Genomic DNA, 57,671 nt, shown 5'->3' on the forward strand with positions numbered 1-57,671 from the left:
GCTCCGTCAATGGTTACAATAACTTGATCACGAAGATCGCGGCGGTTGCCGATATCTTTTTCGTCAATCGTTTCAGGTGTATCAATTGCTTGTGTTAAAGCATCAGCAGGAAATTCTTGAGGAAGACCGTGCTTATGGATCACAGAAATGATATCGATCCCCGGATCGTTTTTATGTCCAAGAATTTGAACAACTTTTCCTTCTGCGTTCATGCGGCCTTCCGGATAGGTTGTCAGTTCTACTACTACTTTATGGCCTTCAACGGCACCGTTTCTTGCTGATTTGGGAATAAAGATATCACCTGCAATTTTTTTGTCATCCGCAATCACAAAGCCAAAATTTTTGCTTTGCGTATACGTACCTACAATTTGCTGGGTACCTCGTTCTAAGATTTTTACAATGGTTCCTTCACGACGAGCACCTGATGATTCTGATGACACTCTTGCAAGCACAATATCTCCATGCATAGCATTGTTTGTTTCAGTAGGGGGAATAAATACATCACCCGCATCTTTTTCTTCAGGAACTACGAACGCAAACCCTTTTGCATGTCCGCTTACTTTCCCTTTAACAAAATTCATTTGTTCCGGCAGCCCGTAGCGATCGTTTCTTGCTCGGATAATTAAACCCTTCTCTTCCATAATAACAAGTGCCTTCACAAACTCTTTGAATGACTCTGCATCCTCAGTATTAAATTCTTTTGCAAGCTCTTGGACAGTCAAAGGTTTGTAATTATCCCTTTTCATAAAATCCAATATTTCATTTATATAGGGCTGATTTTCTTCTTTCACATCATGTCCCTCCTTTTTCTTTATTCGTATTATCTCTATCACCAATCAAGTGATTCCAAAAATGCATATACATCCTCGTGAAGCTGATCACGCTCTTTATCAAAGGTAATGGTATGACCAGATTCTTCGTACCATTTTATATCTTTTGTAGGAGACTCGACGCTATTATAAATAATATTGGCGCTGTCTGTATTAATCATATGATCATGACGACCTTGTACAACAAATGTCGGTGCATAAATCATATCAACTGAATTTCGCACTTCAGCGATTAATTCCTGTAAAGACTTTAATGTGTTCATTGGTGTTTGCTTGAACTCTTCCATTTCTTGTTCAATCTGTTCAGACGATTTACCTTCACGCTTTTTATATTCGCGTGCATACGCTAAAACACCTTCATACATGACTTCTTCACTCTTTATATACATAGGGGCGCACATAGGCACAATACCCTTTATAGGTACAGTGTAACCTAATTTCAGTGAAAATACGCCACCTAGTGAAAGACCTACAGCGGCAATACTTTCATGACCTTTGCTTTTCAAAAACTCATAGCCGTCCATGACATCTTTCCACCAATCTTTTGGACCAGTATGAACAAGTTCTTCAGGGGCTACGCCATGTCCTTTGTAATGAGGTGCGTGGCATGTGTATCCTTTTTTCTCTAAAAAACGACCTAACATACGAACATCAGCAGAATTTCCGGTAAAACCATGAAGTAATAAAACAGCTTTTTCGCCGCCTTCAAATGTAAATGGCTTTGGTTGTGCAATTTTCATATATCATTTAACTCCTTTTAGTTATAATATCTGCAGTCCTAATAGAAAAAAACATGTATTTATGTGACGGTCATCACATAACAAGAGATGTGGCCGTCCACTTTTACGCTTTTATACTATATTTAGTACTTTTTTCTAAAGGTATATTATATCATTACTTAAAAATGAAATTAAAGTATTCAACACGCCCATTAAAAAACCACCTAATACATAAGTTGGTATACACCAAGTACATATGCATTAGGTGGCAGTCTATCCAGTAACATATTAAAGTTTGAAATAAGATACAGCAAGTGTTAACACAAAGAATAAGATAGATAACACTACTGTCAAACGGTGTAAAACTAAGTCAATTCCACGTGCTTTTTGTTTCCCAAATAACGTTTCAGCTCCACCGGAAATAGCTCCAGATAATCCAGTAGTTTTACTTGATTGTAAAACGACCACAACAATCAAAGCAATTGAAACAATCACTAGCAAAGTAATCAGCAATGTATGCACTAAGACACACCTCCTACACCAAGTAATAGTCAATCAGCGGGGTTTCTTCATCCCTTCTGATTGGCATTACCGGGGATAAAGTACGCGCACTACGCTAAGGTTAATTTATCATAAAAAACCCTCTCGTACAAGTAATGGCAGTGAAATACACCGGATTTTAACGTAAAAAAACGGATGACAATCGTCATCCGTTTTTTATACTTTCAACTTATTTTTTTAAGTTGTAGAAAGATTTAGCGCCATCGTATACAGCTAAAACACCTAGCTCGTCTTCGATGCGTAGTAATTGGTTGTATTTCGCAATACGATCTGTACGGCTCATAGAACCAGTTTTGATTTGACCAGCGTTTGTTGCAACAGCGATATCAGCGATTGTTGCATCTTCAGTTTCACCAGAACGGTGAGAAACTACTGCTGTGTAACCAGCACGTTTAGCCATTTCGATAGCTTCGAACGTTTCAGTTAATGTACCGATTTGGTTAACTTTGATAAGGATAGAGTTACCTACGCCTTGTTCGATACCTTGAGCAAGTTTTTTCGTGTTTGTTACGAATAGATCGTCACCAACAAGCTGTACTTTTCCGCCAATGCGCTCAGTTAATAGCTTGTGACCATCCCAGTCATTTTCGTCTAAACCGTCTTCGATTGAAACGATTGGGAATTCGTTAACTAACTGCTCGTAGAAATCTACCATTTCAGCAGAAGTTACGCCTGTACGGCCTTCTCCTGCTAAATCATATTTACCAGTTTCTTTGTTGAAGAACTCAGAAGAAGCTACGTCCATACCTAATTGGATGTCTTTACCAGCTTCGTAACCAGCTTTTGTGATTGCTTCTACGATTACTTCTAATGCTTCACGGTTAGAACCTAAGTTAGGAGCGAAACCACCTTCGTCACCTACAGCTGTGTTTAAACCTTTAGCAGATAAAACAGATTTTAACGCGTGGAATACTTCAGCACCCATACGGATTGCTTCTTTGAATGTAGGAGCTCCTACAGGTAAGATCATGAATTCTTGGAAGTCAACGTTGTTATCAGCATGAGAACCACCGTTGATGATGTTCATCATTGGAGTTGGTAATTGCTTAGCGTTGAATCCACCAAGGTAACGGTATAATGGAAGACCTACGAAATCAGCTGCTGCGTGAGCTACTGCCATAGATACACCAAGAATAGCGTTGGCACCTAATTTACCTTTGTTTTCCGTACCATCTAGCTCAATCATAAGGCGGTCGATTCCGATTTGATCAGTTACGTCCATACCTACTAATTCAGGAGCGATAATTTCGTTTACGTTTTCTACTGCTTTTAATACACCTTTACCTAGGTAGCGAGATTTGTCACCATCGCGTAATTCTACTGCTTCGTATTCACCAGTAGAAGCACCACTTGGTACTAAAGCGCGTCCGAAAGCGCCTGATTCAGTATATACTTCAACTTCAACTGTTGGGTTACCGCGAGAATCTAATACTTCGCGTGCATAAATGTCAAGAATTGCTGGCATTTTAAAACTCTCCTTTATAATTAATTATTTAATTAATGTTTTACCTGTCATTTCTTTTGGCTGTGCTACATCTAGAAGAGTAAGCATCGTAGGAGCTAGATCTCCTAGAATACCGTCTTCACGAAGCTCTAAGCCTTGTTTGGTTACGATTACTGGAACAGGATTCGTTGTATGAGCCGTCATTGGATTACCTTCAAGCGTAATCACTTCATCAGCATTACCATGGTCTGCTGTGATGATTGCTGTACCGCCTTTAGCTAAAATTGCATCTACGATTTTGCCTAAGCACTCATCTACTGTTTCAATCGCTTTTACCGTTGGTTCTAACATACCTGAATGGCCAACCATATCAGGATTTGCAAAGTTTAATAAAATAGCGTCTTGCTTATCGCCTTCGATTTCTGCAAGCAACGCGTCCGTCACTTCATAAGCACTCATCTCAGGTTTCAAGTCATATGTTGCTACTTTTGGTGAATCGATTAAGATACGTGTTTCACCAGGAAACTCTGCTTCACGTCCACCGCTCATAAAGAACGTTACGTGAGGATATTTTTCTGTTTCGGCAATACGAAGCTGCTTTAAGTTATTTTGAGATAATACTTCACCAAGCGTGTTATCTAAGTTATTTGGCTTAAAGGCTACATATCCGTCAACTGTTTCGCTGAAGTGAGTTAAACATACAAAATGTAAGTTTTTCGGATGTTTTTCACCGCGATCAAATGAACGGAAATCTTCGTTTGCGAACGTATTTGAAATTTGAATTGCGCGATCTGGACGGAAGTTGTAGAAAATAACTGCATCTTCGTCTTGAATTGTCGCAACTGGCGATCCGTCTTCTTTTGTAATAACAGAAGGTAAAACGAATTCGTCATAGATTCCATTTTCATACGAATCTTTTACGCACTCTTCAGCGCTTGTATATGTTGGACCTTCGCCGTACACCATTGCGCGGTATGATTTCTCTACACGCTCCCAGCGTTTGTCGCGGTCCATTGAGTAGTAACGTCCTGAAAGTGTTGCAATTTCACCAACGCCGTACTCTTCAATTTTTTCATTAAGTTCTTTTAAATACGTTTCAGCAGATTGAGGTGCTACGTCACGACCATCTAAGAAGCCATGAATGTAGACTTTTTCTAAGCCTTCACTCTTAGCTAGACGCAATAATGCATATAGATGTTCGATATGACTGTGTACACCGCCATCAGATAAAAGCCCGAAAAGATGAAGGTTTGTACCCTTTTCTTTTGCGTGCTTTACAGCTGCTAGAAGCGTTTCGTTTTGTTCAAACTCGCCTTCACGAATTGCTAAGTTTACACGAGTTAAGCTTTGGTACACAATTCGGCCTGCGCCGATGTTTAAGTGACCTACTTCAGAGTTACCCATTTGGCCTTCTGGTAAGCCTACAGCTTCTCCAGACGCCTGAAGTGTAGCATGAGGATACTCGTTCCAGAAACGGTCGAAGTTTGGTTTTTTTGCATGTGTTACCGCATTACCTTTATCTTCATCGCGTAATGCAAAACCATCTAAGATGATTAATGCTACTGGCTTTTTACTCATTACTTACCAGCCTCCAAAAGCTGTAAGAAAGAATCTGCTTCTAAGCTTGCTCCACCTACTAAAGCTCCGTCAATGTCTGATTGAGACATATATTCTTTGATATTAGCAGGTTTTACGCTACCGCCGTATTGAATACGTACAGCATCTGCAACATCTTGAGAGAATTGTTCTGCAACAACGCTACGGATGTATGCACAAACTTCGTTTGCACCTTCAGCAGTTGAAGATTTACCTGTACCGATTGCCCAGATTGGCTCATATGCGATAACCGTTTGTTTTACTTGCTCATCAGTTAGACCAGCTAATGCTTTTTGTACTTGATTAGCTACAACTGTTTTTGTTTGATCTTGTTCGTACTCTTCGTTTGTTTCACCGCAGCAAACGATTGGTGTTAAACCGTGTTTGAATGCAGCAATTGTTTTTTGGTTTACTGTTTCGTCCGTTTCAGCAAACATTTCACGACGCTCAGAGTGTCCTAAAATGACATAGTTCACACCTAAGTCTGCTAAAGCAACAGGGCTCACTTCTCCAGTGAACGCACCGTTTTCTTCAAAGTGCATGTTTTGTGCACCAATTTTTAAGTCTGTGCCTTTAGTCGCTTCTACTAAACGATCTAAAAATAGTGCAGGTGCACATACTACTGATTCTACGCTTTCAGGAGATGGTACTGCTCCTTTTACTTCTTCAACAAAGCTAGTTGCTTCAGAAAGTACTTTGTTCATTTTCCAGTTTCCTGCAATAATTGGTTTACGCATGTATAACACCGTCCTTTGTTTATTGTGGGTTTTCCCTTCACGCGTTAGATGTCCAAGAGGGTGCTGTTAAAAGTGATTCGGTCCCTTTTATCTCTTGGTCATCCATCTTCGCTGCTTGATAATTTTTTATATTATCAGTCGTCAGGTCGGTCCTCCGTCTTACTGAAACATAAACTTACTTATCGTTTAATGCAACTACGCCTGGAAGTTCTTTACCTTCCATAAACTCTAGTGACGCACCGCCACCTGTAGAAATATGGCTCATTTTATCAGCTAAGTTGAATTTTTCAACAGCTGCTGCAGAGTCTCCTCCGCCGATTACTGAATATGTGTCAGTTGCTTCTGCTAAAGCTTCTGCTACTGCTTTTGTTCCGTTAGCAAATGCATCTAATTCAAATACACCCATTGGTCCATTCCAAATAACTAACTTAGAGTTTTTGATTACGTCAGCATAGATTTCACGCGTTTTCGGTCCTGCGTCTAAGCCTTCCCAATCGCTTGGAATATCTTCAATTGATACAACTTGAATATTAGCATCATTTGAGAAGTCATCTGCTACTACCACGTCCACTGGCATGTAGAAGTTTACTCCGTTTTTCTTAGCTTTTTCCATGAAAGATTTTGCAAGTTCAATCTTGTCTTCTTCAAGAAGTGATTTACCTACTTCATGGCCTAGTGCCTTAATAAATGTGTAAGAAAGTCCTCCACCGATGATTAAGTTATCTACTTTATCAAGCAAGTGGTCAATTACACCGATTTTGTCTTTAACTTTTGCTCCACCAACGATTGCAGTAAATGGACGTTCTGGGTTTGATAATGCTTTTGAAAGCACATCAAGCTCTTTTTCCATTAAGAAACCTGCTACTGCTGGAATATGTTGTGCAATTCCTTCTGTTGAAGCATGCGCACGGTGAGCTGCACCGAATGCATCGTTTACGTACACGTCTGCTAATTCAGCAAATGCTTTTGCTAATTCAGGATCGTTTTTCTCTTCACCTGGGTAAAAACGTACGTTTTCAAGTACTAAAACATCGCCTTCGCTCATGCCGTCGATTGTTTTCTTTACTTCTTCACCAAAAGCTTCGTCAGCTTTTGCAACGTCTTTACCAAGAAGAGCTTGTAAACGTTCTGCAACAGCATTTAGACGTAACTCTTCAACAACTTCGCCTTTTGGACGTCCAAGATGGCTAGCTAAAATTACTTTTGCACCTTGTTCTACTAAATATTGAATAGTAGGGATAGCTGCACGAATACGAGTTTCGTCTGTTACTTTTCCGTCTTTCATTGGTACGTTAAAGTCTACGCGACAAAATACTCGCTTTCCTTTTACATCGATGTCTTTCAACGTTTTTTTGTTCATCGTTAAAAGGCCTCCTTAAGTATTTATGGTACTAAGCAAGTAGGCTTCTATGTAATCATCAATCCACAAACCACCGTAGATTTCATTTTATATATTGGCGCCTTTCTATATAAAGTGAAACTCCAGTTAGCTGCTTATGACGCTTTTTCATGTAGAAGCCAATACATAAATCAAGGAAGAGGGGGTATGCCCCTCTCTTCCTTAGCAAGTCTTATTATAGTCGTTCTATTTTCAGATATCCAATAAAAAAGGAAAGTCTAGTCGATTTCTGTCTTATTGAATAAAATAGAAGCGAATTTTAAGTTATTCTTATAGTCCTTTAGCAGCGATGTATTGAGCAAGGTCTACTACACGGTTAGAATATCCGCTCTCGTTATCGTACCAAGAGATAACTTTAACCATGTTACCTTCCATTACCATTGTAGATAATGCATCGATTGTAGAAGAGTTGATGTTACCATTGTAGTCACCAGATACTAGTGGCTCTTCGCTGTAACCAAGGATGCCTTTAAGATCGCCTTCAGCAGCTTCTTTAAGAGCGTTGTTTACATCTTCAACCGTTACTTCTTTGTCAAGTTCAGCAACTAAGTCTACTAAAGAAACGTTTGGAGTTGGAACACGCATAGCTCCACCGTTTAATTTACCTTTTAATTCAGGTAATACTAGAGATACAGCTTTAGCAGCACCAGTTGAAGTTGGGATGATGTTTTCAGCAGCTGCACGAGCACGACGGTAATCTTTGTGTGGTAAGTCTAAGATTTGTTGGTCGTTTGTGTAAGAGTGAACTGTTGTCATCATTCCGCGTTTAAGACCGAACTTGTCATTTAACACTTTAGCAAATGGCGCTAAGCAGTTAGTTGTACAAGAAGCGTTTGAAATTACGTTGTGGTTAGCCGCATCGTATTTGTCTTCGTTAACACCCATTACGATTGTGATATCTTCGTCAGATGCTGGAGCAGAGATGATTACTTTTTTAGCTCCTGCTTCTAAGTGTTTCGCAGCGTCAGCGCGTTTTGTGAAGAATCCAGTAGATTCAACAACGATTTCTACGCCTTGTTTGCCCCAAGATAATTGAGCTGGGTCACGTTCAGCAGAGATTTCGATTGTTTTACCGTTTACTACTAAGTTGCTACCATCTACTACTACTTCTGCATCTAATTTTCCGTGTACAGAATCATATTTTAAAAGGTGAGCAAGCATGTTAGCATCTGTTAAGTCGTTGATTGCTACTACTTCAACGTTATCATTTTTTAAAGCTGCGCGGAATACATTACGGCCGATACGACCAAATCCGTTAATACCAATTTTTACTGCCATGGGTATTTCCTCCTTGAATGTAAAAAGTATTTTTTATATGAGGGATTAATTAAAATCCCTTACTAACTCTTTTGCGGCGCCTTCATCTGTAATGAGAATCGAATCATGCGCTTGTTGCATAAACGCTTTAATTGCCTTTGCTTTTGATGAACCTCCTGCAACAGCAATAACACATTTATTGTTCTTTAAATCATCGAGTTGTATGCCAACTGTTTTAACTTTATGAACAACTTCGCCTTGATGATTAAAATAGTATCCAAATGCCTCACCTACAGCATGTCCATTTTTCACTTTTTCTAAGTCTGCTTGTGGTGTTTTACGGCGTTCTGCCATTGTCATAGCGTCTCCTATTCCGTGAACAACCATACCAGCGGACTTAATTAAATGAAGCATGTCTTTAATAGATGGTTCACCGATAATGGATCGGTATGCTTCATCACTAAGCTGATCTGGAACATGAAGCAAGCGATAGTGACTCATGGACTTTTCAGCCATCTTAGCACAAATCGTATTTGCTTGGTTTTGTACATTTTCACCTAGCCCTCCGCGAGCAGGTACAAAAAGTACATCAGGGTGTTTTAAATCAGGTGTCATCATTTCGGCAACGGCGGCAAGCGTCGTACCACCTGTAACAGCAACGGTATTTTTTTTACCAACAAGGCGCTCCTTGATACACGAAACAGATGCTCGACCCATTTCATTTTTAACCCAAGGAGACTGATCACTATCTCCAGATACAACAACAACTTCTGATAAAGAAAACGCCTCTTTTAATGTTGTTTCCAATAACCGAAGTCCTGAAACTTCCTTCATTACTTCTTCTAATTCAGCCAGAAGGAGCTCTCCCTCATTTGTAAGCGTCATTCCACTAGGGTAAATGTCAATCAAATCTTGTTCTTTTAAGAATGTTACTTCGCTTCGTAACACACGCTCTGTTAGCCCAAGGCTTACAGCTAAGTTTCTGCGGCCAATCGGCTGCATTAAACGTATGTATTGCAAGATTTGATAGCGCTTTTGCATAACTGAGAGAAGTTCAGGTAATAATTTTCGTTGTACTTCTATTAAAGAACGCATGTTAAAATCCCCTTAAGGCATAAACTCGCTGGACACATTTTGTCCCGTATAGACATATTATGTCCCACCTTGCGCAAAAAAAATTCACCCTGCTACAAAATCTATTCTAACAGGAGTGAATCCTTTATTCAACTCATGTGTTGCCTATTTTTAAAAGTAAGCGTTTTCTTAATGGAATACCTGTTATTTTTCCATATTCCACTTCTTCTCCGTCCATTTCTACTACAGGAATCGTAAGATGATATTTTTCCAGCCACTCATCGTTTTTATAAATATCTCGTTCAATAAGCTGAAAGGGAAACTCCGACTGCAGCTCTGCAAGCAGCTTCTTTGCATCATCGCATAAATGACAGCTATTTTTGGTATACAGTACGACTTCCACATTCCCACTCCTTTACTGCGTAACAAAAAGTTTTCGTTGACTGGATGGTAGAACGTTTAATTGATCTCGATATTTGGCTACCGTTCTTCTTGAAATAGTAACGTTATAATTGCTTTGCAAGACGTTAGCCAACTGCTGATCAGAAAGCGGACGCTGTTTGTTTTCTTCTGATACTAGCTTTTTAAGCAGTTCTTTTACGTGAGTTGTAGAAGTCGCTTCGTTGTTGCCCAGTTGAATACTAGTTGAGAAAAAAGATTTCATTGAAAATGTGCCAAAAGGCGTTTGAATATATTTGTGCCGAGTAGCACGGCTAATCGTCGATTCATGCACGGAGGTTTGTTCCGCTACTTCCTTCATTGTTAAGGGTTTCAAATACGAAGGACCCTTTTTAAAAAATGCTTCTTGTTCAACAAGTAAGGTATTCATTAATGCGTTTAATGTATCTTTGCGTGTGTGTAAACTTTTCATAATCCATTGAAATTCACGATATTTCTCTTGTAAATAAGAAAACATTTCTTGGTTTTGCCTGTTTTTCAGCTGAAGTTTGTATTGTTCATTCACTGAAAGGCGTGGTTCCAAATCCTCATTTGCATAAGCAACGACATTTCCATCTTCAATTTTTACAATAAAATCCGGTACAATGAATCGTTCATTGGACTTCATATAAAATGATCCAGGACGAGGATTTAATTTTTTAATCTGTTCATGTAATTGTTGAAGAGCTTCAAGTGAGATTTGACATAACTTTGAGATTTTCATCCATTTTTTATACGCAAATTCCTCAAAATGATGTGTCAAAATTTGCTCTATTTTTTCTGTCCATTGATTACTTCTTTTTAATTGAAGCATTAAGCACTCTTGTAAACTTCTCGCCCCTACTCCTGCTGGGTCCATCTGCTGCACAAGCTGGAGGGCCTTTTCAACCTGCTCCTGATCTTGGCCAAGCTGGTTAGCAAGTATGATTAACTCATCGTGCAAATAGCCAGCATCATCCAGGCTATTAATAACAAATTCAACGGCTGCCTGCTCACATTCATCTAACTTTAATAATGCGGATTGATTCATTAAATGTTCGTACAGCGTTTCTTTAGGAGCTGGTATACTGCTCATATAATCTGTTGAATCAGAAGTTGCATGATTTTTTTGATTGTGAGATGTATAGACGGGCAGCTCTGAAAAATCTATAAGCGGATTTTGAAGCGCCTGCTCATGTAAAAACGCTACAATATCCATCGATGAATATTGTAAAAGAGAAATAGCTTGTGATAATTCTTTTGACATCGTCAGCTTTAACGACTGCTGCTGAAATAATCCAATCTCCATTATTTCTCCCCTCCCCTTCATCTATTTTACTATAAAAACGCTTTCAAAGAGCATGTAACTATTTTTTATATGTAATTTTTTCATCAAAAAATCTTCGTCAACCTTTGTTAACGAAGCGGTTCATCCTATTTTTAATTACTAACCATCAAAAAAGTAATAGAGCTATGCACCTTTATAACTTTTCATTATAATTCGCACCAACCACATGATCCGAGTAATAATCCGACATGACGTTTTCTTCGTCATGTCGAATTTTCTGCATGTGTATAATATATAGAAAAATTGCTTATTGAATGGTTTGTGCCATTTGCATAAACTTGTCCAAGTTTTCTTCGTCATTTTTCGTGAAGATGGTTAGCTTCATCGGTTTCTTTCCTTTAACCAGCACGGCGTTTACCGTATGATCGCCAGATGTGGCTTCATACCAAACAGAATCTTTGAAGATTCCGTTCTCTTCAAGATTCTTTTTCTCTGCTGCATTTTTATTAACTGCTGTTGCCGTTTGTTTAACAGATTGAGCAGCGTCATCCATCGATGCTTCTGATGAAAGCATTTCAATACGCATAAATTGAGAATCATCTGAAGTTAATACTAACGCATCTTTTCCTGGTTCTTCACCCGTTAGTTTATAGCCGTCCATTACTTGAATAGAATAATCTTGTTCTGGGCTTTTTGTTAGTTTTGTTTCTGAAGAAGACGTTGACTGTCCATCTTCCGCTGTTTCGCTAGTTGATGATTGACTTCCTGAAGGTTTGGCTGAGGCCTCGGAAGAATCCGCATCTTTTTTCGAATCTTCTTTTGCAGCGCCTGATGTTTGATCAGATTTAGAAGCCTTATCTTGCTGAACATTCTCTGCTTGATCATTAGACTTCGGCTGAGCAGAATCTTCGTTCGTCCCGCATGCAGACAGCAATAGTGCTACCGATGCACTGACAATGAAAAGTTTGTTCACATATTTCATATTTATTCCTCCTCGGTGTTTCTTTTCCTTATATACTGTTTTATAGTATTCTGACAAATTCTGCAACCGGTACAATGGAATTAATTTCTTGCTTCTTTGCGCGTATAAAGGGTTAGAGGAGAAAAATAAATATTATTTTTTGAGAATATGAGCCTTTTTGCTCAAAATAAAAAACGTTGCGTAATCCGCAACGTTTTAAGACGCCCTCGACAGGATTCGAACCCACCCTAAGAGAACCGGAATCTCTTGTGCTATCCACTACACTACGAGGGCATATTTGTCACAACTTCCATTATAGGAGAGAAAACTTCTCTTTTCAATAGAATACTACGTTTATTTTTTTTAGAAGGGGGAAAAATTTTAATAATGTCAAAGAGGAATACATAGTCTTTTAAGCGAATATGTGTAGTAGAGGTTCTTTTGTTTGACCTTTATTGACCATACGTGTATTATAGGTACATAACAAATTATTCTTGTTAAGGAGGAATTTAATATGAACTTAATTCCTACAGTTATTGAACAAACAAACCGTGGTGAACGTGCTTATGACATTTATTCACGTTTATTAAAAGACCGCATTATTATTTTAGGTAGTGCTATTGACGATAATGTAGCTAACTCAATCGTTTCTCAGCTTCTATTCTTAGCTGCTGAAGACCCAGAAAAAGATATCTCACTTTATATCAACAGTCCAGGTGGCTCTATTACAGCTGGAATGGCTATCTACGATACGATGCAATTTATTAAGCCAAAAGTTTCTACAATTTGCATCGGTATGGCTGCATCAATGGGCGCTTTCTTACTGGCTGCTGGTGAAAAGGGCAAACGTTTTGCTCTTCCAAACAGCGAAGTAATGATTCATCAACCTCTTGGTGGTGCTCAAGGACAAGCTACTGAAATCGAAATTGCGGCAAAACGTATTCTATTCTTACGCGAAAAACTAAATTCAATTTTAGCTGAGCGTACAGGTCAACCGTTAGAAGTGCTACAACGTGATACAGATCGTGATAATTTCATGACTGCTGAACGCGCTTTAGAATACGGTCTAATTGACAAAGTATTAGAAAACGACCCTAAATAAAAAAAAGCCTTTCCCGCAGCGGGAAAGGCTTTTTTATGCATCGTTCTCTACGTAAGCTACTAACGCATCCATTGCTTCTTTTTCATCTACCCCTTCAACAATGAGCGTAATGAGAGAACCATTATTAATCGCTAAGCTCATTAACCCCATGATACTCTTAGCGTTGACTACTTTCTCATCTTTCTTCAAGTACACATCAGATGTAAAACGAGTTGCTTCTTGCACAAACAGTGCCGCAACACGAGCTTGTAATCCCGTTTTTAATTTTACTTCTACTTGTTTTTCCATGATAAAATCCTCCCCCTTGCAATTCCCCTTATGTGACTGGCTGACCGGCGCGAAGCTTGTCTGCTATTTGGTCAATTTTACGCAACCGATGGTTAATGCCCGATTTGCTAATTTGACCTCCAGATACCATCTCACCAAGCTCCTTTAACGTAACGTCTTGGTATTCCACACGCAAACGAGCAATTTCTCTTAGCTTTTCTGGTAAGATGTCTAATCCAGCTGTTTCATCAATATAACGAATGTTTTCCACTTGACGAATAGCCGCTCCGATCGTTTTATTTAAGTTAGCTGTTTCACAATTAACTAAGCGATTAACGGAATTTCGCATATCTCGGACGATTCTTACATCCTCAAACCGTAAAAGAGCGTTATGGGCTCCAATGATATTTAGAAACTCCGTAATTTTTTCAGCTTCTTTTAAATAGTTAATATAGCCTTTTTTCCGTTCTAATGTTTTACTATTCAATTGAAATTCGTTCATTAAATTGCATAAAGCTTCGTTGTGCTCTTCATACAATGAAAAGATTTCAAGATGGTACGATGATGTCTCTGGGTTATTAATAGAACCGCCGGCTAAAAATGCGCCTCTTAAGTAGGATCGCTTACAGCATTTTTTTTGTACTAGCTCTGGTGAAATACGATGTGTAAACGTGAACGCTTCTTCTACAATTTTTAAGTCTTCCAAAAGCATTCTCGTTTTTTCTACTAATCGAACAATATACACATTGTTTTTCTTCAACCGCATTTTCTTACGCACAAGCAGTTCTACTGACACATCATAATTTTTCTTAAGCAGGACATAAATGCGCCGAGCAATCGCTGCGTTTTCTGTTTGAACATCAACCGTGAATTTTTTATTTGAAAAAGAAAGTGAACCATTCATTCGAATTAATGCAGAAAGCTCTGCTTTTGCACAGCAATCTTTGACTTCTAAATTCGTTAACTCTTTTTTTGTTTCTGATGCAAATGACATAACTTCACCTCCAATCTACATACGGAAATAGTGTTAAACACCCGTATTCGCTTTACCTTGCAGCGATGTCAGCATAGAATACACAAGCTTTGCTACTTTTTTTGTATCATGCCTAATTACGCTGCCGTCATACTGAATAATTTGATCTTCAATCACTTCTAACCCTAACTTTAGCAATACTTCACGATCATATTCTACAGGCTGAGCCTGCTCTACTTGATATTTCTTTTTCAAAGGTGCTGGAATAGGTGCATTATTGACGATAATCGCATCTAAAAATGCACACGGCATATGATTGTAAAGCGCTTTAATATGATCACTTGCCTTAAAGCCTAATGTCTCACCCGGCTGCGTCATCACGTTGCATACGTACACTTTCTTTGCTTTTGTCGAACAAAGCTCGTTACAAATATCCTGCACCAGTAAATTCGGCAAAATACTTGTATAAAGACTTCCGGGCCCCAACACAATTAAATCAGCGCGTCGAATCGCTTTTATTGTCTCGACAAGCGGTTTCACATCAGCGGGCGATAAAAATACTTTATTAATTTTTTTATTAACTTCTGGAATTTTAGATTCACCTGTTACGATGGATCCATCTTGCATCTCCGCATGCAGCACAACACTTTGATTAGCTGCTGGAAGTACTTTCCCTCTGACGTTTAGTACTTTGCTCATTTCTCGTATAGCATGCACAAAATCGCCAGTAATAGACGTCATAGCTGCAAGCAACAAATTGCCAAGAGAATGGCCTGTAAGCTCATTTCCTGTATCAAATCGATGCTGAAAAAGCTCTTCAACTAGTGGCTCTACATCAGATAAAGCAACTAGCACATTTCGAATATCACCAGGAGCAGGGATTTCAAGTTCATCGCGCAATCGGCCAGAACTTCCCCCGTCGTCTGCTACGGTTACAATGGCTGTAAGATCAAGAGGGTATTCCTTCAACCCTCTTAACAGCACTGGTAAACCCGTTCCTCCCCCAATGACGACAACTTTTGGAAGCTGTTCACTGCTCATCTATGATTTTCCTTTCTCCTCTCAATGTCACGATGAGAAATATGAGTTTTGTATTCATTCTGGAAATGGTGACCTAAATATTCAGCTAGTGTGACGGAGCGATGCTGTCCGCCTGTGCAGCCTATAGCAATGACCAGCTGGCTTTTACCTTCTCGCTTGTACTGTGGAAGCATAAACGAAAGTAAGTCTACTACTTTTTCAATGAACTTTTGAGTTTCCGTCCATTTTAATACGTAAGAAGAAACCTCTTCTTCAAGCCCCGTTTTAGGACGCATATGGTCAATGTAGTGAGGGTTTGGCAAAAAGCGCACATCAAAGACTAAATCAGCGTCAATAGGCACACCATATTTAAAACCAAACGACATCACATTAACAGTAAAAACCTGTGAAGCGTGCGACGAAAACTGAGTTAAAATTTTCTCTCTAAGCTCTCTTGGTTTTAACTCTGACGTCTCATAAATAAGCTGAGCTCTTCCCTTTAACTCCTCAAGAAGCTCACGTTCCATACCAATTCCTTCTAAAGGTAAACCCGAAGGAGCTAGCGGATGTGAACGTCTCGTTTCTTTATAGCGCGTCACCAATACAGAATCTTTTGCATCTAAAAATAAAATTTGTGGCGTGACCCACGTTGTTTCACTCATGTTATCTAATGCTTCAAACAAGCTTTCAAAAAACTCTCTGCCTCGCAAGTCCATAACAAGAGCAACTTTATTCATTTTATTCCCTGACTCTTTCATGAGTTCTAAAAATTTCGGTAGCAATGTAGGGGGTAAATTATCTACACAAAAGAACCCTAAATCTTCAAAACTCTGAATTGCTACTGTTTTTCCTGCACCTGACATTCCAGTAATAATCACTAATTGAATATCGCTTACAGACCCAGTACTCATTTTCCATCCCCCTCAATCTATGCATACATGTCTATTTATCATTAACAAGGATCAATTCGATAAGATAATAACTCGAAATCTGTTGTATACGTAAAGTTGCCATAAATAACACCCGACCCTTTTGCTACATAATCGATAATGTGATGATCTCCCGGTGCCATCGGCAATTCACTTACTTCACTCAAATTATGCCAACCGAGTTTGCCTTCTTCTGATTCTAGCACATTTGTCCCATCAAAATCTGTAGCAAAAAAAGTAAACATCATCCATTCAGATGAAATTTGATCGTTTTCTTTCATCGTAAAAGTAAAGATACCTTTTACAGTGGGATTTTTCAAATAAATTCCCGTTTCTTCACGAAATTCTCTTACAACAGAGTCTTTTACAGATTCTCCTTGCTCCATTTTCCCACCCGGGGCCACCCACCAGTTTCGTCGTGGCTTTTGAAGCAACAATACTTTATCATCTTTCATTAATACACAATTTGTGACCCTTTGCATGTTTTCCACCTCATCATATGTATACTGACATTTTCTTTTATTATACTACGAAACAAACTTCTCTCACAACGGAGATGAACTAACTATTACTAAATTTTCTGAAAATAATCCATTGCTGTTATATACGTAAATTCAATCTGTTATAGTCACAAAAAAGAGGCATAGGAACACGTCCTATGCCCGACATATATATATTTTATAAAAGGGGGTCAATTACTATCTATATAGTACCCCATCAATGTTTCACAGGTGTTACAGAACAGTTAAAACCGAATTACGTTTTGTAAAAGATTGATTTCAGCCTTATTGCTGAATAGCTTTTAACTTTTCTTTTAACTCTTCTACATAGTGCTGAGCCGCTTGAGCAGCAATGCTGCCATCGCCTGTAGCTGTTACAATTTGACGAAGAGCCTTTTCACGAACGTCTCCAGCTGCGAACACACCTGGTACTTTTGTTTCCATTTGCTCGTTCGTTTCAATATATCCTTCTTTATTCGTGATGTTTAGGCTTTCGAATGGTTTTGTTAGTGGAACCATTCCAACATAAATGAATACGCCGTCCGCACCAAACTCGCGCTCTTCACCTGTTTTTGTGTCTACTAACGTTACGCTGCCTACTTTACCGTCTTTTTCTTTTACTTCTTTGACCGTTGTATTCCAAATAAAATCAACTTTTTCGTTATCAAATGCACGCTGCTGTAGGATTTTTTGCGCACGAAGCTCATCGCGTCGGTGAATAATTGTTACTTTTGTTGCGAAGCGTGTTAAATATACGCCTTCTTCAACCGCAGAGTCTCCACCGCCTACAACGACTAGCTCTTTACCTTTAAAGAATGCACCGTCACATACAGCACAATAAGATACGCCGCGGCCGCCTAGTTCTTTTTCTCCTGGCGCACCTAATTTTTTATATTCAGCACCAGTAGCAACGATTACTGAACGTGTTTTATATTCTTTGCTGCCTGCACGAACTGTCTTGTATTCTTCTCCGTCGATGATTTCTTTAATATCACCGTACGCATATTCCGCACCGAATTTTTTTGCATGCTCAAACATTTTGTTAGAAAGGTCAGGACCAAGGATATGATCATAACCTGGATAGTTTTCTACATCTTCCGTATTAGCCATTTGACCGCCTGGAATTCCGCGTTCAATCATTAATGTTGATAAATCTGCACGAGATGTATATACAGCAGCAGTCATACCTGCTGGGCCTGCCCCAATAATAATGACATCATAAATTTTTTCTTCTGTCATCGCTTTACACTCCTTTTAGGAAATTCCTTCGTAGTTGATTCCAAATTTATGGATAATTATTTCGTTACCACTATCCTAATATGTTCTTCCTATTATCGTCTATTTTTTTGCTCAATTTAATAACGTATTCACAATTTTACTGTACTTTCTCACTGTTGCAGCGGAAATGGAATATTGTTTTGCCGCATCGGCTTGAGTAATAGACTGGTTTTGTTCTTTCGCCCATATATATGTGACGGCTGCGGCCCATGCATTTACGTTCACATGCTGAAAATCATAGGATTGTTTATATACCTGTACATATACATAAAACCAAAAGCTTAAAAGATCCTGGATATCACTTTCAGTCTGCGATTCCATCTCCAGTTCAATAACATCTGCCACCTCAAAAATCACATGGTGTTTATCCTGCCATACATACGTATATACTTCATCTAAAAGTGTACTCATATGTATGGACGACTTGATTTCTTCTAAAAGAAGCAGACGCTGTTGTTCAGGAAGCTTCTTCGCCATATACAGGCTGTAAAGCTGATCATGAACATTTTTTGTTGCACATTTCTTTTTCGCTGTAATATCCACTTTCGATTGAAAAACCTTCGCAGCTTTTTGACTGATGCGCCAAGGCTCCTCTCCTTCTTTATCAGGAACGTCTTCTAATGCCAGCTTCCACATTTCTTTAGCGAACGCTTCACGCCCGGTATAGTAAGAAGCATATGAGAGCCAATAATGAAATGAGTTGTCTCCTTGAAATCCTTGTGTATAAAGCTTTTTTAACCATCTGTATGATAGTTTGTATTGACCAATCAATGCAAATGTTGCTCCAAGCTTATAGCGGTGTTCAAATGACATTGGATAAACGCGGCTAAGCCCGTCTGTAAGCTCCTCAACTTCTTTATGCTTATGGCAATAATAATAGAAAATCAGCTGATTGCATAACGCATGAAGATTTCCAGGGTTTTTCTCCAATACTTCATTCAGCAAATCCATTGCCTCATCAATTTTATTTAAATAAAAATAAGCTAACGCTAAATTATTATATGCAGACCAAAATTCTGGATACTCATCAATTATTTCAGTTAACAAATCCACTGCTTCTTCAAAATTCGTTGCTTCAAGCAGTCTTTTGGCTTGTTCTTGTTTTATAATCAGCATGTCGCCTAGCTGATTTTTAGGCTCTTCATCTTCTTCATCCACATCAATTGATAGTAAATCTAACAGATCTGTAGCCGATCGAAAGAGGTCACCATTTGGAAAATGCTCAATGTAATACATCGCGTATTTTTTTGATTCTTCAAACAGTCCAAGATGCGCATAGCTGTTAGCTATATAGTAGTAACAGCTTCCTAATGTATCGTCCATATGATGAATCACATGGAGAAAAAGCTCGTTGGCATCTTGATAATCTCCCCGCTCCGTTAAAGCTACTCCAACGTTTGTAAGAAGCTGTGGATTACGGGCATTTTCTTTGTTTGCACGCGTTAAATACTTGAGCGCTTTATCCGACTCCTCTTCTTCAAACGCCTGCAGCGCTTTTTCGAAATAGAAGTCACCCGTTTGCGAAAATGGAATTACTTGTGCCATTTTTTGAATTACTTTTGAGTGTTTTTCCATTAAGCCCTCCAAATAAGTTGATAATTTCGACGTTCGTAGTATATCACATTTGCCAAGAAGTTTAATACCTCTATTCAAAAAAGGAGCCTGCAAGCAGTCGTTTCTTGACGCAAATAAGAGAAGGTTTTGCCTCTTTTATCTAAAATGAGACAACTCCTTCTCTCTTTTCACTATGTAGCTATTAGCTAGAGTGACGCTCTTTTAATACTGATAGGACATCGTCTAAAGGCAGCTTTTGCTCACGAAGTAAAACAAGTACGTGGTACAATAAATCTGCAACTTCCCACTTCAGCTCATCATGGTCACGATTTTTTGCTGCAATAATGACTTCACCAGCTTCTTCTCCTACTTTTTTGAGGATTTTATCTACGCCTTTATCAAACAAGTACGTCGTATAAGCTCCTTCTGGCATTTCAGCTTCACGCTTAGCGATTACTTCTTCTAGCTCATTAATAATAGCAAACCGATTATCATTTTGTTTATTTTCACCAAGAATTGTTTCATTAAAACAGCTGTAAGCCCCCGTATGACAAGCAGGACCTTGAGGCTCCACCTTTACAACCAGAGAATCAGCATCACAGTCATATGCCATGCTTACAATCTTTTGTGTGTTTCCCGAGGTTGCGCCCTTGTGCCACAACTCTTGTCGAGAACGGCTGTAAAACCATGTTTCACGTGTATCAATTGATTTTTGAAGTGATTCTTCGTTCATATAAGCCAATGTTAAAACTTCTTTGCTCACAGCATCTTGTACAATAGCCGGTACAAGTCCATCACTGTTGAATTTAATGTTTTCAATCGTCATCGAATGCTCACTCCTTGTTGTTTTGCATAGCTTTTAATTTCTTTTACAGATGTTTCTTTATAGTGAAAGATCGAAGCCGCCAAAGCCGCGTCAGCTTCTCCTTTTTCAAACGCATCGACAAAATCTTGACCATTTCCTGCTCCGCCAGAAGCAATAACAGGAACGCTCACTGCTTGGCTAACTGCTTTGGTTAATGCTAAATCAAACCCTGACTTTTCGCCGTCTTTATCCATACTCGTTAACAAGATCTCACCCGCACCGCGCTTCACTGCTTCTCTTGCCCAGTCGATTACTTCCCAGTCCGTTGCGTTGCGGCCTCCGTGTGTATAGACTCGCCATGATTGTAAACTTTCATCGTACTTAGCATCGATGGCTACCACAATACACTGAGCTCCAAAAAAGTCGGACCCTTCTGTAATGAGTGCTGGATTGAGTACGGCCGCTGTATTTAATGACACTTTGTCTGCACCAGCACGAAGCATTCTCTTCATATCTTCTAATGCATTAATTCCTCCGCCCACCGTAAAAGGAATCGCTAGCTGAGATGCTACTTCTTCTACAACATGTACCATCGTTTTGCGTCCTTCATGAGAAGCAGAAATATCCAAAAAGACTAATTCGTCTGCGCCTTCTTCATCGTAAAACTTCGCCAACTCTACAGGATCTCCTGCATCTCGAAGTTCCACAAACTGAACTCCTTTTACCACACGGCCGTCCTTTACATCTAAACAAGGAATGATTCGTTTTGTAATCATTACGCTTTCACCTCTTGAAGTGCTTCAGCTACTGTAAACTTATTTGTATAAAGTGCTTTCCCTACAATCGCACCAATAACGCCGTCAGCTTCATACTTCTTTAGTGCATCTAGATCAGCAAGTTTACTAACTCCCCCTGATGCAATCACACCTTTTCCAGTAGCCTTAGCCATTTCAACAATTCCTTCCACATTAGGACCAGACAGCATGCCATCAGTAGAAATATCCGTGAAAATAAATGTTTCCGCACCAGCATTAGCCAATTCTTTTCCTAGTTCTGTCGCTTTGATTGTAGATGTTTCCACCCAGCCTTCCGTCGCAACATAGCCGTCACGTGCATCAATACCAATAGCAATACGTGCACCATATTCCTTCAGCATTTTTTTCACAAATTCAGGATTAGAAATAGCTGCACTTCCTAAAATAACGCGGTCAATTCCGTTTTCTAAATAGTAAGCAACATCAGCTTCTGAGCGAATGCCTCCTCCAATTTGCACACGTACATTTAATTTCTTTTTCACGCCTAGCACAAATTCATCATTTACGCGCTTGGCCGCTTTTGCGCCGTCTAAATCAACCATGTGAATCCACTGAGCGCCTTCACTTGCGAATTGTGTGGCCATATCTACCGGAGAATCTCCGTACACCGTTTCTTTTGTGTAATCTCCTTGAAGCAAACGGACGCACTTTCCTCCGCGCATATCAATGGCTGGATATATTTCAAATTTGCTCATACGATGGGCTCCTTTTCTCTACGAAGTTTGCATAATTTTGCAGCATTTGCATTCCGATTGCACTGCTTTTTTCAGGGTGGAATTGAGTGCCAAATACGTGTTCTTTTCCAACAACTGCTGGAACTTCAACGTCATAAGGACTTGTTGCTAAAAGCACGTCTTGGTCATTTGTTTTTACGTAATAAGAGTGAACAAAGTACACGTGACCTTCACTGATTCCATCAAGCAGAGCAGACGGCTGATGAAAATTTAAAGAGTTCCAGCCCATGTGCGGAACTTTATATGTCTGTCCTTCGGCAGTAATGCCGGGAATACGCTCGACTCTCCCTTTTAACAGTTCCAGCCCTTTTGTTACGCCGTTTTCATCGCTTTCTTCAAATAAAAGCTGCATACCTAAACAAATTCCAAGCAAAGGCATTCCTTTTGCTACTTCTTCTTTAATAAAGTCCGTCAGCTTTGTTTGATTCAGCTGTTCCATCGCATCTTTGAATGCTCCAACTCCAGGAAGAATCAGCCCTTTTGCCTTTCTTAGCTCTGCAGGATCTGCCGAGATAATATAATCATAGTTTAATCGTTCAAGAGCTTTACTTACGCTGTATAAGTTGCCCATCCCATAGTCGATAATTCCAATCATTTACAACATCCCTTTCGTCGAAGGCACACCTTTGACACGCGGATCAATCGTTGTCGCTTCGTCCAAAGCACGTGCTAAAGCCTTAAACACCGCTTCAATAATGTGGTGTGTATTTTTGCCGTAGTGTACAATTACATGTACATTCATGCGAGATTCTAATGCAAATTTCCATAAAAATTCATACACAAGCTCTGTATCAAATGTACCGACGCGCGACGCGGGAATGTCACCTTTAAATTCAAAATGAGGACGATTGCTTAAATCTACTACCACTTGAGCCAACGCATCATCCATTGGTACAAAAGCATTTCCATAGCGTTTAATTCCTTTTTTATCACCGAGCGCTTCTTTGAACGTTTGACCAAGGCAAATACCGATATCTTCCGTTGTATGGTGATCATCAATCTCCGTGTCCCCATCTGCTTTTACATCAAGGTTAAACTGTCCGTGTTTTGTAAATAAATCGAGCATATGATTTAAAAAAGGAACGCCTGTATCAATGCTCGCTTTTCCTTCTCCATCGATTCCAATCGCTAATGCAATATCCGTTTCGTTTGTTGTACGTTTAATACTTGACTCTCTCATTGTGAAACTCCTTTCAACTGTGCATGTAATAGATAAAGAAAAGAACATTTCTACGCTTTTCTTTTAATCTCCACCTTATTTTTTAAAGCGTTCTTCAACCGCCCTTGCATGAGCTTCTAGCCCTTCTAAACGAGCAAACGCTGCGATCTTCGAGACATTTTTCTGCAGAGCTTGTTGGCTGTATGAAATGATACTAGACTTCTTCACAAATGAATCAACTGATAAAGGACTTGAGAATTTTGCTGTCCCATTGGTTGGAAGAACATGGTTTGGTCCCGCGAAATAATCGCCAACAGGTTCTGAGCTGTATCTTCCTAGAAAAATAGCACCGGCATGACGAATGGAACCTAAAAGTTCAAGCGGACTTTCAGTCATAATTTCTAAATGTTCAGGAGCTAATTGATTAACAGCTTCAACAGCTTCTTCTAATGACCCTGTCACATAAATAGCACCATGGTTATCAATAGAAGGTTTTGCAATTTCCTTCCGAGGTAGAGATTCCACTTGTCTTTCCACTTCTTCTTTAACAGCTTCGGCTAATTTCATAGAAGGCGTTACTAAAATGCTTGAAGCTAATTTGTCATGTTCTGCTTGAGATAATAAATCAGCTGCCACTTCGTTCGGCTTAGCCGTTTCGTCTGCTAGTACGACAATTTCACTAGGTCCAGCAATTGAGTCAATGTCTACTAATCCATATACTTCTCTTTTCGCTAATGCAACAAAGATATTACCAGGACCTACAATTTTATCGACGGGTTTAATTGTTTCTGTTCCATAGGCAAGTGCTCCTATCGCTTGAGCTCCACCTACTTTATAAATCTCTTCGACCCCAAGCTCATTCGCTGCTACCACTACTCCAGCAGGCAGCGCGCCGTCTTTTCCTGGAGGTGAAACCATCACAATACGTTTTACCCCTGCCACTTGAGCAGGAATGACATTCATTAAAACGGAAGAAGGATACGCCGCAAGGCCTCCCGGTACATAAACACCTACTGCATCTAAAGGCGTTACTTTCTGCCCTAAAATGGTGCCGTCTTCTTTTGTTGTCATCCAAGACTGCTCGACCATTCTTTCGTGGTAATCACGAATGTTGTCAGCCGCTTCACGAATGATTGACAGCATGTCTGCATCAACCAGCTCATAAGCACGCTTCTTTTCTTGTTCCGTCACAAGTAAAGAAGAAAGCTCAACGCCGTCAAATTTGGCTGTATATCTTTTTAAAGCTTCGTCTTTTTGCTCTTGCACCTGCTTTAAAATATTTACGACAATTTCTCTTTGAGCACTCGTCCCTTGATCAATCGTACGTTTTAAGCTCACTTGTTCTGTTACACGTGTAATTTTCAATGTATGTCACCTCTTTTATACAGGTTGAACCACTTGGGCTAAACGATTCACTAAATCATCAATTCGTTCGTCTTTTAAACGATAGCTCACAGGGTTCACAATCAAACGCGATGTAATATCTTCAATGTGCTCTAATTCAACAAGTCCGTTCTCTTTTAGTGTTTGTCCTGTTGATACAATATCAACGATCCGATCAGCCAGGCCGATTAAAGGCGCTAATTCAATGGAACCATTCAATTTAATAATTTCTACTTGCTCTCCTTGCTCCCTGAAATAAGTAGATGCTACATTTGGATATTTGGTTGCCACTTTTTGAGCAATTTCTGATTTTTTAGCATTAGGCAAACCGGCAACGGCCAGATGACATTTACTAATATTTAAATCCAACAGCTCATAGACATCTCTTTCTTCTTCTAACATTACGTCTTTACCTGCAATACCAAGATCTGCTACTCCGTATTCTACATAAGTAGTAACGTCCATTGGTTTTGCTAAAATAAAGCGCATGTTCTCTTCAGGAATGTCTACAATCAGCTTGCGCGAATCGTCAAATTCTGGCGGCAATTGAAAGTCTGCTTGACGCAAAAGTTCAGCTGCTTCTTCAAAAATACGTCCTTTTGGCATTGCAATTGTTAATAGTTCACTCATTATTGTCCCCCCTTGCCTCGTTTTCCAATTAGAAACGTGACTTCTTCAAACTGTGCAGTAAATACATCAACATCATCAACGCCTGCAATTTCCTGAGTCACTACCCGGTATCCTTGCTTGCGCTGTTCAGCAGCTAAAGCTAATGCCTCATCTAAACGCTCCTGGCTATATAATATGCCGTATACTGCTGAAGGCTCATATACTTCTTCGCCCAGGGCTTCAATTAAGCGGTCGAGCTGAATTCCAAATCCTGTAGCTGGTGTTTTAGACGCGAATTTTTCAAGAAGCTGGTCATAACGTCCTCCATTACCGATATGGAAACCAACGTTTTCAGCAAAGACTTCAAATAAAATACCTGTGTAATAGCTCATATGACTGACTAAGTTAAAATCAATTTTAATTTCATCCGTTACACCGTATGCATCAAGCATGTTCCATAGCTTTTTCAAATCACCGGCTGCTTTTTTGCCACCTTCGTTTTCAACTAGTTCAACCGCTTCTTCAATCTTCTTTTCATCTCCGCGCAGGTTAAGCAGCTGAAGGAGACGCTGTTTATCAATAGAAGATAGATTCAAATCTTTTACATGATTACGATAGCCCACGTAATTTTTCTCATATAAAAAGCGGCGAAGCACGTTAGCACGTTCTTCATTTCCGACAATTTCTAAAAAAAGTGAATTAACAAACCCGATGTGGCCAATTGCCACTTTAAATGATTTAAGTCCCGCTCTTTTTAATGCGCCGATCATGAGAGCAATCACTTCAGCATCGCTGCTCATCGTAGCATCTCCAATTAGCTCCACGCCTATTTGCTCAAACTCCGCCGGGCGGCCGCCCTCACGCTGCTGAGCTCGGAATACATTTGCTTCATAAGCTAAGCGCAAAGGAGAATTATTTAAAAGTTTTGAAGCGGCCACACGTGCAAATGGCGTTGTTACATCCGGTCGCAGCACAAGCGTATGCCCTTCTTTATCTAAAAGTTTAAACAATTGTTGATCTAAAATAGCTGATGCGCTTCCTACCGTCTCGTAATATTCCACAGTAGGCGTTGCCATATATTGATAGCCCCAGCTGCTGATTTCATCTGCCAGCTGATTGCGAACTTGTTTTTTTCTTTCAAAAAGAGCTGGCAGGGTATCTCTCATTCCAAGGGGTTTTTCAAACATAAATAACTTTGACATTCCGACACGTCCTTTAGGCTTGATTTTATCTATTAAGGAACCATTGATAGGTTGTTTTCACTTTATCACGCTAATGTATTAGCGAAATAACAAATTAAAGTTATTGATAGTTTACACCCGATAAAGTCAGCCGTCAACCGCCAGCTGTTCAAATTTACAAAAAAAGCCACAGCTTAGTTCTTGCTAAGTTGTGGCTTTAGGTTCTGCTTCCCTGCGCTTTTCCATTTCTTCTTTTGTATAGATGACACGCATAGGGTTACCTCCAACAAAGAAACCGGGTGCTACATCTTTATGAACCACCGTTCCAGCCGCTACAACCGCTTCATTGCCGATTGTTACACCTGGAAGGATGGTGCTATTTGCTCCAATCATCACTTCATCCCCAATGATGACATCTCCAAGACGATATTCCGTTATCAGATATTCATGAGCGAGAATAGTTGTATTGTATCCGATAACCGTATTGCGTCCTACTTGTATTTTTTCAGGAAACATAATATCGAGCATTACCATAAGGGCAAAGGATGTTTGAGGTCCTACTTTCATCCCTAAGCACGTTTTATACAGCCAGTTTTTCATCGAAAGAAAAGGCGTATAGCGAGCGCATTGAATGATTAGGAAGTTGCGCACTACTTTCCAAAAAGGCACGGTCTTATAGACATGCCAAAGGGAATTAGCTCCTTTAACCGGATAGCGCGTCGTTTTTCTCACTGACGTTCTCCTTTTAATATATCAATTAAATCCGTCATATTCTCTAAAATAATATCAGGATTATAAGAAGCGATATGATCTCTTCCTTTTGCACTCCAAGCAACTCCAGCTGTTTTCGTATAAGCTCTTTGGCCAGAAACGATGTCGTGATGGTTATCTCCCACCATCAGCGCTTCTTCAGGTTTAGCATTAAGCAGCTTCAGCGCTTTTTCTACTGGCTCAGGATGCGGCTTTGCATTTGTGACTTCTTCAATTGCGACAATCGTATCAAAGAACTGGTCTAACTTTGTTAACTTAAGCCCCATCATGACCGTATTTCTTTGCTTTGTTGTGACAATACCTAATTTATAATTCTGCTCGTGCAGCCATTTAACTGTTTCAAGTACGCCTTCAAATTCTTTAACAAGCAAATCATGATTAGCTAGATTATGCGTGCGATACATCTCAATCATTTCGTTTACTTTCGTTTTATCCATTTCTACAAACGTGTCGTATAAAGGAGGTCCCATAAACTGTAAAATATCTTCGCGAGTATATTGTTCAGGATAATAGTGATTAAGCGTATGAGTAAACGAGGCAATAATTAATTCATTGGTATCAATTAACGTACCATCTAAATCAAACAAAACCGTATTAATCGTCATTATTCATTTCCTTCCCTTGCGTCAAATCAAGTTTGTATAAGTCTTGTAGCTTTTCTTCATTTACGCCTTAGATTGTGCTTCTTCATTCTCTAAGTATTTCTGTTTACTCATTCCCGTCACGCGGCGGACAATAATTAAAATAATGGCTATTATAATCAGTACAAGTGAAACAACTTGAGCGATTCTGAGTGTATGCGTCAGCATTAAACTATCCGTGCGAAGCCCTTCTACAAAGAAGCGGCCAACTGAGTACCAGATTAAATAAGATAAGAAAATTTCTCCTTTTCGCAGACTGGTGCGGCGAAGTACCATCAACAGGATAAATCCTGCAAAATCCCATAATGATTCGTATAAAAACGTAGGATGGTAATATGTACCGTTAATATACATTTGGTTAATAATAAAATTTGGAAGGTGCAACCCTTCTAAAAAAGCACGGGTAACCGGCCCCCCGTGTGCCTCTTGATTCATAAAGTTGCCCCAGCGCCCAATGGCTTGGCCAAGGATTAAACTAGGCGCAGCAATATCAGCCAACTTCCAAAATGAAATCTTTTTTACTTTCGAATATACAATGGCAGTTAATACGCCTCCGATTAAGCCACCATGAATGGCAATCCCACCTTGCCAAATCTGAGGTATTTCATTTAAATGCTTTGAATAGTATCCCCATTCAAAGGATACATAATAAATTCGTGCACAAATAATAGCTATTGGCACAGCAAATAAGATGAGATCAACAAATGTATCTTTTGATAAGCCTCTTCTTACGCTTTCTCTTGTCGCAATATAAAGACCTAATAGAACACCTACACCGATAATTACGCCGTACCAGTAGACCGTTAGAGGGCCAATTTCAAGGAACACGCGATCTAACGGCTGAATAGTTGCTTCCACAAGTTAACACCCTTTCTTATAAATCTTCACGATCTCCTTCTTCAATTACATCTGTTAGACGTGCGGAAAATTGTTCTGCTGCGTTAATACCCATACGCTTTAAGCGGAAGTTCATTGCCGCCACTTCAATGATAACAGCTAAGTTTCGTCCCGGACGTACTGGCAATGTAATTTTTGTAACGTCCGTATCAATAATTTTCATTTTATCTTCTTCTAAACCAAGGCGATCATAATGTTTCTGCTGATCCCATGTCTCTAACTGAATAACAAGTGAAATTCGCTTATAGCTTCGTACAGCTCCTGCGCCGAATAGCGTCATCACATTGATGATCCCTAGTCCTCGAATTTCAAGCAAATGCTCGATTAAACCAGGCGCATTTCCTACAAGCGTGTCTTGATCTTCTTGACGGATTTCCACACAGTCATCGGCTACTAGACGATGTCCCCTCTTAACAAGCTCTAGAGCTGTTTCACTTTTACCAACGCCGCTTTTCCCCATGATTAATACACCAATTCCGTATATATCAACTAATACGCCGTGCATGGCGGTAGTAGGTGCTAGCCGGCTTTCAAGAAAATTCGTTAAATGGCTGGAAAGTCGCGTTGTTTTAAAGCTTGAACGCAGCACAGGAACTGATTCACGCTCTGAAGCTTCGATAAGTTCTTTCGGTACATCCATTTCGCGCGAAACAATGATAGCCGGCGTGATATCTGTACACATCTTTTCCATTCGAACTTTTTTTTGTTCATCATCTAATTGTTTAAAAAATGATAGTTCTGTTTTACCTAACAGCTGGATACGTTCTGCTGGGTAATATGTAAAATAACCTGCCATTTCAATACCTGGACGTGAAATATCACTTGTTGAAATAGGGCGGTCGATTCCTTCTTCTCCGCTAATAAGCTCTAATTTAAATTTCTCAATGATGTCTTTTGTACGTACTTTAACCACCGTGCATCCTCCTTTTATGAACAGTCATATATCTGTTCATGTCTACAGTATATCCAACTCTCGCTTTTATGTCGCGTTTGGTTCTACTAGCCATTTTATTTTATCATTAATACAGAAAGAAAAGAAAAAAAAGATGGCATAGGCTGCATCGCCTTACCATCTTTTTTAGAAAATTAAATATTGCAAGAAAGTTATCTTCTATTTTGAAGCGGTTCAACAATCACTCGTTGAATAAGCGCATTTAAAAGCGACATAATTACTGAGGCTAAAAGTGCTGTACCAAACCCGTCAATATTAAAAGAATCTCCCATAACACTTTGTGTAATCATCAGCGTAATGGCATTAATGACGAATAAAAACAGCCCAAGCGTAAGAAATGTCACCGGCAGGGTAAGTAAAATTAAAATTGGCTTAACAAACACGTTCAAAATAGATAGAATCAAGCTGGCGATAATAGCTGCACTGACTGATTCCAAGTGGAAAGTGTCGATATAACCTGCAATTACGATTAATACGAGGGCATTGATTAAAATACTAATGATTCCACGCAATAACATCTTTAGAAATCTCCTTCTTCATTTGGAACTAAAAACACAAAAATCATATATAAAATGACCGGAGTACCTACTGTAAAAAATAAACTGATGATAAACAATACGCGGAGTAGTGAAGCATCTATTCCGATATACTGAGAAATACCGCCGATAACACCCGCAAGCTTGCGATTTGTTCGCGAACGATACAACTTTCGCACGTTAATCATCTCCTTTGTTTTTTTACTAAAACAAGCGTTTTCTATTTTATAACAATTGAGCCCGTTTTGGATTCAGCTAACAATTTATAGCCTTTCGGCGAAGCGACATTTGCTTTGAAACGAAGTTGTTTTATCACCGTTTCTTTTTTCTCATCTACTATTTCCATCTCAGGAAGTGTACACGTAAAATTCCCAAAGTTAGATTTCAAATCTCCATCAACGGAGAGGTGAGGCGGCGTATAGAGCGTAATGCTTCCTGTAGTCGTTTTGAAAAATGCTTTTTCAATGCGCTCTCCTTTTAAATACGTATCAATATCTCCGTTAAATGTCTGAACATCAATCTTTTTTGTATCTCCATCAAATTTAACCGTTCCATTGATTGTTTCAAGCTCACATTTCGAAGCGAGTATTCGAGAAAGTTCCATATGCCCGTTTGATGTCTCCATTTCAAGAGAATGGCTGTTCACATCGTAAAAGCGGATGGTACCATTAGCTGTTTTGGCTTTCAGGTCTCGTACGCTTAGTCTTTCCCCATCGATTGAACCATTAAACATACGGAGCTTGACGCGTTCATATTCCATTTCTGGAATATAAATAATCGCTTTCACCTTCATTTGCTTTTGCTGAATTGCAAAGCGCAATTTGCCATTTTCGATGGAAAATGCCGTATGCTGCAAGAAAGTGCGGCGCGCTTCATCCGAATTCTCTACTTTGTAGATAGCAGCTTCACACTCTATTCGTACTTCTGTACTTCCCCAAGGTCGGAGTTGAACGCTTCCATTTGCTAAATCTACGTCAATCTCTTGAATATATGCTTCTGATTGTTGAAAGATGTGCTGAACGTCAATCGAAGGACCAAAGTTAAAATCTAAATCTCCTTCTTTTACTTTTTTTACTGTTTGATCTACAAATGTAAATAATTTTTCCTTTAAAGAGCTTTGAGATGACTTAGAAGCGTACGTTTTTTTCTGTTTTCCTCCTACATAAGGGGATAGCTCAGCTTTATCAGGCGTAGCATAGGAAGAATCATTAGCTGAGTCTTTTTCCAGTGAATTTAGCAAAGTTAAAGCCTCATCTACGCTAAGTTTCCCTTCTTCTACCATCTGTAAAATTTGTTTACGCTTTTCACTCATACGTTCCATCTCCTCTTTACGTTTTAGTCATTTAACTTTTATCTGCTTAATATTTGTATCCCTTTTACAATATTCCATACAAACACAACAACATTAACTAAAGAAACAACAACTAAAGCTACAATTAAAAGAATAAATACCGTTCCACTAGAGCCAGTAAGAGCAGGAAGCAAGAAAAATAAGAACAAGATCGCTGTAGCGATAGGTAATAAATGTGACAAAAATGCAGTTTTTGCATGTTTCTTTACTTCTATGTTATGAACAACAAAATAAATAATAATAGGTAATAAAAATGGTGCAAAGAAAACGCTAAAATAATTTAAGGAAGATAGTATGCGATTTCCTTCCATAATAATCAGCTCCTTATATCATGTATTACGTTTTAATGAGTTAAAAAGTTTCATTCTTTATAAAAAAGACACCAATGCTGGTGTCTTTTAACGAGTTAATGCCTCTGCTTTTTCAACTTTTTTCTCCATACGCTTACGGTCACGTTCTAAAATTGGCTTCAAATAATGACCCGTATAGGATTCTTTTACTTTTGCCACTTCTTCTGGCGTACCCGTAGCCACAATTTGTCCGCCTTTATCTCCACCTTCAGGCCCTAAATCAAGAAGGTAATCAGCAGCTTTGATAACGTCTAAATTATGTTCGATCACTAGAACCGTATCTCCATTTTCAACTAAACGCTGGAGCACTTTTAATAATCGTGCAATATCATCGACATGAAGACCGGTAGTCGGTTCGTCTAAAATGTACAGCGTTCTTCCTGTTGAGCGGCGGTGAAGCTCTGAAGCTAACTTTACACGCTGTGCCTCTCCACCGGATAAAGTAGTAGCCGGCTGTCCAAGCGTGATATAGCCAAGTCCTACATCGTAAATTGTCTGCAGCTTCCGCTTAATCTTTGGAATGTTTTCAAAGAAGTGAAGCGCATCTTCAACTGTCATATCCAACACATCTGAAATGTTTTGATCTTTGTATTTCACTTCTAAAGTTTCACGGTTATATCGTTTGCCGTGGCAGACTTCACAAGGGACGTATACATCTGGCAAGAAATGCATTTCAATTTTGATAATACCGTCTCCTCGACAAGCTTCACAGCGGCCGCCTTTCACGTTAAAGCTAAAACGGCCTTTTTTATATCCGCGCACCTTTGCTTCGTTTGTTTGGGCAAATACATCTCGAATGTCATCGAATACACCTGTATACGTTGCAGGGTTCGAACGAGGCGTACGGCCTATGGGAGACTGATCAATATCAATGACTTTATCTAAGTGTTCAATACCTTTGATTTCTTTATGTTCTCCTGCTTTGCTTTTTGCTTTATGCAGCTTTTGCGCCAATGATTTATGAAGGATATCATTTACGAGCGTACTCTTACCTGATCCAGATACACCTGTAACAGCCGTGAACATACCTAACGGAAGCTTTGCTTTTACGTTTTTTAAATTGTTCTCTTTTGCTCCTATAATTTCAATCATCCGATCTTTATCTATTGACCGTCTTTCCGCTGGAAGAGGAATAAACTTCTCTCCTGATAGATATTGACCCGTTAAAGAGTTTTCATCTTCCATCACTTCCTGAGGCGTTCCTTGAGAAACAACAGCCCCCCCGTGTACGCCGGCTCCTGGTCCGATATCAATTAAATAATCAGCTGCCATCATCGTATCTTCGTCATGTTCTACAACAATCAACGTATTTCCAATATCGCGCATATCTTGCATCGTGCGAATTAAGCGATCATTGTCACGCTGATGAAGACCGATAGAAGGTTCATCTAAAATATAAAGAACCCCCGTCAAACGAGAACCAATTTGAGTAGCTAAACGGATCCGCTGTGCTTCTCCTCCTGAGAGAGTTCCAGCAGAACGGTTTAATGTTAAGTAATCAAGCCCCACGTTAATGAGAAAGCTTAGACGCTCACGAATTTCACGCAGTATCATATCTGCAATCTTCATGTCTTTTTCAGATAGGCTGAGACTTTCAAAAAAATCATATGCTTCTTTTACTGAGAAGCGGGTTGTATCTCCTATATGCTTTTCGTCAATAAGCACCGCTAAGCTTTCGCGTTTTAAACGATTTCCTTTACATTTTGGACAAGCTTGCTGAGCCATGTATTTTTCCATTTGCTCACGGATATAATCAGAACTTGTTTCATGATAACGGCGTTCTACGTTCCGAAGCACACCTTCAAATTCGATATGATTTTCTCTTACTTGGCCAAAATCATTTTCATAGCGAAAGTAAATTTTTTCTTTACCGCTGCCATATAATACTTTATCAAATAAATGTTCCGGGATATCTCGAACCGGCACATCCATATCGATGCCGTAATGTGTACATACGGCTTCAAGCAGCTGCGGATAGTATTGAGAACTTGTTGGCTCCCAAGGTGCAATTGCGTGCTGATGAAGCGTTAAGTCATAGTTAGGAATAACTAAATCTTTATCCACTTCCAATTTCGTTCCTAACCCGTCACACGTTGGACACGCCCCGTACGGACTATTAAATGAAAACATGCGGGGCTCAAGTTCTCCAATGGAGAAACCACATTTTGGACAAGCATGATGCTCACTAAAAAGCAGTTCTTCTTCACCTATCACATCAATAATTACTTTCCCTTCTCCAAGGCGAAGAGCTGATTCCAAAGAGTCCGACAAACGAGCGGCTACACCTTCTTTTACAACAACGCGATCAATCACTACTTCAATGGAATGCTTTTTGTTTTTTTCCAGTTCAATTTCTTCTGTTATTTCACGCATTTCTCCGTCTACTCGAATGCGAACGTACCCTTCCTTTTTAATATCTTCTAACACTTTTACGTGGGTACCTTTTCGTCCAGATACCACAGGTGCCAGTACTTGAAGTTTTGTGCGTTCAGGGTACTCTAAAATTCTATCTACCATTTGCTCAATCGTTTGAGATGTAATTTCAATTCCATGATTAGGACAAATCGGCTTTCCTACACGAGCAAACAAAAGACGCAAATAGTCATAGATTTCGGTCACAGTTCCGACGGTTGAACGAGGGTTTCGGCTCGTTGTTTTTTGATCGATTGAAATAGCAGGCGACAATCCTTCGATTGAATCTACATCGGGCTTATCCATTTGACCTAAAAACTGTCTTGCATATGCCGAAAGCGACTCGACATAACGTCTTTGTCCTTCTGCATAGATTGTATCGAAAGCCAAAGAAGATTTACCAGAACCTGATAACCCTGTTAATACCACTAATTTGTCTCGCGGGATTTCAATATCGATATTTTTCAAATTGTGGGCTCGTGCACCTTTTACCACGATTTTTTCCATCGCCATGTTTTATCACCCTTCCGCTTTTAATTCTAGAATCAAGTCACGAAGCTCAGCTGCGCGTTCAAAGTTAAGCGCTTTGGCTGCTTCTTTCATTTCTTGTTCCATTTCTTCTACGAGCTTTGCTTTTTCTTTTTTGTTGAGCTTATCAAATGCCGGTGCTTCTTCATACGTTTCTGTATCTTCTGCTACTACTGTTGCACGAATTGAGCCTCGAACTTCTTTTTGAATCGTTGTCGGTGTAATACCATGCTCTTCATTGTAAGCTTCTTGAATACTTCTACGACGCTTGGTCTCATTGATAGCAATATCCATGGAGTTTGTGATGCGATCTGCATACATAATGACATGTCCATTAGCATTTCGCGCAGCACGTCCGATGGTTTGAATAAGCGATCGTTCTGAACGCAAGAATCCTTCTTTATCCGCATCTAATATGGTTACTAACGAAACTTCCGGAATATCTAAACCTTCACGAAGTAAGTTAATTCCTACGAGCACATCATATTTTCCAAGCCGCAGCTCTCGGATAATTTCAATACGCTCGAGCGTCTTCACCTCAGAGTGAAGATATTGAACTTTAATGCCAATTTCTTTTAAGTAGTTCGTTAAATCCTCAGACATTTTCTTTGTTAACGTCGTAACGAGCACTCGTTCATTTCGCTTAATCCGGTCGTGAATTTCTCCAATTAAATCATCAATCTGTCCTTCAATTGGTCGAACTTCGATATTTGGATCCAATAATCCTGTTGGACGGATAATTTGTTCAATTACATCAGGTGCCTTCTCAAGTTCGTAAGGACCTGGTGTTGCAGAAACATGAACAATTTGGTTAATATGCTGTTCAAATTCATCAAATTTAAGCGGGCGGTTATCTAATGCGGACGGCAAGCGGAAACCATGGTCTACTAACACTTGTTTACGCGCTTGGTCTCCATTGTACATTCCTCTAACTTGAGGAATCGTAACGTGTGATTCATCGACAACAAGAAGGAAATCTTCCGGGAAGAAGTCCAGCAGTGTATAAGGTGTAGAACCAGCGGGACGAAGCGTTAAATGACGAGAGTAGTTCTCGATTCCCGAACAAAAGCCCATTTCTCTCATCATTTCTAGGTCGTAGCGCGTGCGCTGCTCCAAGCGCTGCGCTTCTAAAAGCTTTCCTGCTTCTTTTAGCTTCTCTAGCTGTTCTTCTAGTTCTTTTTCAATATTTTGAATGGCAACACGCATTTTTTCTTCTCTCGTGACAAAGTGAGATGCCGGGAAGATAGCTACATGTTCACGATCTCCAATAATTTCTCCTGTTAGAGCGTCAACTTCTCGAATGCGGTCAATTTCATCGCCGAAAAACTCAACGCGAATACAGTGTTCATCTCGAGATACAGGAAAAATCTCCACAACATCACCGCGAACGCGAAACGTTCCGCGCTTAAAGTCAATATCATTTCTTTCGTACTGTACATCCACTAGCGTACGAAGCAGCTGATTACGCTCTTTTTCCATTCCTACTCGAAGAGATACGACCATTTCTTTGTATTCTTCCGGAGAACCTAAACCATAAATACAGGACACGCTGGCAATAATAATGACATCTTTTCGTTCAAAGAGAGAAGACGTTGCCGAGTGACGAAGTTTATCAATTTCATCATTAATGCTTGCATCTTTTTCAATAAATGTATCTGTTTGAGGTACATAGGCTTCAGGCTGATAGTAATCGTAGTAACTGACAAAGTATTCAACTGCATTATTAGGAAAAAACTCTTTAAACTCACTGTACAATTGACCAGCAAGCGTTTTGTTATGAGCCATAATTAGTGTCGGCTTATTTATTTCCTTAATAACATTAGACATGGTGAAGGTTTTTCCCGTTCCTGTAGCACCTAGCAAAACTTGATGCTGCTTACCTTCTTTAATTCCTTTCACGATCTTTTCAATTGCCTTTGGCTGATCACCTTGCGGTTGATATGGGGATACTAATTCAAACTGATCTTTCAAATGAAGGCCTCCGTTTCCATTTTCTTGTTTTATCTATTTTTATTACGATATGTAAAAACCGAAAACACGAACTGATATTCGTATTTTATCACTTTATAATCATAAATGAAACTAATGAGTATTAATCTTATATAGTGTTTGTTTGTTTTTATTTTTTACCCTGTTACTTTATTACCCACTAAATTCTTATACTACCCTTTTCGAAGGGAATACAACTCTTTAGATGAAAGCAATAAAAGAAAGTAAGCTGCATAATTGTTTGAAAGAGATAGGCTTTTGCGCCAATTTCTAAATTATGATACAGTATAAAAAATATGTACTGAGAGGGGTTTAGTATGGCAAGCGTTGATCAAGTTCTTATAAATAACTCCTTTATAACAGTTGAAGAATCAACTTCTTTAGCTAAAGTGAAATCTGAACTTTCAAACTATGACTTCGTTATAGTCACAGCAAGTACCTTTTATGTAATACAAAAAGATGAACGATACCTGTTAACAGGTCATGACGAGGCATCGTCCATAAAAAAAGTAATAGCGGATACAAATTGGCCTTCATCTTCTACTTCTACGTTAGCCAATTTACAAGCCAACACAAACTGGAACAGACCAGTCCTCATTCAAGCAGAAAACCAAGAAACCACAATAGGACTTGTAACACCTTCACAGTGGATTACACATTTGCATAGCCAAAATGAGATATTAGCTTCCTATTTTGATACATTGGCAGAAACCATTAATGATGCAGTGACAGCCGTCGATAATGAAGGAAATGTAATCTTGTGGAATACTGCTGCGGAACATACGTATAAGATTCAGAGAGATGATATTATGGGTAGAAAAATCGGAGAGCATTTCAAAGATGAATCCATCATTCTACATACGATTCTAAATGAAGGGCGCCCTGTACGCGGAACGTATCATCGTCCTAATGAACAAACTCACGTGCTCATCAATGCATCTCCTATTATAAGAAACAATCGAGTCATAGGTGGAGTCGCAACTGAACATGACATTACCAATATTGTAAGATTAAATGAAGAAATTGATGTGTCTCTTCTCATCCCAAAAGATAATCCATTTTCTTCTTTCGCGGGTATCAGTCCTGAAATTAAGCAAGCCGTTGACATTGCCAAAAAAGTGGCATCTACAGATATGCCTATTTTATTAACGGGAGAACCTGGTTCTGGGAAAGAAATGCTGGCTCAGGCTATCCACTACGGTGGATCCAAACATAAAGAACCTTTTTTATCTTTAAATTGCGCCACTATTCCATCGGGACTCCTGGAAATTGAGCTCTTTGGTCATCAAAAAGATGTCTTTTCAGAAGATCCAACTACCATTGCGGGAAAACTGGAGCAGGCTCACAACGGGACGTTATTTATTGAAGAAATTGATAAAATGCCTCTTGAAATTCAAGTTAAGTTTCTCCGTTACTTGGAAGAACGATCCTTTTATCACGTTGGAGGCACGGAAGAAATTCAAGTTCAAACCCGAATTGTAGCCTCTACCACGACGCCTTTGGAAGAGTTGCTAAAAGCCGGTGAATTCCATGAAAATCTTTACTATTTACTGACCGTCATCAACATTATTATTCCGCCGCTTCGAGACCATAAAGAAGACATCGAAGCATTAACACAGCAATTTGTACAGGAATTCAGCAAGAAGTATAAAAAGAAGGCTCCTTTCATTAGCTCTGAAGTTCTCGAAGCCTTTATGCAATACGATTGGCCAGGCAATATTCGCGAGCTGAGAAATACGATTGAACGAATGATTTTTCTAAGTGATCAGTCGTTGATTACCCTGACGCACCTTCCTGACAATCTGAAGGATGCAAGTTCTTTCACAGAAGTTCAAAAAGAAGAAGATTCTCTTCAAGAAGCTAGGCTAATAGAAGAGACTCTTCAAAAAACCTATGGAAACAAAAGTGCAGCAGCAGATCTGCTTGGCATTTCACGCGGCACCCTTTACAACAAAATCAAAGAATACGGACTAAACTAATCAAAAAATTCGACACGAAGCTAAAGATGCTTCGTGTCGAATTTTTTGATTTCCTATAGACTGAACTTATTTCTGTTTTCTCGCTGTCATCTTCCCTTGTGTAAATAATAGAAGATAATCATACCCTCCGGCTTTCGAGTCCGTTCCGGACATATTAAAACCGCCAAAAGGATGGACGCCAACTAATGCTCCTGTACATTTTTTGTTAATATATAAGTTACCGCAGTGCATGGTAGCTAACGCCCTTTGAATTCTCTCTTCGCTTTCAGAGAAAAAGGCTCCCGTCAAACCGTAATCAGTTTCATTGTAAATCTCAATGGCTTCTTCCCAGTTAGCTGCTTTTGTCAACGCAAGGACCGGTCCAAAAATCTCTTCTTGCATAATTCGTGCTTTTGAATCCACATCTTTGAATACTGTAGGTTCTATATAGTAGCCATTTCCGGGAGCTTTAGCTCCCCCGGCAATAAGCTTTCCTTCTTCTTTGCCAATTTCAATGTAGGCTAATACTTTTTCATACGCTTTTTGATCAATAACAGGTCCCATAGAAGGGTTGTCTTCAGGCAGTCCGACGGTTAATTCTTTTGTTAATGCGGCTACCTTTTGGGCAACCTCTTCATAAACAGATTCTACAATAATCGCTCGAGAGCCAGCGGAACACTTTTGGCCTTGAAATCCAAACGCAGATGCTACGATCGCTTGCGCTGCCGCGTCTAAGTCTGCCGTTTCATCTACTACAACGCCATCTTTTCCTCCCATTTCAGCTATGACGCGTTTCAGCCAAATTTGTCCAGACTGCACTTTTGAAGCACGTTCATAAATGCGACATCCTACTTCTCTTGATCCCGTAAAAGAAATAAAACGAGTTTGAGGATGTTCGACTAAATATTCTCCAACTTCTATGCCATCTCCAGGGATAAAATTCAGAACACCAGACGGAAGACCGACTTCCTCCATCAACTGAACAAATTTCGCAGCAATAACCGGTGCAGAATCAGCTGGCTTTAAAATAACTGCATTTCCAGATACAATTCCAGCTACAGTCGTTCCAGCCATGATGGCAAGGGGAAAATTAAAAGGTGAAATGACTACTCCTACGCCTAAAGGAATATACGTCATCTCTGTTGTTTCACCTTCTACTGGCGTTAAAGGCCGATGCTCATTCGTTTCACTTAAACGAATCATTTCTCGCGCATAAAATTCCATAAAGTCAATAGCTTCCGCGGTATCCGCATCAGCTTCTGCCCAGTTTTTCCCCACTTCATAAACGAGCATGGCAGAAAATTCATACTTTCTTTTTCTCATCAGATCTGCTGCTTTGAATAAATAATCAGCACGTTCAGCAGGCGAGACATTCTTCCATGATTGAAATGCTGCTGATGCTTCTTGCATTGCCTGCTCAGCATAAGCTTTAGTGCCACGGCTTACTCTGCCAATCACTTCATCTACTTTTCCCGGGTTCGTAGAGACAATCACTTCTTCTGTTGAGATTTTATCCTTTCCAATCGTGAGAGGATATGTTTGTCCCAGTTCTTTTTTCACTTTCATTAACGCCGCTTGCATCGCTTGTTTATTCTCTTCTAACGAAAAATCAGTAAACGGTTCATTTTTAAAAACTGAGATTTTTGTACTTACTGTCATTTCAACCAGTCCCCTTTAATTAGAAATTTATTTCGCGAAGTTTTTCAGCACGAACCATACGTTGGCGGGACGCTCAGCTAGGCGTCTCATGAAATACCCAAACCAATCAATGCCGTAAGGAACATAAACCCTGACTTTATATCCTTCTTTTACTAGACGGTCCTGCAGCTCTACGCAAATTCCATAAAGCATTTGGAACTCAAATTGGTCATGTGAAATACCATTTTCTCTTACTAATCGTTTTGTGTACTGAATCATTTCTTCATCATGACTTGCTACAGCTGTATAGTGACCATTTAATAAATGCATTTTAATGATTTTTTTATAGTTTTCATCTACGTCTTTCTTTTCTGGAAATGATACTTCTGGTGATTCTTTATAAGCTCCTTTTACTAGACGTAAATTAGCTTGATATTGATGTAAGTCATTCATATCTTGTTCTGTACGATAAAGATACGCTTGAATCACAATTCCAACATTATCAAATTCTTTGCGTAATTCTTTATACATATCAAGGGAGATTTGGCAGTGCAAGTAGTCTTCCATATCAATTCGAACAAAAATATTATTCATTCTGGCCGTGTGTAGAATTCTGCGCATATTTTCCATACAAAGCTCTTTGCTAATATCCAATCCTAAAGAAGTCATCTTTAATGATAAATTTGATTGAACGCCCGATTCTGCAATGGCTTCTAGTGTCTGAATGCACATGGTAGTAGACAACCTAGCTTCCTCTTCTGTAAAAACAAATTCTCCTAAATGATCAAGTGTAACAACTTTTCCACTATTGTTAAGCTCCTTAGATGTTTGAATTGCTGATTCGGTTGAGTCTCCAGCAACAAAACGAGCTGCCCCCATCCTCAATCCATACTTTTTAGCTAATTTGTTCATTGAATGATTTTTGCCAAGCGATTGAAACATCGTTCTCATTAATACTTCCATCAATCCTAAACCTCCTTTTATTTTTTAAAATTAAAAATAAACTAAATTTTCAGATTAATAATTTTATTTTTCTATACCCTTCTCACATTTCTGTACACTTATTTAAATAAATTTATACATAAGTGTTTAAAATGTTTTATTCATAAACATATTTGTCTAATTAATTTGATTATACTCGCTCATTAAATGAACCGAAACAATATTGTTATAAGTTCTAACTCACTTTTTTACACACAAAAGCTCTCCACGTTGTGTAGAGAGCTTTTGTGTACAGTTTAATAATAAGCGATTAACTTATCATCAAACCAACAATCTTTATTTTCCAGCTGCTAGCATGCTTTTTGCATATATAAAACCGATGGCTGCTGAAAGTAAATCTATTAAAATAATAAGCGGATAATCTGCGTACCCTTTATATACAGAAACAGCTATCAACAAAAGCGTCAGCGCTGTGGCAACATATAAGTTATATGTTACTCTAGCAAACAGAAGAAGCAATATGGCGGGTAGAAAAACTGCGGCAATCGTTTTGACTTCCACAAACATTTCTCCTTTTTATCCGTCTTTTAACCAGCTTGTGAATCACGTTTTGTATAATTGTGTACAAACAAAATACCTAGTTCATGATGTTCGTTGTCATACAATGCTCGCTGAGTAAAGCGAACTTCTCCATTTTCGTCAATAACTTCTAGCTTACAAAAAGCACGGTTATTAACTTGTAATGCTTCATAAAATTTATGGACTTCAGATACAGCGATTCCATTTACCTTAATAATCACTTCTCCTACTTTCAAACCCATTTTCTCTGCCGGAGAATGAGGGATGATTCCTAATACAACCAAACCTTGTGTACGCTTAGTAAATAGTGCGGGCGCTTTTTCATCGCTTCGACGCTGCTGCAAACGAATCCACTCTCTTCCTATGATCGCTAGAATAACAACAGCTACAGCGGCAAGAGGATAAAAAATAGCAGCAATCGTAATGATCGTTAATCCCACGCCTAATGCTAATACACGCTTACCAGTAAATTCAATAGATTTAAACGGCACCATACTTTGAATTCGCTGATAAAAACCGATAGCAAAAGGAACAAAAAACAGGCTAAATGATGTTCCATCAATAGATAACACAGGCCACCATGGAAACACAGACGTAATGGCGCTGCCTGGAATTAAGACAAAAAGCGGGACAACCCATAATTTTTGAGAGTAATGAGCTCCAATTTCCTGCCCTCTTTTACTTTTCACAATGGCTGGAGACGTACCTTTTGCTCCAAATTTCCAAATTAAATATCCTTCTGCTAATACAAGCAGAGACATTAAAATAGTCAGAGAAGGTAAATCTGCGTTATGAGCTTGCACAGACCACGTTTGAATAAATCCTTCACCGAAACCAGATGCCGGAATAAGCAAGGTTGCAAGCACAGCCAGTCCTACGGTGTAAGAAGGAGAAAGCCATTTAAACGTCCACGGACCGCTTATGATAAAAGTTAAAACAGCTACAAGTACAATCATTCCTATAGATACATAGACACCTAGCAACACGGTAACAACGGATAAAATCAACCCAATAATGATACCTGGAAAAAATAAATATTTTGCTTCTAAAATAAAATCAAACACGCGAACATGAAAATTCTGACGCTCTCTCTTGACGCGAGAAAGACCTACAAAAAACGAGACGAGCAGAAATAGATAAGTTAACGGATGTAAAAACAAACGCCCGATACCTTTTAAGAGCTCTAATGCAAAATCCATTTTTTCACCACCTGTATTTTTCACATTTTTATTACAACATTTACGATTGATTGTTATGTATCATAGGCTTCTTTATTTTATCAAAATGCATCACTAACCGACAATGTTGTTTTTACTAAAAAAGTTCCGTGCTTTGGAAAAGCACGGAACTTTTTCTACTTCTTATTGACTAGCTAGCTTTAAAGCCGTTTGAAGCTGACGATCTTCATCTTTTGATTTAATTTTTTCTAGAAGTTTTGTTTGTAAAAGCGCTGCTGTATCTTCATCGATTTCACCTGTAGCTTTTTGCTTATTGGCTTTTTGGAATGCAGTTACAGCTGTTTCTGTCTCTTTACTAAAATATCCGTCTGTACGTCCAGGTTCAAAGCCAAGGCCTTTTAGCATCACTTGAGCATTCTTCACTTGGTCACCTGTCATATCACGTGTTAATGGCTTTTTATCAACTTGAATTGGATTTGCATAATAATAATCCGGCTGCTTGACTTCTACCGTTGGTTTTATACCTTTTTCGTTAATCCAGTTTCCATCAGGCGTTAGCCATTTATAGAACGTTAATTTTAAATTACTGCCGTCTTCCATTGGAACAGCTTGTTGAACGGTTCCTTTTCCATAGGATTTTTCACCGACTAGCTTGTATCCTCCTGCTTCTTTTAATGCCCCGGCAAGAATTTCAGAAGCGGATGCACTCCCTCCATCAATCAAGGCCACAATTGGATAATCCTTTTGCTTTTTCATTGAAGAAACCACTTTTTGACGTTCACCGTTACGATCTTCAATCTGAATATATGGCTTTTTATTCGTTACTAATTTATCAAGCATTTTTTCAACGCTCGTTAAATAGCCACCAGGATTTCCCCGAACGTCTAGAACTAAGCCATCAATATTTTTATTTTCAAGTTTTTTCAACTGTTTCGTAAATTCGTCTCCCGTTGATTCAGAGAATGACGTAATTTCCATGTAGCCAATTTTTTTATTGTTTACATTTTTAACAGAAGAATAGACGGTTTCAATTGGAATCTCATCTCTTACAACTTTTACTTTCATCGTTTCTTTCACGCCCGGTCGTTGAACATCTAATGTCACGGTAGAGCCTTTTTTACCGCGAATTTTTAATACTGCTTCATTCAATTCCAGACCCGCGATACTTTTACCATCGATCTTTAAAATCTGATCATTTGGTTTTAATCCTGCTTTTTCCGCAGGAGATTGTTTAAACGGAGCTACAATTGTTACTTTTCCATCTACCATGCTTACTTCAGCGCCAATTCCCTCAAACGATGAATCAAGAGACTGCGTGAATTGCTGTGCCGTTTTCTTATCCATGTAAGATGAGTGAGGGTCTCCTAAGGTTTGTACCATCCCTTGGATTGCGCCATCTAATAATTTTTTGTCATCTACATCTTTGTAATATTTTGAAGATATCAGTTCATAAGCTTGCTTGATTTTGTCTAGCTCTTCCTTTTCCACTTTACTATCATTTGAAGAAGTTGTAAGGGGGGTACTGACCGTTCCAGCATTTGCATACTGAATGCCAAAATATGTACCTGCTGCTCCAACAACTAAGGAGAGTGCCATTAATAGTGCAACGATTTTCCGATTCAAGTTCTTTCATCCTCCTCAACCTTAAGCCATCTCTTCTTATTATAATAGATACAACCAAAACTATGTAATAAAAAGGATGCATGTGTTATTTGTAGCAAAAGGCACCACACAAATCAAGTGCGATGCCTTTTTGTTAAACTATATGTTGAGCTTGTACCACGTATGCTAGGAACTTAAAATTTAATATAACTTTCAGGGTTTACAGCGGAACTTTTGCCTTTCCAATCGCCTTTATGCAATTCAAAATGCAAGTGAGCACCAAACGAACGTCCTGTGTTCCCTATATAACCTAATTGTTGACCTTTATTGATAGATTGACCGCTTGAGACGCTGTAGCTCTCTAGATGAGCATAAACTGTAACCCACGTCTGACCTTCTACATTGTGACGAATAAATACGGCATTACCAAAAGAAGAAGAATGATATGCTCTAATTACCTTTCCGCTTGCTGCGGCTACAACTGGGACACTTTCTCCTCGCTTTCCAATATCAATACCGTAGTGTCCTCTTCCAAACGTTTCCCGATACCCAAAATGAGATGTTACCGGGCCCTTTGCTGGCCTCATAAACGACCCGCTTGTAACAGGGGGTGCCTCTTCTGTTGCCCCGGCTGTTTCAATTTCTTGCTGTTGAGCTTGTGCTGCATTTTTTTGATCAGCTAAAATAGAAGCTTGCTCTTCTAATCCAACGGCTTCTTCATTAAATTCTTTTTCCTGATCTTTGAGCGTTTGCATGAGCTGATTCTTTTCATCCACTTGTTTTTGCAGCTGCGCACGAAGATTTTTAAGTTCTTCAAGCGCTTGATTTACTTCCGTTAGCTTGTTTTGAACTTTTGTTTCTTTCTCTTCTTTTGCCTTTTTATCGGCTTCATGCTGCATTAACAAATCACGGTCAGCCCCTACAATTGTCGAAACCGCACTCACTCTGCTAATAAAGTCTCCGAAGCTTTCAGAGCCTAGCAGTACATCTATGTAATCCACAGACCCGCCGTTTTCTTGTAAAGCACGAGCACGTTTTTTTAATAGCTCATTTCGTTTTTCAATTCGTTTTTTTACAACGTCAATCTCGCTTTTCAGCTTTTCGATGTCTTGCTTTGCTTTTTCTACTTCAGATTCACGGCTGCGGATATCTGCATTCGTTTGTCCGACCTCTGAATCCAAGCGCGCAATCTCAGCTTCTTCGTTTTTTTGCTTTTCTTGAACCTCTTTTAATTTCTCTTTATTTTGATTAATATTTTGGTTCACATCATCACTTTTTTTCTCTAAATCACTGAGTTTAGTAGTGCTGGCACTTTGTGCATAAGCAATTTTTTCATTACCTATCCAAGCCGCACTTAGTCCAACTAAAACTGCTGCTGTCATTACTAATGTCTTACGTGTCATTTGTTTCTCCCCATCTGCACATATTTCCCCGTATAAACGGGCATTAGCAAGACCCCCATTAGCACTTTTTTCTATTTTTATCTGTAATTACACAACAACCTCACATTTGATAAACATCAAATGTGAGGTTGTTGTAATCTACTATGTTAAAAATCTATTCTTATTTTCGTAAGAACTTACGGATGGATAATGTACTTCCCCACATCCCAATTAGACCGCCGATCACTAGTAATAATAGCGACACTTGAAGCACGAATGGAAAGGCAGGTAAAAGTTCAAAGAATCCATCAAACTTAGGTTGAACTTCATTATATAAAACGCTGTACACACCGATAATAACTGCAATTGGCACAATAGAACCAAGCACCCCTAAAAACAGACCTTCAATAAAGAACGGCCAGCGAATAAAGGAGTTTGTAGCTCCAACTAAGCGCATAATTTCAATCTCTTCACGGCGAGCTACAATCGTAATTTTAATTGTATTTGAAATTAGGAACATTGCTGTAAATAGAAGCCCTAAAATCAGCACTACTCCAATATTACGAGCTACTTTCAGCACTTTAAATAACTTTTCAACTTGATCTTGTCCGTATTGAACTTTTGCTGCATACGGATATTTCTCAATTTGTTTAGCTACTTTTGCGACATCAGTCGGCTCTTTTGTTTTAACAACAAATACATCATTTAATGGGTTTTGCTGTTCAAACGGTTCAAAAGCTTGTCCTTCATCACCCATACTATTAATTAAATCTTTTAACTCTTTATCTTTAGAAGAAAACGTCACCGTATCAACTTGCTTAATTGCATCTAGCTTTTCTTTCATTGCTTTTCGATCATCTGCTGTCGCTGCAGCATCAACGTGAACACGAATTTCCACATCATTTTCAATCAATTTAGCAATGTGGTTTAAATTCATCATCAACATAAAAAATACGCCTACAAGCAAGAGCGTCACGGTAACAGCACTTGCAGATGCGAATGTCATCCAGCCGTTTCTTCCTAAACTTTTAGATCCTTCACGTAAGTGGCGCCCGAATGTTCTAGCCTTCATATCCGTATTCACCTCTTACTTCATCGCGCACAACATTTCCATTTTCAATCGCAATTACGCGCTTTCGAATTGTATTTACAATTTCACGGTTATGCGTTGCCATCAAAATAGTCGTACCGCGTTTATTAATCTCCTCAAAGATATCCATGATTTCCCACGAAGTCTCCGGATCAAGATTCCCTGTCGGTTCATCGGCGATGACAACCTTCGGACTATTCACAATTGAACGCGCAATAGACACACGCTGCTGCTCGCCTCCAGATAATTCATCAGGGAAAGAATCCATTTTACCCTTTAACTTAACAAGCTCTAGCACCTCTAGCACTCGCTTTTTAATTTCTTCGGGACTTTGCTCAATTACTTCTAGTGCAAAAGCAATGTTTTCATAGACCGTTAATTTTGGAAGCAGCTTGAAATCTTGAAAGACTACACCAATATGACGTCTAAAGATAGGAACTCTGCTATCTTTTATTTTTGCTACATTTGCACCGTTTACAATGATATTTCCTGAAGAAGGCTTTTCTTCACGATACATCATTTTAATAAAAGTGGATTTTCCTGCTCCACTTGGTCCTACGATATAAGCAAACTCACCTTGATTAATCTTGATGCTAATGCCATTGATTGCTTTTACACCGTTCGGATACGTTTTATATACATTTTGCATTTCAATCATAAGTAATCACCTAATCAAGTGTGTTATTTTAATACTATGTAAAACTTGTCAAAATACGGCAAAACTCTACAATCCAAACCAAAAATTCGACTCTTCTCACGCGCTTTCTCATTATAACATCACTCTTCGTGAAAATAAGCCCCAAAAATATTACATTTTTATTTCAAATATGACATAAGTAGGATATTTTTAGCAAGGTATGAGAATTTATCCTTATTTTTAATTCTGTTGTTTTTTGCTGTTCATTTTTTACGAATATCGTTAGACAAAGCACATTCATGTCTACTTTTTTTACAAACAAGGTATGATAAATAAGAAAAACGATGAGGAGGGATAACATGATCACCATTTATGGAAGTTCACGAGAAAACGGAAATACGGAGGAATTAGCTAAAGCAGTCTTAAAAGATATCAATACGGAAGAAGTTTACTTGCGCCGGCATACCATTAACCACATTACTGATATGCGTCACGATGAACTTGGGTTTACCAATCAACAAGATGATTATTATGATATAGCGAAAAAGATGGCAGTGCACGACACTATTTTATTTGTTACGCCTCTTTACTGGTACGGTATGAGCGGATTAATGAAGAACTTTGTGGATCGTTGGTCTGAAAGTCTTAGAGATTCGACAATCAACTTTAAAGAACAAATGAAAAATAAGCGCGTGTATGTATTAGTAGTAGGGGGCACAGGCGCATCTGTAAAAGCTCTTCCTCTTATTATGCAATTTCAATACATTGTCGATTTTATTGGCTCTTCCTTTAGCGGATACATCATTGGAGAAGCCAATGCACCTGGAGACATAGCAAGAGATGTCAAAGCTCAACAGCAAGCCATTGTCTTAAACCAAGAATTAAAGCAGCTTTAACACAAAAATAAGACGGATATCCGTCTTATTTTTTCTTTGCCAGCCAAGCAGCAACTTTTTTTGCATCTTCTTCATTGATTAGTCCCTTTGGCATACCGCCTTGACCATTGTTAATAATGTTTTCAATTTCAGCTTCTGAGTGCTTGCTGCCTACATGCTGCAAGCTTGGTCCATTCGCTCCTCCTAAATCTACTCCGTGACAGCCTGTACAGTTTTTCTTCACAATGTCTTCTGCACTCGCTGAAGATTCACCAGCAGATTCATTTTTAGAGCTTCCTCCGCCGCACGCGGACAAAACAAGCGCTAGACCGATTGTTAACGTCAGTAATACTTTTTTCAAGCCTTCTCCCCCTTGCTGTAGAGTTTTCACTCTATTATAACCTACTCCAGAATGTTTAAAACACTCTGTTTACAAGGACTTTGTTTCAATTTCATGAATTCTCTCATCACACTTATGTATACGATTAAGCAATTGATTCGTTTCCTAAACGTTTTTTGTATACTACGCGTGAAATTGTCACACTGAGCTCATATAAAAGCAGAAGCGGGACAATGACTAAAATATCTGAAATAAAATCAGGAGGAGTAATAAGTACAGATATCACAATTAAAGCAAAATAAGAGAACTTCCTTGCTTTAGCTAATCTTAAAGGGTTTAGAACCCCTAAGCGCGTTAAGAATAGAACAACTAAAGGCATTTCAAATAAAAACCCAAACGGTAAACACAGATTAAGCATAAAACGAAAATAATGCTCCGCCGTAAACATCAGTGAAAACTGATCATTCGACAAGCCCGTTAAAAATGCTAAAACCATTGGAAATAAAACAAAATAACCGAACCCCAACCCGCTTACAAACAAAAGAAAAAAGAATGGAATGAAGGTAAGTAGAACCTTATATTCTTCCTTTTTTAACCCAGGCGAAACAAACCGAAATACTTGATAAGCAGCTACTGGAAGTGTAAAAGCAAGCGCAAAAACAAATGCAATCACCATATAAATCCATACGATTTCACTTGGTCCAAGTACCGCAAGCTTGCCGTCCAAATCTTTCACTAGCCACTGATAAATATCTTGTACAAATACAAAACTGACAATAAGTAAAACTACAAATGCACAAAGTGTTTTAATGATACGAACACGCAATTCTTCAAGGTGCTCCATCAAGCTCATTTCTCCCATTGTATTTCTCTCCTTTCTGACAAGTAGAAATAGACGAGTTTCCTCGTCTATTTCCTTACTTACAATGTAGATTCATTCTCTTTTTGTTCAGAAACGGTTGCGGTTTGCTTTTCTTTCACACTTTCATCATCTGATACGAGCCCTTTTGCTGCTCCTTTAAATTCAGTTAATGTTCGTCCAAACGCTCGTCCAACTTCCGGCAGCTTAGACGGTCCAAAAATTATTAAGGCAATGACTAAAATAATAACCAAACCAGGGATTCCAATATTAGAAAACATACTTGACCTCCTTTTCCTTACTCAGTTTACTGCTGGACTTTTTCTTTCTTTTTCAACTCTTGTTTTTCATGTGCTTTCCCGTGTGCCCGCATACGATCTTCCTCTACTTCCTTAGAAATCTTTAGTCCACGCGGCACGTTATTTACTTCAACTTCCGTCATACCTTTTCCATCTTTTTTATATTGAAAGGAAGCTCGAGTTGAAATTTCTGCACCAGGTTCTGTTACAAAAGGCATAACGCGATAATCAGCTTGCCATATATCAGGAGTTACCGTACACCTTACATATCCTCTGTAATCATTAAAAAATGTGAGGTGGGGATTTTGACTTAAAATTTTATCCGTGTCTGCTCTTTTATCTGCTCCGTTCCCTCCGGAAGTGATGGAGGTGCCGACGAACTCTGCACCAATAATTCTAGAATTAAGGTTAGCAAAATCCGCGTATAAGTTAGAAGCCCAGTTAGCGTGTACATCCCCAGTTAGTACAATGACGTTGTCCAACTTTTTCTGTTCAATAAAATCCATGACGCGCTGACGATTCGCCGTATACCCATCCCATGCATCCATGCTGTATGTAGGCTTAGCAGCCGTTCCAAATTTTCTTGGTGCAAAGAAAATTTGTTGAGCCAGCACATTCCAGTGACACGATGACTTTTCAAGATTAGTAAACAGCCATTTTTCTTGTTCATTCCCCAATAGCGTACGTTTGGAATCAAGAGATTCTGGCGTTTGCGGCTTTGTTCCGTCTCCGTTTGCTTGATCATCTCTGTACTGACGTGTATCCAACACTTGAAAAGAAGCTAGTTTGCCATATGAAAAATCACGATACAATCTCATATCCGTTCCGTGAGGCAAGGATGTTTGGCGCAAAGGCATGTGTTCGTAATAAGCTTGATAAGCTGCAGCTCGGCGTTGGATAAATGCTTCTACTGATTGGCCTTTTTCAGGAATTACATTTGCATAATTGTTTTCTACTTCATGATCATCCCACGTCACAATCCATGGAAAAGCAGCATGAGCAGACTTCAAATTGGCATCTGACCTGTACTGAGCATGCCTGTTTCGATAGTCTTGCAGCGTTTGAATTTCTGCGCTGCTGTGAGTACGAACGTTTCCGCTTGCAGCCACGTACTCGTTTGGTCCATATTCATAGATGTAATCACCCAAATGAACAACAAAATCTAATTGTTCTTTAACCATATGCTCATAGGCTGTAAAGTACCCATGTTCATATTGCTGACACGAAGCGAATGCAAACGTCATGCTGGCTACCTCTGCATTTGCTGAAGGAAGTGTTTTTGTTTTTCCGACCGGGCTTAACTCATGGCCGCTTTTAAATCGATAATAATAAATATGACTTGGCTTTAATCCTTTTACATCAACGTGAACAGAATGAGCAAGTTCAGGTCTAGCCACTTCTGTTCCTCGTTTGACAATTCGATGAAAGTCTTCATCTTCACTAAGCTCCCATTTTACTGGAATAGGTTGATTAAGCATTCCCCCGCCACTCAACGGGTCTGGTGCTAATCTTGTCCAAAGGACAATACTATCTGCTAAAGGATCTCCTGATGCGACGCCTAGAGTGAACGGATAACTTGAAAATTTAGGCGCTGCAGCTGAAACTTCTACTGCATTTAAACCAATAGACTGAGCAATTGTTAAGCCAAGTGATACTCCCGCTACTTTTCCAGCTCCTTGTAAAAAACGCCGTCTGTCAAACCCTTTACTCGAAGAAAAACTATTCTGTTTCACTTGCTCTATTAATTCGTTTAACGATTTATTTTCCACTGCACATGCCCCTTCCTCATGATTTAGCTCAAATTATAAACACTGTTTGTAAAAGGGGTATAAAGGATTGTAAAGAAGCACTTGCCGCAGAACAGGTATTTTTAACCATTTTATTTCATTGACAAAATAAGAGAACTGATGACAGTAACCTTTAAATTTCTGCATTTTCTTAATTTTCTTTTTAACAATAGTTCTTTACGCTCGTTTTTCTTCATCCAAATTTTACAAAGTCCCAACAACTAAAAAAAGGCAGCATACCTAGGTATGCTGCCTTTTGATTAAATATGAGAACGTAAATACGCATCGATAAACGGATCTAAATCTCCATCCATTACACTTTGCGTGTTTCCGACTTCCGTATTTGTGCGGTGATCTTTTACTAATGAATACGGATGGAATACGTAAGAACGTATTTGACTTCCCCACCCAATATCTTTTTGTTCTCCGCGAATTTCAGCTAGCTGTTCTTGCTGCTTTTCGATTTCTAATTGATACAGCTTAGATTTTAACATCTTCATTGCTTGCTCACGATTTTTAATTTGTGAACGTTCCGTCTGACAAGATACGACTACATTAGTTGGAAGGTGAGTAATACGAACAGCTGAATCTGTTGTATTGATATGCTGACCTCCGGCACCGCTTGCACGATACGTGTCAACCTTCAAATCTTCCGTACGAATATCAATTGAAATTTCATCGTTAAATTCCGGCATTATGTCGCACGATACGAATGACGTATGACGACGGCCTGATGAATCAAACGGAGAAATACGAACGAGACGATGAACGCCTTTTTCAGCTTTTAAATACCCGTACGCATTGTGACCTTTAATTAAAAGCGTTACACTTTTAATACCAGCTTCATCTCCAGGTAAGTAATCAAGCGTTTCTACTTTGAAACCTTTTTTCTCTGCCCAGCGCGTATACATACGTAGTAACATTGAACCCCAATCCTGTGATTCTGTTCCACCAGCACCTGGGTGCAGTTCTAAAATGGCATTATTTTTATCATACGGCTCGCTTAAAAGCAGCTGTAATTCAAAGTCATTCATGCCTGATATAAGCTCTTTTAATTCACTAACTAGTTCTTCTGCTAAATCTTCATCGTATTCTTCTTTTACAAGTTCATGAGACACTTGTAAATTTTCATATGTTTCATCCAAGTGGTTAAATTGATTTACTGCATCTTTCAAACCATTGGCTTCATTAATAACAGTCTGAGCTGCCTGCTGGTCATTCCAAAAATTTGGATCAGCCATAGTCTCATCTAATTCATCGATACGAGCTTGTTTTGTATCGAGGTCAAAGAGACCCCCTAAAGTCCGCTAATCGCTTAGCTGTTTTGTCAAGTTCTTGCTTAATTTCTACTAAATCCATGAGTTGAACACCTCTATTTTATTTTTGACGCACAGGAAGGAAATGAGAAGACTCATTTCCTTCCTGTACTAATTCATTCTATACTAATTGACTCTTACTTTATGATTCTTTACCGCAGCAGTTTTTATACTTTTTGCCACTTCCGCAGATACAAGGATCATTTCGGCCAACTTCTATTGCATTTACTTTTGGCTTCTTCTTAGCCGGCGCGTCTCCTTCTTTTGGATGAACAGCCGCCTGACCTTGCGCTACCTCTTGACGCTCAAGGTTGTTGTTAATTTCTGCTTTCATGATATACTTCGTCACTTCTTCTTCAATGGTTGCAATCATATTTTCAAACATCGCAAAACCTTCCATTTGGTATTCGCGAAGAGGATCTGTTTGGCCGTACGCACGAAGGTGGATACCTTGGCGAAGCTGATCCATCGTATCAATATGATCCATCCATTTAGAATCAACTGCTCTAAGAACAACAACTTTTTCAAATTCACGCATTTGTTCTTCAGGGAGCTGCTCTTCTTTTTCATTATAACGAGCTTTTGCATGATCTACCAGCAGTTCTACCATTTCTTCAGGCTCTTTACGGCGAAGATCTTCTTCTGTGACTTCACCTTCCTCAAGAACATTAGCATTTACGTAATCAATAATCGCTTGTAAATTCCATTCTTCTTCTAATTCTTCACGCGGCGTGTTTACTTCAACCACACGCTGTAGAGTTGATTCAATCATACGTTCTACAATCGCACGCAGGTTGTCTGAATCAAGCACTTCAAAGCGCTGTTTGTAAATAACTTCACGCTGTTGACGAAGCACGTCATCATATTGAAGCAATTGTTTACGCGCATCGAAGTTATTACCTTCAACGCGTTTTTGAGCGGATTCAACAGCTCTTGTTACAATTTTACTTTGAATTGGCTGTGAGTCATCCATACCAAGGCGATCCATCATTGCCATCATATTATCTGAACCAAATCGGCGCATTAATTCATCTTCCATGGATAGATAGAATTGAGATACCCCTGGATCACCTTGACGTCCAGCACGTCCGCGAAGCTGATTATCAATACGGCGTGATTCATGACGCTCTGTACCAATTACAGCAAGACCGCCAGCTTCAACGACACCTTCACCTAGTTTGATATCCGTACCACGACCAGCCATATTCGTTGCGATTGTTACCGCACCTTTGTGACCCGCATTTTCAATAATATCCGCTTCACGCTCATGCTGTTTTGCATTTAACACGTGATGACGAATGCCTTTTTTCTTTAATAAAGCTGATAAAACTTCAGATGTTTCGATCGCAACTGTACCAACAAGAACAGGCTGCCCTTTTGCGTGGCGCTCGGCAATATCTTCTACTACCGCATTAAACTTGCCTTCCATTGACTTATAAATTAAATCCGCTTTATCATCACGTGAAATTGGCTTGTTTGTCGGAATAACAACAACGTGCATGTTGTAGATATTACGGAATTCTTCTTCTTCCGTTTTAGCTGTACCCGTCATACCTGATAATTTTTCATACATACGGAAGTAGTTTTGGAATGTAATTGTAGCTAACGTCATGCTTTCGTTTTGAATCTCAACGTTCTCTTTAGCTTCGATAGCTTGATGCAAGCCGTCGCTAAAACGTCTTCCTTTCATTAAACGACCAGTAAATTGGTCAACGATTACGACTTGATCTTCATCAATTACATAATCCACATCATTTTGCATCGTTACATGTGCTTTAAGCGCTTGGTTGATGTGATGGTTTAGCGCTACGTGTGAAATATCAAATAAGTTTTCAATGCCAAATGCGCGCTCGGCTTTTGACATACCTTCTTCGGTTAGCTGAACGCTTTTTGTTTTGATATCAAAAGTAAAATCGGTTTCTTTATCAAGCGTGCGAACGAATGCATTAGCTTGAATATAAAGAGCAGTCGATTTCTGTGCGCTGCCGGATATAATAAGCGGCGTACGTGCTTCATCAATTAAGATAGAGTCAACTTCATCGATTACGGCAAAATGAAGCGGACGTTGAACCATTTGTTCTTTGTAAAGCACCATGTTATCACGTAAATAGTCAAATCCTAGTTCATTATTTGTACTATACGTAATATCGGCTGCATATGCTTCTTGCTTTTCTTCACGCGTTAAATGGTTTAAATTTAACCCTACTTTCAAGCCTAGGAATTCATATAAACGACCCATTTCACTAGCATCACGGCTCGCTAAGTATTCATTGACTGTTACTACATGTACACCTTTTCCTGTAATAGCGTTTAAGTACACAGGCATAGTAGCTGTCAACGTTTTACCTTCACCCGTTTTCATTTCCGAGATATTCCCTTCATGCAGAGAAATACCACCCATTAGCTGAACTTTGTACGGATACATGCCTAACACACGTTTCGCTGCTTCACGTACAACCGCAAAAGCTTCATCTAATAGGTTATCGAGCGATTCGCCATTTTGGTAGCGTTGTTGAAATTCAGCTGTTTTTTCACGAAGCTGATCGTCCGTTAAAGACGCAATTTCAGGACCTAACGCATCAATTTGGTCCGCCATTTTTTCTAAACGGCCGATTTGACGTTGATTGCCGTCAAACACTTTTTTAAATAATCCAAGCATATTAAAACGCTCCTCTATTTATAATCAGTACATTTTATACTATTTTCATTCATATCTGTATCTTTCATTATAAAACATTCTGAGTAAAATTGTAACATTGCAGCTAAACAAGTAGCAACTTGTACCCTTTTTCGTCTGTCTCTTTACGAGTACTACTCTATTAACGAGTTATTTTCTATTGTGATTTCCCCTTCCTCACTCTTACAATAAAAAAGGGGAATGTAGAATGAACGTTCAATCGATTACAAAAGAACAAGCTTGGGAAGTCCGACATACCGTCATGTGGCCTGATAAAGATTTCAGTTATATTCAGCTGAAAGATGATCCATCAGGCATTCACTATGGACTGTTTGAAGAAGGAGAGTTAAAATCAGTTGCTTCTTTATTTATAACAGGGGATGAAGCTCAATTTCGAAAATTTGCTACTCTCAAAGAAGAACAAGGAAAAGGATATGGCAGTCGTCTACTAGAGGAGGTTTTTCTCAAAGCTAAGAACCTTGGGGTACGAAAGATCTGGTGTAACGCACGAGAAAATAAAGTCTCTTTTTATAAGGTGTTCAACATGAAAGAAACCACGCGTGTATTCACCAAATCTTCTACGCGCTATGTAGTAATGGAACTATTTTTTTAAGCAGCTAAAAAGCAGCGTGCGGAGGCACGCTGCTTTCACTTTACTGCTCTTGTTTAAGAGAGCCTATAATCTTAGTTTGGTTCAATCAATCCATATCGTCCATCTTTTCTTCGATATACAACGTTTGTAATGTTGGTCTCAGCGTTTGTAAATACAAAGAAACTATGTCCTAACATATTCATTTGCAAAATAGCCTCTTCGCTATCCATTGGTTTTAAGTTAAATCGTTTTGTACGAACTAGCTCTAATTCATCTTCTTCAGTTGCAACAGCTACGTTCGCTTCGCTTTCTAATGCTGCGAACAGATACTTCTCAGCGCCTTTTTCACGCATTTTTCGATTTACTTTTGTTTTATGTTTACGAATTTGACGCTCTAATTTATCTAGGACAAGATCGACAGCTGCGTATAAATCACTGTGTGTCTCTTCAGCTCTCAATACGAGATCATTCATTGGGATTGTGACTTCTATTTTTTGATCGTTATTGTAGACTTTTAAGTTTACATTTACGTCAGCAGTTGGTGTTTCGTCGAAATAACGCTCTAACTTACCAAGCTTTTTCTCTACGTATTCCCTAATTGCTGGAGTCACCTCAATGTTTTCACCGCGAATGTTATACATCATGTTCGAACTCCTCCTTTAATCCATTGCTATACCTCTACAATTCTACAATACCCGACACAATCCCTTCCTAAACTATTAAAATTTTTTGAAAATTTAGTGAAAATTTATGGAACCTGAGAAAAGTTTATGAAAAAACCAAAAAAATAGACCTTCTTCATAAGAAGAAGGGTTGTATTTTTTTACGCAGAATTAATTTTTTTTATCGTAAAACATCCCATCAAACGTTTTTATTTCGTAAGGGTTTACATAGCTGTTAT

At 39.0% G+C, this 57,671-nt stretch carries 57 protein-coding genes and 1 tRNA gene (2 of these 58 running past the window's edge); 4 read left to right on the forward strand and 54 right to left on the reverse strand.

Features of this window, described 5'->3' with window-relative positions:
• The 13 genes from rnr to ACFX4E_RS19170 all read right to left on the reverse strand — a co-directional run.
• Positions 1-791 carry the start of a ribonuclease R gene (rnr, locus tag ACFX4E_RS19110; protein WP_098578858.1) on the reverse strand. It extends 1,552 nt beyond the left edge of the window, so only the first 791 of its 2,343 coding nucleotides appear in the window; the start codon lies at positions 789-791; the stop codon falls past the left edge of the window.
• 38 nt (positions 792-829) lie between these two features.
• Entirely contained in the window at positions 830-1,570 is a 741-nt protein-coding gene (locus tag ACFX4E_RS19115; protein WP_013059696.1) for an alpha/beta hydrolase, read from the reverse strand.
• A 267-nt stretch (positions 1,571-1,837) separates the two neighbouring features.
• Entirely contained in the window at positions 1,838-2,071 is a 234-nt protein-coding gene (secG, locus tag ACFX4E_RS19120; RefSeq protein ID WP_013059697.1) for a preprotein translocase subunit SecG, read from the reverse strand.
• A 208-nt stretch (positions 2,072-2,279) separates the two neighbouring features.
• On the reverse strand, positions 2,280-3,575 hold the full coding sequence (eno, locus tag ACFX4E_RS19125; RefSeq protein ID WP_013059698.1) for a phosphopyruvate hydratase: 1,296 nt from the start codon (positions 3,573-3,575) through the stop codon (positions 2,280-2,282).
• 24 nt (positions 3,576-3,599) lie between these two features.
• Positions 3,600-5,132 (reverse strand): 2,3-bisphosphoglycerate-independent phosphoglycerate mutase, encoded by a 1,533-nt coding sequence (gene gpmI, locus ACFX4E_RS19130; protein ID WP_377238078.1) that lies wholly within the window; start codon positions 5,130-5,132, stop codon positions 3,600-3,602.
• Entirely contained in the window at positions 5,132-5,887 is a 756-nt protein-coding gene (tpiA, locus tag ACFX4E_RS19135) for a triose-phosphate isomerase (RefSeq protein WP_013059700.1), read from the reverse strand. The genes gpmI and tpiA overlap by 1 nt, the downstream gene beginning before the upstream one ends.
• 175 nt (positions 5,888-6,062) lie before the next feature.
• Positions 6,063-7,247 carry a phosphoglycerate kinase gene (locus ACFX4E_RS19140; RefSeq protein WP_013059701.1) on the reverse strand — a complete coding sequence of 395 codons (1,185 nt, stop codon included), beginning with the start codon at positions 7,245-7,247 and terminating at the stop codon, positions 6,063-6,065.
• Positions 7,248-7,556: 309 nt separating this feature from the next.
• Positions 7,557-8,564: a type I glyceraldehyde-3-phosphate dehydrogenase gene (gap, locus tag ACFX4E_RS19145; RefSeq protein ID WP_013059702.1), complete on the reverse strand. Its 1,008-nt coding sequence runs from the start codon at positions 8,562-8,564 to the stop codon at positions 7,557-7,559.
• A gap of 45 nt (positions 8,565-8,609) precedes the next feature.
• A complete protein-coding gene (locus ACFX4E_RS19150; protein WP_013085386.1) occupies positions 8,610-9,638 on the reverse strand; it encodes a sugar-binding transcriptional regulator in 1,029 nt (342 codons plus the stop codon).
• 133 nt (positions 9,639-9,771) lie between these two features.
• Positions 9,772-10,020 carry a glutaredoxin family protein gene (locus tag ACFX4E_RS19155; RefSeq protein WP_060745836.1) on the reverse strand — a complete coding sequence of 83 codons (249 nt, stop codon included), beginning with the start codon at positions 10,018-10,020 and terminating at the stop codon, positions 9,772-9,774.
• Positions 10,021-10,032: 12 nt separating this feature from the next.
• The gene (gene rpoN / locus ACFX4E_RS19160) at positions 10,033-11,343 is read right to left on the reverse strand and encodes an RNA polymerase factor sigma-54 (RefSeq protein ID WP_028409645.1); all 1,311 of its coding nucleotides are present in this window, start codon (positions 11,341-11,343) and stop codon (positions 10,033-10,035) included.
• A gap of 286 nt (positions 11,344-11,629) precedes the next feature.
• A complete protein-coding gene (locus ACFX4E_RS19165) occupies positions 11,630-12,304 on the reverse strand; it encodes a hypothetical protein (RefSeq protein WP_028409646.1) in 675 nt (224 codons plus the stop codon).
• Positions 12,305-12,505: 201 nt separating this feature from the next.
• A tRNA-Arg gene (locus ACFX4E_RS19170) sits at positions 12,506-12,577 on the reverse strand.
• Between the two features lie 220 nt (positions 12,578-12,797).
• Here ACFX4E_RS19170 and clpP point away from each other — a divergent pair.
• Positions 12,798-13,385, forward strand: a complete 588-nt coding sequence (clpP, locus tag ACFX4E_RS19175) for an ATP-dependent Clp endopeptidase proteolytic subunit ClpP (RefSeq protein ID WP_013059707.1) — start codon at positions 12,798-12,800, stop codon at positions 13,383-13,385.
• A gap of 33 nt (positions 13,386-13,418) precedes the next feature.
• Here clpP and ACFX4E_RS19180 read toward each other — a convergent pair whose 3' ends face one another.
• From ACFX4E_RS19180 to uvrB, 25 genes are all read right to left on the reverse strand, one after another.
• Positions 13,419-13,673, reverse strand: coding sequence for an HPr family phosphocarrier protein (locus ACFX4E_RS19180; RefSeq protein WP_013059708.1), 255 nt, complete (start codon positions 13,671-13,673; stop codon positions 13,419-13,421).
• 28 nt (positions 13,674-13,701) lie between these two features.
• Entirely contained in the window at positions 13,702-14,646 is a 945-nt protein-coding gene (whiA, locus tag ACFX4E_RS19185; RefSeq protein WP_060745838.1) for a DNA-binding protein WhiA, read from the reverse strand.
• Between the two features lie 33 nt (positions 14,647-14,679).
• Positions 14,680-15,666 carry a gluconeogenesis factor YvcK family protein gene (locus ACFX4E_RS19190; RefSeq protein ID WP_013085391.1) on the reverse strand — a complete coding sequence of 329 codons (987 nt, stop codon included), beginning with the start codon at positions 15,664-15,666 and terminating at the stop codon, positions 14,680-14,682.
• On the reverse strand, positions 15,663-16,556 hold the full coding sequence (rapZ, locus tag ACFX4E_RS19195) for an RNase adapter RapZ (RefSeq protein ID WP_013059711.1): 894 nt from the start codon (positions 16,554-16,556) through the stop codon (positions 15,663-15,665). The genes ACFX4E_RS19190 and rapZ overlap by 4 nt, the downstream gene beginning before the upstream one ends.
• 41 nt (positions 16,557-16,597) lie before the next feature.
• Positions 16,598-17,056, reverse strand: coding sequence for an 8-oxo-dGTP diphosphatase (locus tag ACFX4E_RS19200; protein WP_013059712.1), 459 nt, complete (start codon positions 17,054-17,056; stop codon positions 16,598-16,600).
• Between the two features lie 303 nt (positions 17,057-17,359).
• Positions 17,360-18,313 carry a thioredoxin-disulfide reductase gene (trxB, locus tag ACFX4E_RS19205; RefSeq protein WP_025752588.1) on the reverse strand — a complete coding sequence of 318 codons (954 nt, stop codon included), beginning with the start codon at positions 18,311-18,313 and terminating at the stop codon, positions 17,360-17,362.
• 111 nt (positions 18,314-18,424) lie between these two features.
• The gene (locus ACFX4E_RS19210; protein ID WP_050688922.1) at positions 18,425-19,927 is read right to left on the reverse strand and encodes a tetratricopeptide repeat protein; all 1,503 of its coding nucleotides are present in this window, start codon (positions 19,925-19,927) and stop codon (positions 18,425-18,427) included.
• A gap of 181 nt (positions 19,928-20,108) precedes the next feature.
• A complete protein-coding gene (hisIE, locus tag ACFX4E_RS19215) occupies positions 20,109-20,732 on the reverse strand; it encodes a bifunctional phosphoribosyl-AMP cyclohydrolase/phosphoribosyl-ATP diphosphatase HisIE (protein WP_013059715.1) in 624 nt (207 codons plus the stop codon).
• The gene (gene hisF, locus ACFX4E_RS19220; RefSeq protein WP_025752585.1) at positions 20,729-21,487 is read right to left on the reverse strand and encodes an imidazole glycerol phosphate synthase subunit HisF; all 759 of its coding nucleotides are present in this window, start codon (positions 21,485-21,487) and stop codon (positions 20,729-20,731) included. The genes hisIE and hisF overlap by 4 nt, the downstream gene beginning before the upstream one ends.
• Entirely contained in the window at positions 21,487-22,221 is a 735-nt protein-coding gene (hisA, locus tag ACFX4E_RS19225; RefSeq protein WP_025752584.1) for a 1-(5-phosphoribosyl)-5-[(5-phosphoribosylamino)methylideneamino]imidazole-4-carboxamide isomerase, read from the reverse strand. Before hisA ends, hisF begins: the two co-directional genes overlap by 1 nt.
• A complete protein-coding gene (gene hisH, locus ACFX4E_RS19230; RefSeq protein WP_028409649.1) occupies positions 22,208-22,855 on the reverse strand; it encodes an imidazole glycerol phosphate synthase subunit HisH in 648 nt (215 codons plus the stop codon). The genes hisA and hisH overlap by 14 nt, the downstream gene beginning before the upstream one ends.
• Entirely contained in the window at positions 22,856-23,440 is a 585-nt protein-coding gene (gene hisB / locus ACFX4E_RS19235; protein ID WP_025752581.1) for an imidazoleglycerol-phosphate dehydratase HisB, read from the reverse strand.
• Between the two features lie 75 nt (positions 23,441-23,515).
• The gene (gene hisD / locus ACFX4E_RS19240) at positions 23,516-24,784 is read right to left on the reverse strand and encodes a histidinol dehydrogenase (RefSeq protein WP_028409650.1); all 1,269 of its coding nucleotides are present in this window, start codon (positions 24,782-24,784) and stop codon (positions 23,516-23,518) included.
• Between the two features lie 15 nt (positions 24,785-24,799).
• Complete coding sequence (hisG, locus tag ACFX4E_RS19245; protein WP_013059721.1) at positions 24,800-25,432, reverse strand: ATP phosphoribosyltransferase; 633 nt, start codon at positions 25,430-25,432, stop codon at positions 24,800-24,802.
• Positions 25,432-26,613 carry an ATP phosphoribosyltransferase regulatory subunit gene (locus ACFX4E_RS19250; protein WP_028409651.1) on the reverse strand — a complete coding sequence of 394 codons (1,182 nt, stop codon included), beginning with the start codon at positions 26,611-26,613 and terminating at the stop codon, positions 25,432-25,434. The genes hisG and ACFX4E_RS19250 overlap by 1 nt, the downstream gene beginning before the upstream one ends.
• A gap of 183 nt (positions 26,614-26,796) precedes the next feature.
• Positions 26,797-27,324 carry an acyltransferase gene (locus ACFX4E_RS19255; RefSeq protein ID WP_028409652.1) on the reverse strand — a complete coding sequence of 176 codons (528 nt, stop codon included), beginning with the start codon at positions 27,322-27,324 and terminating at the stop codon, positions 26,797-26,799.
• Positions 27,321-27,968 carry a pyrophosphatase PpaX gene (gene ppaX / locus ACFX4E_RS19260; protein ID WP_098578863.1) on the reverse strand — a complete coding sequence of 216 codons (648 nt, stop codon included), beginning with the start codon at positions 27,966-27,968 and terminating at the stop codon, positions 27,321-27,323. Before ppaX ends, ACFX4E_RS19255 begins: the two co-directional genes overlap by 4 nt.
• A gap of 60 nt (positions 27,969-28,028) precedes the next feature.
• The gene (lgt, locus tag ACFX4E_RS19265) at positions 28,029-28,862 is read right to left on the reverse strand and encodes a prolipoprotein diacylglyceryl transferase (protein WP_098433189.1); all 834 of its coding nucleotides are present in this window, start codon (positions 28,860-28,862) and stop codon (positions 28,029-28,031) included.
• Between the two features lie 16 nt (positions 28,863-28,878).
• Positions 28,879-29,814: an HPr(Ser) kinase/phosphatase gene (gene hprK / locus ACFX4E_RS19270; protein ID WP_013085404.1), complete on the reverse strand. Its 936-nt coding sequence runs from the start codon at positions 29,812-29,814 to the stop codon at positions 28,879-28,881.
• A 191-nt stretch (positions 29,815-30,005) separates the two neighbouring features.
• A complete protein-coding gene (locus ACFX4E_RS19275; protein WP_013059727.1) occupies positions 30,006-30,371 on the reverse strand; it encodes a phage holin family protein in 366 nt (121 codons plus the stop codon).
• A gap of 2 nt (positions 30,372-30,373) precedes the next feature.
• Complete coding sequence (locus ACFX4E_RS19280) at positions 30,374-30,568, reverse strand: PspC domain-containing protein (protein WP_013059728.1); 195 nt, start codon at positions 30,566-30,568, stop codon at positions 30,374-30,376.
• 41 nt (positions 30,569-30,609) lie between these two features.
• The gene (locus ACFX4E_RS19285) at positions 30,610-31,701 is read right to left on the reverse strand and encodes a DUF4097 family beta strand repeat-containing protein (RefSeq protein WP_028409655.1); all 1,092 of its coding nucleotides are present in this window, start codon (positions 31,699-31,701) and stop codon (positions 30,610-30,612) included.
• A gap of 38 nt (positions 31,702-31,739) precedes the next feature.
• A complete protein-coding gene (locus ACFX4E_RS19290; RefSeq protein ID WP_013059730.1) occupies positions 31,740-32,051 on the reverse strand; it encodes a hypothetical protein in 312 nt (103 codons plus the stop codon).
• 87 nt (positions 32,052-32,138) lie between these two features.
• The gene (uvrA, locus tag ACFX4E_RS19295) at positions 32,139-35,015 is read right to left on the reverse strand and encodes an excinuclease ABC subunit UvrA (RefSeq protein WP_028409656.1); all 2,877 of its coding nucleotides are present in this window, start codon (positions 35,013-35,015) and stop codon (positions 32,139-32,141) included.
• Positions 35,016-35,021: 6 nt separating this feature from the next.
• Positions 35,022-37,001, reverse strand: coding sequence for an excinuclease ABC subunit UvrB (gene uvrB, locus ACFX4E_RS19300; protein WP_013059732.1), 1,980 nt, complete (start codon positions 36,999-37,001; stop codon positions 35,022-35,024).
• Positions 37,002-37,336: 335 nt separating this feature from the next.
• On the opposite strand from uvrB, the gene ACFX4E_RS19305 reads away from it, so the two are divergent.
• Positions 37,337-38,998, forward strand: coding sequence for a sigma-54 interaction domain-containing protein (locus ACFX4E_RS19305; RefSeq protein ID WP_028409657.1), 1,662 nt, complete (start codon positions 37,337-37,339; stop codon positions 38,996-38,998).
• Positions 38,999-39,064: 66 nt separating this feature from the next.
• Here ACFX4E_RS19305 and pruA read toward each other — a convergent pair whose 3' ends face one another.
• The 8 genes from pruA to ftsE form a co-directional block, all read right to left on the reverse strand.
• Complete coding sequence (gene pruA, locus ACFX4E_RS19310; RefSeq protein WP_098332563.1) at positions 39,065-40,636, reverse strand: L-glutamate gamma-semialdehyde dehydrogenase; 1,572 nt, start codon at positions 40,634-40,636, stop codon at positions 39,065-39,067.
• A gap of 27 nt (positions 40,637-40,663) precedes the next feature.
• Positions 40,664-41,578 (reverse strand): proline dehydrogenase family protein, encoded by a 915-nt coding sequence (locus tag ACFX4E_RS19315; protein WP_098779240.1) that lies wholly within the window; start codon positions 41,576-41,578, stop codon positions 40,664-40,666.
• A gap of 315 nt (positions 41,579-41,893) precedes the next feature.
• Entirely contained in the window at positions 41,894-42,118 is a 225-nt protein-coding gene (locus ACFX4E_RS19320; protein ID WP_060745846.1) for a DUF2198 family protein, read from the reverse strand.
• Positions 42,119-42,144: 26 nt separating this feature from the next.
• Positions 42,145-43,335 carry a PDZ domain-containing protein gene (locus ACFX4E_RS19325; protein WP_025752562.1) on the reverse strand — a complete coding sequence of 397 codons (1,191 nt, stop codon included), beginning with the start codon at positions 43,333-43,335 and terminating at the stop codon, positions 42,145-42,147.
• 162 nt (positions 43,336-43,497) lie between these two features.
• Positions 43,498-44,937, reverse strand: coding sequence for a S41 family peptidase (locus ACFX4E_RS19330; protein ID WP_013059738.1), 1,440 nt, complete (start codon positions 44,935-44,937; stop codon positions 43,498-43,500).
• 173 nt (positions 44,938-45,110) lie between these two features.
• Positions 45,111-46,319, reverse strand: a complete 1,209-nt coding sequence (locus tag ACFX4E_RS19335; protein ID WP_098791949.1) for a murein hydrolase activator EnvC family protein — start codon at positions 46,317-46,319, stop codon at positions 45,111-45,113.
• A gap of 160 nt (positions 46,320-46,479) precedes the next feature.
• Positions 46,480-47,370 carry a permease-like cell division protein FtsX gene (gene ftsX / locus ACFX4E_RS19340; RefSeq protein ID WP_014457813.1) on the reverse strand — a complete coding sequence of 297 codons (891 nt, stop codon included), beginning with the start codon at positions 47,368-47,370 and terminating at the stop codon, positions 46,480-46,482.
• Complete coding sequence (ftsE, locus tag ACFX4E_RS19345) at positions 47,360-48,046, reverse strand: cell division ATP-binding protein FtsE (protein WP_013085414.1); 687 nt, start codon at positions 48,044-48,046, stop codon at positions 47,360-47,362. Before ftsE ends, ftsX begins: the two co-directional genes overlap by 11 nt.
• Before the next feature lie 338 nt (positions 48,047-48,384).
• Here ftsE and ACFX4E_RS19350 point away from each other — a divergent pair, with 338 nt between their 5' ends.
• Positions 48,385-48,921 (forward strand): flavodoxin family protein, encoded by a 537-nt coding sequence (locus ACFX4E_RS19350; RefSeq protein WP_098526051.1) that lies wholly within the window; start codon positions 48,385-48,387, stop codon positions 48,919-48,921.
• Between the two features lie 25 nt (positions 48,922-48,946).
• Here the strand turns inward: ACFX4E_RS19350 and cccB are convergent, their stop codons facing one another.
• The 6 genes from cccB to secA all read right to left on the reverse strand — a co-directional run bounded on the left by cccB (position 48,947) and on the right by secA (position 56,160).
• Positions 48,947-49,261, reverse strand: coding sequence for a cytochrome c551 (gene cccB / locus ACFX4E_RS19355; RefSeq protein WP_013059743.1), 315 nt, complete (start codon positions 49,259-49,261; stop codon positions 48,947-48,949).
• Between the two features lie 124 nt (positions 49,262-49,385).
• Positions 49,386-50,102, reverse strand: a complete 717-nt coding sequence (gene tatC, locus ACFX4E_RS19360; protein ID WP_028409663.1) for a twin-arginine translocase subunit TatC — start codon at positions 50,100-50,102, stop codon at positions 49,386-49,388.
• 59 nt (positions 50,103-50,161) lie between these two features.
• Positions 50,162-50,380 (reverse strand): twin-arginine translocase TatA/TatE family subunit, encoded by a 219-nt coding sequence (locus ACFX4E_RS19365; RefSeq protein WP_013059745.1) that lies wholly within the window; start codon positions 50,378-50,380, stop codon positions 50,162-50,164.
• Between the two features lie 26 nt (positions 50,381-50,406).
• On the reverse strand, positions 50,407-52,140 hold the full coding sequence (locus tag ACFX4E_RS19370) for an alkaline phosphatase D family protein (RefSeq protein WP_371400141.1): 1,734 nt from the start codon (positions 52,138-52,140) through the stop codon (positions 50,407-50,409).
• Positions 52,141-52,445: 305 nt separating this feature from the next.
• Positions 52,446-53,544 (reverse strand): peptide chain release factor 2 gene (gene prfB / locus ACFX4E_RS19375; protein WP_114324550.1). Its coding sequence is split into 2 segments (ribosomal slippage): positions 52,446-53,480 and positions 53,482-53,544, totalling 1,098 coding nucleotides; the frame shifts between segments, so codons are not numbered across the junction.
• A 99-nt stretch (positions 53,545-53,643) separates the two neighbouring features.
• Positions 53,644-56,160, reverse strand: a complete 2,517-nt coding sequence (gene secA / locus ACFX4E_RS19380) for a preprotein translocase subunit SecA (RefSeq protein ID WP_013059748.1) — start codon at positions 56,158-56,160, stop codon at positions 53,644-53,646.
• 226 nt (positions 56,161-56,386) lie between these two features.
• Between secA and ACFX4E_RS19385 the strand changes: the two genes are divergently transcribed.
• Entirely contained in the window at positions 56,387-56,791 is a 405-nt protein-coding gene (locus tag ACFX4E_RS19385; protein ID WP_098578872.1) for a GNAT family N-acetyltransferase, read from the forward strand.
• A 71-nt stretch (positions 56,792-56,862) separates the two neighbouring features.
• On the opposite strand, the gene hpf is transcribed toward ACFX4E_RS19385, so the two are convergent.
• Positions 56,863-57,414, reverse strand: coding sequence for a ribosome hibernation-promoting factor, HPF/YfiA family (gene hpf, locus ACFX4E_RS19390; protein WP_013059750.1), 552 nt, complete (start codon positions 57,412-57,414; stop codon positions 56,863-56,865).
• 189 nt (positions 57,415-57,603) lie between these two features.
• Positions 57,604-57,671: the end of a flagellar protein FliT gene (gene fliT, locus ACFX4E_RS19395; RefSeq protein WP_098333921.1), read on the reverse strand. 271 nt of this gene lie beyond the right edge of the window; the window shows 68 of its 339 coding nt (coding positions 272-339); its start codon lies off the right edge, out of view; its stop codon occupies positions 57,604-57,606.

It is taken from the genome of Priestia sp. YIM B13491, from assembly GCF_042787605.1.
Classification (GTDB): domain Bacteria; phylum Bacillota; class Bacilli; order Bacillales; family Bacillaceae_H; genus Priestia; species Priestia megaterium_E.

Excerpts from the sequence above, each read along its gene's own strand:
- ACFX4E_RS19115 (WP_013059696.1), bottom strand. The coding sequence starts at position 1,570 with ATGAAAATTGCACAACCAAAGCCATTTACATTTGAAGGCGGCGAAAAA.
- eno (WP_013059698.1), bottom strand. The coding sequence starts at position 3,575 with ATGCCAGCAATTCTTGACATTTATGCACGCGAAGTATTAGATTCTCGC.
- gpmI (WP_377238078.1), bottom strand. The coding sequence starts at position 5,132 with ATGAGTAAAAAGCCAGTAGCATTAATCATCTTAGATGGTTTTGCATTA.
- tpiA (WP_013059700.1), bottom strand. The coding sequence starts at position 5,887 with ATGCGTAAACCAATTATTGCAGGAAACTGGAAAATGAACAAAGTACTT.
- ACFX4E_RS19140 (WP_013059701.1), bottom strand. The coding sequence starts at position 7,247 with ATGAACAAAAAAACGTTGAAAGACATCGATGTAAAAGGAAAGCGAGTA.
- gap (WP_013059702.1), bottom strand. The coding sequence starts at position 8,564 with ATGGCAGTAAAAATTGGTATTAACGGATTTGGTCGTATCGGCCGTAAT.
- ACFX4E_RS19150 (WP_013085386.1), bottom strand. The coding sequence starts at position 9,638 with ATGCGTTCTTTAATAGAAGTACAACGAAAATTATTACCTGAACTTCTC.
- rpoN (WP_028409645.1), bottom strand. The coding sequence starts at position 11,343 with ATGGAGATTGGATTATTTCAGCAGCAGTCGTTAAAGCTGACGATGTCA.
- ACFX4E_RS19165 (WP_028409646.1), bottom strand. The coding sequence starts at position 12,304 with ATGAAATATGTGAACAAACTTTTCATTGTCAGTGCATCGGTAGCACTA.
- clpP (WP_013059707.1), top strand. The coding sequence starts at position 12,798 with ATGAACTTAATTCCTACAGTTATTGAACAAACAAACCGTGGTGAACGT.
- ACFX4E_RS19180 (WP_013059708.1), bottom strand. The coding sequence starts at position 13,673 with ATGGAAAAACAAGTAGAAGTAAAATTAAAAACGGGATTACAAGCTCGT.
- whiA (WP_060745838.1), bottom strand. The coding sequence starts at position 14,646 with ATGTCATTTGCATCAGAAACAAAAAAAGAGTTAACGAATTTAGAAGTC.
- ACFX4E_RS19190 (WP_013085391.1), bottom strand. The coding sequence starts at position 15,666 with ATGAGCAGTGAACAGCTTCCAAAAGTTGTCGTCATTGGGGGAGGAACG.
- rapZ (WP_013059711.1), bottom strand. The coding sequence starts at position 16,556 with ATGAGTACTGGGTCTGTAAGCGATATTCAATTAGTGATTATTACTGGA.
- ACFX4E_RS19200 (WP_013059712.1), bottom strand. The coding sequence starts at position 17,056 with ATGCAAAGGGTCACAAATTGTGTATTAATGAAAGATGATAAAGTATTG.
- trxB (WP_025752588.1), bottom strand. The coding sequence starts at position 18,313 with ATGACAGAAGAAAAAATTTATGATGTCATTATTATTGGGGCAGGCCCA.
- ACFX4E_RS19210 (WP_050688922.1), bottom strand. The coding sequence starts at position 19,927 with ATGGAAAAACACTCAAAAGTAATTCAAAAAATGGCACAAGTAATTCCA.
- hisIE (WP_013059715.1), bottom strand. The coding sequence starts at position 20,732 with ATGACGATTGAAAACATTAAATTCAACAGTGATGGACTTGTACCGGCT.
- hisF (WP_025752585.1), bottom strand. The coding sequence starts at position 21,487 with ATGATTACAAAACGAATCATTCCTTGTTTAGATGTAAAGGACGGCCGT.
- hisA (WP_025752584.1), bottom strand. The coding sequence starts at position 22,221 with ATGAGCAAATTTGAAATATATCCAGCCATTGATATGCGCGGAGGAAAG.
- hisH (WP_028409649.1), bottom strand. The coding sequence starts at position 22,855 with ATGATTGGAATTATCGACTATGGGATGGGCAACTTATACAGCGTAAGT.
- hisB (WP_025752581.1), bottom strand. The coding sequence starts at position 23,440 with ATGAGAGAGTCAAGTATTAAACGTACAACAAACGAAACGGATATTGCA.
- hisG (WP_013059721.1), bottom strand. The coding sequence starts at position 25,432 with ATGAGTGAACTATTAACAATTGCAATGCCAAAAGGACGTATTTTTGAA.
- ACFX4E_RS19250 (WP_028409651.1), bottom strand. The coding sequence starts at position 26,613 with ATGTCAAAGTTATTTATGTTTGAAAAACCCCTTGGAATGAGAGATACC.
- ppaX (WP_098578863.1), bottom strand. The coding sequence starts at position 27,968 with ATGACGATTAATACGGTTTTGTTTGATTTAGATGGTACGTTAATTGAT.
- ACFX4E_RS19275 (WP_013059727.1), bottom strand. The coding sequence starts at position 30,371 with ATGTTATTGCGTGGAATCATTAGTATTTTAATCAATGCCCTCGTATTA.
- ACFX4E_RS19285 (WP_028409655.1), bottom strand. The coding sequence starts at position 31,701 with ATGAGTGAAAAGCGTAAACAAATTTTACAGATGGTAGAAGAAGGGAAA.
- ACFX4E_RS19290 (WP_013059730.1), bottom strand. The coding sequence starts at position 32,051 with ATGGAAGGAAATCGCATACTATCTTCCTTAAATTATTTTAGCGTTTTC.
- uvrA (WP_028409656.1), bottom strand. The coding sequence starts at position 35,015 with ATGGCGATGGAAAAAATCGTGGTAAAAGGTGCACGAGCCCACAATTTG.
- ACFX4E_RS19305 (WP_028409657.1), top strand. The coding sequence starts at position 37,337 with ATGGCAAGCGTTGATCAAGTTCTTATAAATAACTCCTTTATAACAGTT.
- pruA (WP_098332563.1), bottom strand. The coding sequence starts at position 40,636 with ATGACAGTAAGTACAAAAATCTCAGTTTTTAAAAATGAACCGTTTACT.
- ACFX4E_RS19315 (WP_098779240.1), bottom strand. The coding sequence starts at position 41,578 with ATGGAAGTATTAATGAGAACGATGTTTCAATCGCTTGGCAAAAATCAT.
- ACFX4E_RS19325 (WP_025752562.1), bottom strand. The coding sequence starts at position 43,335 with ATGGATTTTGCATTAGAGCTCTTAAAAGGTATCGGGCGTTTGTTTTTA.
- ACFX4E_RS19335 (WP_098791949.1), bottom strand. The coding sequence starts at position 46,319 with ATGACACGTAAGACATTAGTAATGACAGCAGCAGTTTTAGTTGGACTA.
- ftsX (WP_014457813.1), bottom strand. The coding sequence starts at position 47,370 with ATGAAGGCTAGAACATTCGGGCGCCACTTACGTGAAGGATCTAAAAGT.
- ftsE (WP_013085414.1), bottom strand. The coding sequence starts at position 48,046 with ATGATTGAAATGCAAAATGTATATAAAACGTATCCGAACGGTGTAAAA.
- ACFX4E_RS19350 (WP_098526051.1), top strand. The coding sequence starts at position 48,385 with ATGATCACCATTTATGGAAGTTCACGAGAAAACGGAAATACGGAGGAA.
- tatC (WP_028409663.1), bottom strand. The coding sequence starts at position 50,102 with ATGGGAGAAATGAGCTTGATGGAGCACCTTGAAGAATTGCGTGTTCGT.
- ACFX4E_RS19365 (WP_013059745.1), bottom strand. The coding sequence starts at position 50,380 with ATGTTTTCTAATATTGGAATCCCTGGTTTGGTTATTATTTTAGTCATT.
- secA (WP_013059748.1), bottom strand. The coding sequence starts at position 56,160 with ATGCTTGGATTATTTAAAAAAGTGTTTGACGGCAATCAACGTCAAATC.
- ACFX4E_RS19385 (WP_098578872.1), top strand. The coding sequence starts at position 56,387 with ATGAACGTTCAATCGATTACAAAAGAACAAGCTTGGGAAGTCCGACAT.
- hpf (WP_013059750.1), bottom strand. The coding sequence starts at position 57,414 with ATGATGTATAACATTCGCGGTGAAAACATTGAGGTGACTCCAGCAATT.